The sequence below is a fragment of the Pseudomonas sp. R11-23-07 genome (assembly GCF_003852295.1).
GTDB lineage: Bacteria > Pseudomonadota > Gammaproteobacteria > Pseudomonadales > Pseudomonadaceae > Aquipseudomonas.
On sequence record NZ_CP027761.1, the window covers coordinates 3,884,525 to 3,941,763 of the forward strand.

The 57,239-nt window shown below is 61.8% G+C and carries 53 protein-coding genes and 1 riboswitch (2 of these 54 running past the window's edge); of the genes, 19 read left to right on the forward strand and 34 right to left on the reverse strand.

Features of this window, described 5'->3' with window-relative positions; genetic code table 11:
• The 6 genes from flgJ to C4J84_RS17770 all read right to left on the reverse strand — a co-directional run.
• A protein-coding gene (gene flgJ / locus C4J84_RS17745; RefSeq protein ID WP_124367857.1) for a flagellar assembly peptidoglycan hydrolase FlgJ crosses the window boundary here: on the reverse strand, positions 1-253 show its start. It extends 1,013 nt beyond the left edge of the window; the window shows 253 of its 1,266 coding nt (coding positions 1-253); its start codon is at positions 251-253; its stop codon lies off the left edge, out of view.
• A gap of 4 nt (positions 254-257) precedes the next feature.
• The gene (locus C4J84_RS17750) at positions 258-1,367 is read right to left on the reverse strand and encodes a flagellar basal body P-ring protein FlgI (protein ID WP_372237507.1); all 1,110 of its coding nucleotides are present in this window, start codon (positions 1,365-1,367) and stop codon (positions 258-260) included.
• A gap of 6 nt (positions 1,368-1,373) precedes the next feature.
• Entirely contained in the window at positions 1,374-2,069 is a 696-nt protein-coding gene (gene flgH / locus C4J84_RS17755; protein ID WP_124363795.1) for a flagellar basal body L-ring protein FlgH, read from the reverse strand.
• Positions 2,070-2,121: 52 nt separating this feature from the next.
• Positions 2,122-2,907, reverse strand: coding sequence for a flagellar basal-body rod protein FlgG (gene flgG / locus C4J84_RS17760; RefSeq protein WP_057721328.1), 786 nt, complete (start codon positions 2,905-2,907; stop codon positions 2,122-2,124).
• A 70-nt stretch (positions 2,908-2,977) separates the two neighbouring features.
• A complete protein-coding gene (locus tag C4J84_RS17765; RefSeq protein ID WP_124435833.1) occupies positions 2,978-3,718 on the reverse strand; it encodes a flagellar basal body rod protein FlgF in 741 nt (246 codons plus the stop codon).
• A gap of 328 nt (positions 3,719-4,046) precedes the next feature.
• Entirely contained in the window at positions 4,047-5,609 is a 1,563-nt protein-coding gene (locus tag C4J84_RS17770) for a sigma-54-dependent transcriptional regulator (RefSeq protein ID WP_124363797.1), read from the reverse strand.
• Between the two features lie 258 nt (positions 5,610-5,867).
• On the opposite strand from C4J84_RS17770, the gene phhA reads away from it, so the two are divergent.
• The 3 genes from phhA to C4J84_RS17785 all read left to right on the forward strand — a co-directional run bounded on the left by phhA (position 5,868) and on the right by C4J84_RS17785 (position 8,306).
• Positions 5,868-6,659 (forward strand): phenylalanine 4-monooxygenase, encoded by a 792-nt coding sequence (gene phhA / locus C4J84_RS17775; protein WP_124371427.1) that lies wholly within the window; start codon positions 5,868-5,870, stop codon positions 6,657-6,659.
• A gap of 97 nt (positions 6,660-6,756) precedes the next feature.
• Positions 6,757-7,113: a 4a-hydroxytetrahydrobiopterin dehydratase gene (locus C4J84_RS17780; protein WP_124363799.1), complete on the forward strand. Its 357-nt coding sequence runs from the start codon at positions 6,757-6,759 to the stop codon at positions 7,111-7,113.
• Positions 7,113-8,306, forward strand: a complete 1,194-nt coding sequence (locus C4J84_RS17785) for an amino acid aminotransferase (protein ID WP_124435834.1) — start codon at positions 7,113-7,115, stop codon at positions 8,304-8,306. The genes C4J84_RS17780 and C4J84_RS17785 overlap by 1 nt, the downstream gene beginning before the upstream one ends.
• A gap of 190 nt (positions 8,307-8,496) precedes the next feature.
• On the opposite strand, the gene C4J84_RS17790 is transcribed toward C4J84_RS17785, so the two are convergent.
• On the reverse strand, positions 8,497-9,306 hold the full coding sequence (locus C4J84_RS17790; RefSeq protein ID WP_124371429.1) for a UDP-2,3-diacylglucosamine diphosphatase: 810 nt from the start codon (positions 9,304-9,306) through the stop codon (positions 8,497-8,499).
• Positions 9,307-9,448: 142 nt separating this feature from the next.
• On the opposite strand from C4J84_RS17790, the gene C4J84_RS17795 reads away from it, so the two are divergent.
• Positions 9,449-10,330 (forward strand): DMT family transporter, encoded by an 882-nt coding sequence (locus tag C4J84_RS17795; RefSeq protein WP_124435835.1) that lies wholly within the window; start codon positions 9,449-9,451, stop codon positions 10,328-10,330.
• Between the two features lie 2 nt (positions 10,331-10,332).
• On the opposite strand, the gene C4J84_RS17800 is transcribed toward C4J84_RS17795, so the two are convergent.
• Positions 10,333-10,620 (reverse strand): SelT/SelW/SelH family protein, encoded by a 288-nt coding sequence (locus C4J84_RS17800; RefSeq protein ID WP_124363804.1) that lies wholly within the window; start codon positions 10,618-10,620, stop codon positions 10,333-10,335.
• Positions 10,621-10,703: 83 nt separating this feature from the next.
• On the opposite strand from C4J84_RS17800, the gene C4J84_RS17805 reads away from it, so the two are divergent.
• Positions 10,704-12,893, forward strand: a complete 2,190-nt coding sequence (locus C4J84_RS17805; RefSeq protein WP_124436337.1) for a patatin-like phospholipase family protein — start codon at positions 10,704-10,706, stop codon at positions 12,891-12,893.
• Positions 12,894-13,021: 128 nt separating this feature from the next.
• Here the strand turns inward: C4J84_RS17805 and C4J84_RS17810 are convergent, their stop codons facing one another.
• Positions 13,022-13,456, reverse strand: a complete 435-nt coding sequence (locus tag C4J84_RS17810) for a MarR family transcriptional regulator (RefSeq protein ID WP_065884521.1) — start codon at positions 13,454-13,456, stop codon at positions 13,022-13,024.
• Between the two features lie 121 nt (positions 13,457-13,577).
• Positions 13,578-15,704, reverse strand: a complete 2,127-nt coding sequence (recQ, locus tag C4J84_RS17815; RefSeq protein WP_124371433.1) for a DNA helicase RecQ — start codon at positions 15,702-15,704, stop codon at positions 13,578-13,580.
• Between the two features lie 277 nt (positions 15,705-15,981).
• Between recQ and C4J84_RS17820 the strand changes: the two genes are divergently transcribed.
• From C4J84_RS17820 to C4J84_RS17830, 3 genes are all read left to right on the forward strand, one after another.
• Positions 15,982-16,569: a YecA family protein gene (locus C4J84_RS17820; RefSeq protein ID WP_124363806.1), complete on the forward strand. Its 588-nt coding sequence runs from the start codon at positions 15,982-15,984 to the stop codon at positions 16,567-16,569.
• A gap of 20 nt (positions 16,570-16,589) precedes the next feature.
• The gene (locus C4J84_RS17825) at positions 16,590-16,973 is read left to right on the forward strand and encodes a YbaN family protein (protein ID WP_124363807.1); all 384 of its coding nucleotides are present in this window, start codon (positions 16,590-16,592) and stop codon (positions 16,971-16,973) included.
• A gap of 117 nt (positions 16,974-17,090) precedes the next feature.
• Complete coding sequence (locus C4J84_RS17830) at positions 17,091-20,561, forward strand: hybrid sensor histidine kinase/response regulator (protein WP_124435836.1); 3,471 nt, start codon at positions 17,091-17,093, stop codon at positions 20,559-20,561.
• A 306-nt stretch (positions 20,562-20,867) separates the two neighbouring features.
• Here the strand turns inward: C4J84_RS17830 and rmuC are convergent, their stop codons facing one another.
• Together rmuC and C4J84_RS17840 are read right to left on the reverse strand one after the other, a co-directional pair.
• Positions 20,868-22,232 carry a DNA recombination protein RmuC gene (gene rmuC, locus C4J84_RS17835; protein WP_164485291.1) on the reverse strand — a complete coding sequence of 455 codons (1,365 nt, stop codon included), beginning with the start codon at positions 22,230-22,232 and terminating at the stop codon, positions 20,868-20,870.
• A gap of 175 nt (positions 22,233-22,407) precedes the next feature.
• Positions 22,408-22,731 (reverse strand): sel1 repeat family protein, encoded by a 324-nt coding sequence (locus tag C4J84_RS17840; RefSeq protein WP_124367865.1) that lies wholly within the window; start codon positions 22,729-22,731, stop codon positions 22,408-22,410.
• Positions 22,732-23,577: 846 nt separating this feature from the next.
• On the opposite strand from C4J84_RS17840, the gene C4J84_RS17850 reads away from it, so the two are divergent.
• The 3 genes from C4J84_RS17850 to C4J84_RS17860 all read left to right on the forward strand — a co-directional run bounded on the left by C4J84_RS17850 (position 23,578) and on the right by C4J84_RS17860 (position 25,983).
• Positions 23,578-23,802, forward strand: coding sequence for a hypothetical protein (locus C4J84_RS17850; protein WP_010208698.1), 225 nt, complete (start codon positions 23,578-23,580; stop codon positions 23,800-23,802).
• A gap of 275 nt (positions 23,803-24,077) precedes the next feature.
• A complete protein-coding gene (locus C4J84_RS17855) occupies positions 24,078-24,560 on the forward strand; it encodes a hypothetical protein (protein ID WP_124435837.1) in 483 nt (160 codons plus the stop codon).
• A gap of 145 nt (positions 24,561-24,705) precedes the next feature.
• On the forward strand, positions 24,706-25,983 hold the full coding sequence (locus C4J84_RS17860) for an OmpP1/FadL family transporter (protein WP_124410485.1): 1,278 nt from the start codon (positions 24,706-24,708) through the stop codon (positions 25,981-25,983).
• 65 nt (positions 25,984-26,048) lie between these two features.
• Here C4J84_RS17860 and C4J84_RS17865 read toward each other — a convergent pair whose 3' ends face one another.
• The 13 genes from C4J84_RS17865 to cobO form a co-directional block, all read right to left on the reverse strand.
• Positions 26,049-26,600, reverse strand: coding sequence for a glutathione peroxidase (locus tag C4J84_RS17865; RefSeq protein WP_124430174.1), 552 nt, complete (start codon positions 26,598-26,600; stop codon positions 26,049-26,051).
• 150 nt (positions 26,601-26,750) lie between these two features.
• On the reverse strand, positions 26,751-27,959 hold the full coding sequence (locus tag C4J84_RS17870) for an MFS transporter (RefSeq protein ID WP_124367868.1): 1,209 nt from the start codon (positions 27,957-27,959) through the stop codon (positions 26,751-26,753).
• A gap of 54 nt (positions 27,960-28,013) precedes the next feature.
• The gene (locus tag C4J84_RS17875) at positions 28,014-28,418 is read right to left on the reverse strand and encodes a MarR family winged helix-turn-helix transcriptional regulator (RefSeq protein ID WP_124363814.1); all 405 of its coding nucleotides are present in this window, start codon (positions 28,416-28,418) and stop codon (positions 28,014-28,016) included.
• 42 nt (positions 28,419-28,460) lie between these two features.
• Positions 28,461-29,189 carry an adenosylcobinamide-GDP ribazoletransferase gene (locus C4J84_RS17880; RefSeq protein ID WP_124435838.1) on the reverse strand — a complete coding sequence of 243 codons (729 nt, stop codon included), beginning with the start codon at positions 29,187-29,189 and terminating at the stop codon, positions 28,461-28,463.
• 2 nt (positions 29,190-29,191) lie between these two features.
• Positions 29,192-29,767, reverse strand: coding sequence for an alpha-ribazole phosphatase family protein (cobC, locus tag C4J84_RS17885; protein ID WP_124435839.1), 576 nt, complete (start codon positions 29,765-29,767; stop codon positions 29,192-29,194).
• Complete coding sequence (cobT, locus tag C4J84_RS17890; protein WP_124435840.1) at positions 29,764-30,819, reverse strand: nicotinate-nucleotide--dimethylbenzimidazole phosphoribosyltransferase; 1,056 nt, start codon at positions 30,817-30,819, stop codon at positions 29,764-29,766. Before cobT ends, cobC begins: the two co-directional genes overlap by 4 nt.
• Positions 30,816-31,337, reverse strand: coding sequence for a bifunctional adenosylcobinamide kinase/adenosylcobinamide-phosphate guanylyltransferase (gene cobU, locus C4J84_RS17895; RefSeq protein ID WP_124435841.1), 522 nt, complete (start codon positions 31,335-31,337; stop codon positions 30,816-30,818). Before cobU ends, cobT begins: the two co-directional genes overlap by 4 nt.
• Before the next feature lie 147 nt (positions 31,338-31,484).
• Positions 31,485-32,936 carry a cobyric acid synthase gene (locus C4J84_RS17900; RefSeq protein WP_124435842.1) on the reverse strand — a complete coding sequence of 484 codons (1,452 nt, stop codon included), beginning with the start codon at positions 32,934-32,936 and terminating at the stop codon, positions 31,485-31,487.
• Positions 32,933-33,922, reverse strand: coding sequence for a threonine-phosphate decarboxylase CobD (cobD, locus tag C4J84_RS17905; protein WP_124435843.1), 990 nt, complete (start codon positions 33,920-33,922; stop codon positions 32,933-32,935). The genes C4J84_RS17900 and cobD overlap by 4 nt, the downstream gene beginning before the upstream one ends.
• Entirely contained in the window at positions 33,915-34,823 is a 909-nt protein-coding gene (cbiB, locus tag C4J84_RS17910) for an adenosylcobinamide-phosphate synthase CbiB (RefSeq protein ID WP_124435844.1), read from the reverse strand. Before cbiB ends, cobD begins: the two co-directional genes overlap by 8 nt.
• Positions 34,820-35,470: a 5,6-dimethylbenzimidazole synthase gene (gene bluB / locus C4J84_RS17915; protein WP_124435845.1), complete on the reverse strand. Its 651-nt coding sequence runs from the start codon at positions 35,468-35,470 to the stop codon at positions 34,820-34,822. The genes cbiB and bluB overlap by 4 nt, the downstream gene beginning before the upstream one ends.
• Positions 35,467-36,849: a cobyrinate a,c-diamide synthase gene (locus C4J84_RS17920; RefSeq protein WP_124435846.1), complete on the reverse strand. Its 1,383-nt coding sequence runs from the start codon at positions 36,847-36,849 to the stop codon at positions 35,467-35,469. Before C4J84_RS17920 ends, bluB begins: the two co-directional genes overlap by 4 nt.
• Complete coding sequence (gene cobO / locus C4J84_RS17925) at positions 36,846-37,457, reverse strand: cob(I)yrinic acid a,c-diamide adenosyltransferase (protein WP_124435847.1); 612 nt, start codon at positions 37,455-37,457, stop codon at positions 36,846-36,848. The genes C4J84_RS17920 and cobO overlap by 4 nt, the downstream gene beginning before the upstream one ends.
• A 78-nt stretch (positions 37,458-37,535) precedes the next feature.
• A riboswitch (cobalamin riboswitch) is annotated at positions 37,536-37,794 on the reverse strand.
• Between the two features lie 99 nt (positions 37,795-37,893).
• On the opposite strand from cobO, the gene C4J84_RS17930 reads away from it, so the two are divergent.
• Positions 37,894-39,207: a sorbosone dehydrogenase family protein gene (locus C4J84_RS17930; RefSeq protein WP_124435848.1), complete on the forward strand. Its 1,314-nt coding sequence runs from the start codon at positions 37,894-37,896 to the stop codon at positions 39,205-39,207.
• 134 nt (positions 39,208-39,341) lie between these two features.
• Here the strand turns inward: C4J84_RS17930 and C4J84_RS17935 are convergent, their stop codons facing one another.
• From C4J84_RS17935 to C4J84_RS17955, 5 genes are all read right to left on the reverse strand, one after another.
• Positions 39,342-39,881 carry a C40 family peptidase gene (locus C4J84_RS17935; RefSeq protein ID WP_124363826.1) on the reverse strand — a complete coding sequence of 180 codons (540 nt, stop codon included), beginning with the start codon at positions 39,879-39,881 and terminating at the stop codon, positions 39,342-39,344.
• 144 nt (positions 39,882-40,025) lie between these two features.
• Entirely contained in the window at positions 40,026-40,655 is a 630-nt protein-coding gene (locus C4J84_RS17940; RefSeq protein ID WP_124363827.1) for a C40 family peptidase, read from the reverse strand.
• A gap of 213 nt (positions 40,656-40,868) precedes the next feature.
• Positions 40,869-41,573, reverse strand: coding sequence for a DnaA regulatory inactivator Hda (hda, locus tag C4J84_RS17945; RefSeq protein WP_124363828.1), 705 nt, complete (start codon positions 41,571-41,573; stop codon positions 40,869-40,871).
• A 205-nt stretch (positions 41,574-41,778) separates the two neighbouring features.
• Positions 41,779-42,852: an AI-2E family transporter gene (locus C4J84_RS17950; RefSeq protein WP_124404888.1), complete on the reverse strand. Its 1,074-nt coding sequence runs from the start codon at positions 42,850-42,852 to the stop codon at positions 41,779-41,781.
• Positions 42,853-42,904: 52 nt separating this feature from the next.
• Positions 42,905-43,945 carry a DUF2066 domain-containing protein gene (locus C4J84_RS17955; RefSeq protein ID WP_124435849.1) on the reverse strand — a complete coding sequence of 347 codons (1,041 nt, stop codon included), beginning with the start codon at positions 43,943-43,945 and terminating at the stop codon, positions 42,905-42,907.
• 340 nt (positions 43,946-44,285) lie between these two features.
• Here C4J84_RS17955 and purM point away from each other — a divergent pair, with 340 nt between their 5' ends.
• The 7 genes from purM (at position 44,286) to C4J84_RS17990 (ending at position 52,735) form a co-directional block, all read left to right on the forward strand.
• The gene (purM, locus tag C4J84_RS17960) at positions 44,286-45,344 is read left to right on the forward strand and encodes a phosphoribosylformylglycinamidine cyclo-ligase (protein WP_124363831.1); all 1,059 of its coding nucleotides are present in this window, start codon (positions 44,286-44,288) and stop codon (positions 45,342-45,344) included.
• Entirely contained in the window at positions 45,344-45,994 is a 651-nt protein-coding gene (purN, locus tag C4J84_RS17965; RefSeq protein ID WP_124435850.1) for a phosphoribosylglycinamide formyltransferase, read from the forward strand. Before purM ends, purN begins: the two co-directional genes overlap by 1 nt.
• An 8-nt stretch (positions 45,995-46,002) precedes the next feature.
• Positions 46,003-46,716, forward strand: coding sequence for a DUF3108 domain-containing protein (locus tag C4J84_RS17970; RefSeq protein ID WP_124363833.1), 714 nt, complete (start codon positions 46,003-46,005; stop codon positions 46,714-46,716).
• 358 nt (positions 46,717-47,074) lie between these two features.
• Positions 47,075-47,263 (forward strand): hypothetical protein, encoded by a 189-nt coding sequence (locus C4J84_RS17975; RefSeq protein ID WP_124367883.1) that lies wholly within the window; start codon positions 47,075-47,077, stop codon positions 47,261-47,263.
• A 219-nt stretch (positions 47,264-47,482) separates the two neighbouring features.
• Positions 47,483-49,408 (forward strand): IucA/IucC family siderophore biosynthesis protein, encoded by a 1,926-nt coding sequence (locus tag C4J84_RS17980; protein WP_124435851.1) that lies wholly within the window; start codon positions 47,483-47,485, stop codon positions 49,406-49,408.
• The gene (locus C4J84_RS17985; RefSeq protein ID WP_124435852.1) at positions 49,398-50,624 is read left to right on the forward strand and encodes an MFS transporter; all 1,227 of its coding nucleotides are present in this window, start codon (positions 49,398-49,400) and stop codon (positions 50,622-50,624) included. The genes C4J84_RS17980 and C4J84_RS17985 overlap by 11 nt, the downstream gene beginning before the upstream one ends.
• Positions 50,621-52,735 (forward strand): TonB-dependent receptor, encoded by a 2,115-nt coding sequence (locus C4J84_RS17990; RefSeq protein ID WP_124435853.1) that lies wholly within the window; start codon positions 50,621-50,623, stop codon positions 52,733-52,735. The genes C4J84_RS17985 and C4J84_RS17990 overlap by 4 nt, the downstream gene beginning before the upstream one ends.
• A gap of 66 nt (positions 52,736-52,801) precedes the next feature.
• On the opposite strand, the gene C4J84_RS17995 is transcribed toward C4J84_RS17990, so the two are convergent.
• From C4J84_RS17995 to rlmD, 4 genes are all read right to left on the reverse strand, one after another.
• Positions 52,802-53,347, reverse strand: a complete 546-nt coding sequence (locus C4J84_RS17995; RefSeq protein ID WP_014719402.1) for a DUF2058 domain-containing protein — start codon at positions 53,345-53,347, stop codon at positions 52,802-52,804.
• A gap of 25 nt (positions 53,348-53,372) precedes the next feature.
• Positions 53,373-54,206, reverse strand: a complete 834-nt coding sequence (mazG, locus tag C4J84_RS18000; protein ID WP_124436338.1) for a nucleoside triphosphate pyrophosphohydrolase — start codon at positions 54,204-54,206, stop codon at positions 53,373-53,375.
• Between the two features lie 142 nt (positions 54,207-54,348).
• A complete protein-coding gene (relA, locus tag C4J84_RS18005) occupies positions 54,349-56,592 on the reverse strand; it encodes a GTP diphosphokinase (protein ID WP_124363838.1) in 2,244 nt (747 codons plus the stop codon).
• Between the two features lie 119 nt (positions 56,593-56,711).
• Positions 56,712-57,239, reverse strand: partial view of a 23S rRNA (uracil(1939)-C(5))-methyltransferase RlmD gene (gene rlmD, locus C4J84_RS18010; protein WP_124435854.1) — the 3' portion only. Its footprint extends 825 nt past the window's final position; only the last 528 of its 1,353 coding nucleotides appear in the window; its start codon lies off the right edge, out of view; it ends in the stop codon at positions 56,712-56,714.

Consider the following 57,239-nt stretch of genomic DNA (forward strand, 5'->3'; position numbering starts at 1 on the left):
CGTACATTTCCTGGTACTGCTTGGCCGCCGGGGTGTTCATCGGGTTGTCCTTGCCCAGGGCCTCGGTGGCCGAGCGCATGGACTTGAGCATCTCGCTCAAGAACAACGACTCGAACTCCTGCGCGACTTTGCGCATGTTGCCTTCGCTGTTCTTGTCGGCGCCGACCTTGAGCTGGTTAAGCCGATTCAGGTCGGAGTAAGACCCCGAGTCCGCCGTGCTGCTGATCCCGCTCTTGCGCATATCCATGACCATGGCCTCAGATCACGATCAGGTCGGCTTGCAAAGCGCCGGCCTGTTTCAGGGCTTCGAGGATCGCCATCAAGTCGCCAGGGGCCGCGCCCACTTGGTTCACCGCGCGGACGATCTCGTCCAGGGTGGTACCGGGGCCGAACTTGAACATCGGCTTGGCTTCCTGCTGGGCATTGACCCGCGAACGCGGGACTACCGCCGTCTGGCCGTTGGACAGCGGCCCCGGCTGGCTGACAATCGGGTCTTCGGTAATGGTCACCGTCAGGCTGCCGTGGGTCACCGCCGCCGGCGAGACCTTGACGTTCTGGCCGATCACGATGGTGCCGGTGCGCGAGTTGATGATGACTTTGGCCACTGCCTGGCCGGGGTCGACCTCCAGGTTTTCCAGGATCGACAGGTAGTCCACGCGCTGGCTGGGGTCCAAGGGCGCGGTCACACGCACCGAACCGCCATCGATGGCCTGGGCGACGCCTGGGCCGAGCATGTCGTTGATCTTGTCGACCACGCGCTTGGCGGTGGTGAAGTCGGACCGGTTGAGGTTCAGGGTCAGGCTGTTGCCCTGGTTGAAACCACTCGGCACGGTGCGTTCAACCGTAGCGCCACCGGGAATGCGCCCGGCCGACGGTACGTTGACGGTGATCTTCGAACCGTCGCGGCCCTCGGCGTCGAACCCGCCCACCACCAGGTTGCCCTGGGCGATGGCGTAGACGTTGCCGTCGATACCTTTGAGCGGCGTCATCAGCAACGTACCGCCACGCAGGCTCTTGGAGTTACCCATGGACGACACGGTGATATCCACCACCTGCCCCGGCTTGGCGAACGCCGGCAAATCGGCACTGATCGACACCGCCGCGACGTTCTTCAGCTGCACGTTGCCCGAGCCTGGCGGTACCTTGATGCCGAACTGCGACAGCATGTTGTTGAAGGTTTGCAGGGTGAACGGGGTCTGGGTGGTCTGGTCACCCGTGCCATTGAGCCCCACCACCAGGCCATAACCGATCAACTGGTTACTGCGCACGCCGGAAATGCTGGCGATGTCTTTCAGGCGTTCAGCCTGGGCGACAGCGCTCAGGCACAGCAACACGACCGCCGCCATCAACTGCTTGAAGTTCAAAATGGCCACCTAGAAAGGGAACAGCGGGCTAAGGAAGAAACGGTCGAACCAGCCCGGCTGGCTTGCATCAGCAAACGAACCTGTACCCGAGTAGGTAATCCGTGCATCGGCAATCCGCGTCGACGGCACGGTGTTGTCGGTGGAAATATCATCGGCACGCACCATGCCGGCAATGCGCACCAACTCGTCGCCGGTATTGAGGGTCATCCACTTTTCACCGCGTACGGCGATGATGCCGTTGGGCAACACGTCGGCCACGGTCACGGTGATCGAGCCGGTCAGGCTGTTGCCCTGCCCCGCCGCGCTCTTGCCGTTGGTGGCGCGGTCGCCGCTGTAGCCGGCACTGAGGCTCAGGTCACCGTCACCCAACGGGTTATTGGTGGTCAGGCCGCCGCCGAACAGCGACGTCAGGCCGATACCGGTCTTGCTGGTCTTGCCGATCTGCGAGTTGGCGTTCTTGCTCGCCTGGGTCTTCTCGTTCAGGGTGATGGTGATGATGTCACCGACCCGGAACGCCTTGCGGTCGCTGTACAGGTTCTGCTCGAACCCGGCCTGATAGATCGAGCCATTGTTGGCTGCCGCCGGCAATGGCGTGCGCGGCAACACCGGCGCGTAGTACGGGTCATTGGGTTTCGGCGACGGGGCGACACAGCCCGCAAGCACGGCGATCCCACTCAATGCCAGAACAGAAACAATGCGATTCATGACCCTAACCTCACGGTGTTGCAGGCGCTTTCAAGGGCGCCCCATAGACTGATTACAGATTCTGCGTTACGAACGAAAGCATCTGGTCGGCGGTGGAAATCACCTTGGAGTTCATCTCGTAGGCGCGCTGGGTGGTGATCATGTTGACCATCTCCTCAACCGTGCTGACGTTGGAGGTTTCCAGGGTGCTTTGCAGCGTGGTGCCGAAACCGTTCAGACCAGGGGTGCCGATTTGCGGCGCGCCGCTGGAAGCGGTTTCCAGGAACAGGTTGTTGCCCATGGCCTGCAGGCCGGCCGGGTTGATGAAGTCGGCGGTTTGCAGGTTGCCGATCACTTGCGACGCAGGGTTGCCGGCCACGGTGATGGACACGGTGCCGTCGTTGCCGACGGTGAAGGTCTTGGCGTCTGCCGGCACCACCACGGCTGGCTCCAGGGCAAAACCATTGGCGGTCACGATCTGGCCGTTGGAGTCCAGGTGGAAGGTACCGTCACGGGTGTAGGACGTAGTGCCATCCGGTTGCAGGATCTGGAAGAAGCCACGGCCGTTGATCGCCATGTCCAGCGGCTGGCCGGTCTGTTGCAGGTTACCGGCGCTGAAGTTTTTCTGGGTGCCGACGATCTGCACACCGGTACCCAGTTGCAGGCCCGACGGCAGTTCGCTGTCCTGGGTCGACTGGGCGCCTGGCTGGCGCTTGATCTGATAGAGCAAGTCTTGGAATTCGGCGCGATCACGTTTGAAACCCGTGGTCGACACGTTCGCCAGGTTGTTGGAAATGGTGGTCAGGTTAGTGTCCTGGGCGGACAGGCCTGTCTTGGCAACCCATAGAGCCGGAAGCATGCTGTTCTCCTTCGTGCGCCTGTTTGTTGGCGCCGTGCTGCGCTGTTTATTTAAAAGCCAGGTAAGGCTGTTAGCTCATCTGCAAGACGCGGGTCATGGCCTGGTCATCTTCTTTGGCGGTGTTCATCATCTTGATGTGCAGCTCGAACTGCTTGGAAAGTGCCAGTACCGCGGTCATTTCCTCAACCGCATTGACGTTGCTCGCCTGCAGGAAGCCCGAGGTCAGCTTGACGTTCGCATCGGCCTGGGCCGGCTTGCCATCCTTGGTGTGGATGGTGCCATCCAAGCCTTTGTTCATGTTCTTGAGGTCGGGCTGGACCAGCTTGATCCGGTCCACTTCGGCCATCACCCGCGGGCCTTCGCCCATGGCGCGGATGCTGATGGTGCCGTCGGCGCCCACTTCGATTTTCTGCTGGGGCGGCACGGCAATCGGGCCGCCGTTGCCCATGATCGGCATACCGTTGCCGGCCCGCAGCACACCGAGCGCATCCACGTTCATGCTGGCGCTGCGCACGTAGGCTTCGCTGCCATCCGGGGTTTGCACGGCCATCCAGCCGTCGCCGCTGACGGCCACGTCCAGGTCACGTCCGGTTTCGATCATCGCCCCGGGAGTGAAGTCGGTGGCCGGCCGTTCGGTCAGGGCGAAAGCCCGCGCCGGAAAGCTGTCACCGAACACCGGCATCGACCGCGCCTGCTCCAGGTCGCGCTGGAAACCGTTGGTGGAAATGTTCGCCAGATTGTTGGCATGGGCCTTCTGCGCCAGAGCATTCTGGCTGGCGCCGGTCATTGCCACGTAAAGGTACTTGTCCACGCTCTATCCTCTTTCTGACGGACGCTTGCCGTCCACCGCTGTACTGATGAGGCTTAAGCAATTTGCGAACCAACTTTTCAAAAGTGGCTAAAGCGCAGGCGGGACGGGGGTTTGCGGGTATGCGGCAAGATTTAGAGCGTGGATGAGAGTCGAAAAAACGGCGGACTACTGCCGCTCACGGCAAGCCTCGGCCTTGTAGACGACACAAATCCAATGTGGGAGGGGGCTTGCTCCCGATGGCGGTGGGTCAGTTCATCATTCTGTGGCTGACACACCGCTATCGGGAGCAAGCCCCCTCCCACAGTTTTGGACCAATTTGTGCCAGTTGTTATTTGCCAGCTTTGAGGATTTCGTAGTCACGCAGTTTGTTGGCGATAGTGGTGTGGGATACGTCCAGGCGCTTGCCCAGCTGCCGGCTGCTGGGATGCTCGGCATACAGCGCTTCGAGCACGGCCTTTTCAAACCGCCCGACGATGGCGTCCAACCCGCCTTCCAGCGAGAAATCACCAAGCGGCTGGCGCACGCCGTAATCCGGCAAGCGAATATGCTCAAGCTTGACCGTCCCGCCCTCGCACAGCGAAACCGCCTGGAACAGCACGTTTTCCAACTGCCGCACATTGCCCGGCCAGTGATAGTGGCTGAGTTTGTCCATCGCGGCAGGCGCCAATTTGGGCAGTGGGCAACCGATCTGCCGACTGGCTTGATCGAGGAAGTGCTCGACCAATGGCCCGAGGCCGTCCAGGCATTCGCGCAAGGGCGGGATATGCAGCGACAGTACGTTCAAGCGGTGATACAGGTCCTGGCGAAATTCGCCACGGGCGCATAGTTCGGACAAGTCGACCTGAGTCGCGCAGATCACCCGCACGTCGAGGTACACCTCTTCATCGCTGCCGACGCGACGAAAGCACCCGTCCTGCAGAAAGCGCAGCAGTTTTACCTGCAGGCGTGCACTCATTTCCCCCACTCCATCGAGAAACAACGTACCGCCCGCGGTCAGTTCCAGCAGCCCGAGCTTGCCTTCGGCCCGTGCGCCTTCGAACGCGCCGGGGCCGTAGCCAAACAGCTCGGTCTCGGCCATCGACTCAGGCAAGCCCGCACAGTTAAGCGCCATCAATGGCGACTGGCCGCGCGGGCTGGCGAGGTGACAGGCACGGGCCAGCAGCTCCTTGCCGGTTCCGGTTTCGCCTTCTATTAATAGAGGTGCATCCAGCGGCGCCATGCGCCGGGCTTCGCGCACCACGGCGGCCATCACCTTGGAACTCTGGAAGATGCTGTCGAAGCCGCGCAGTTCCTGCTTGCGCACATTGTAGATACGCTCGCCCACCCGGTCGGCGCGGTGCAGGGTCAACACCGCGCCGGCCATGGCTTCGCTGTCATCGTGTTCGGAGGATTGCAGCGGCGCGATATCGGCCAGGAACACATCGCCCTTGACCTTGACCCGCAGCCCGTTGATCCGCGACTTGCTGGCGCGCACCAGCTCCGGCAAATCGAAGTCTTCGGCGTAGCGCGACAGGGGAATGCCCGGCACTTCGTCCACCCGCACGCCGAGCAACTGCGCCGCCGCACGGTTGGCCGCAACGATGGAGCCGCCCATGTCGATGGACAGCACCGGAAACTCCAGGGCGCCCAGCAGCGCATTGAGTTCCATGTGCCGACGCTCGCTGGGCATCAGCCCTACCCTTTTCACGCCGAATACCCCGGCGATCGCCTCAAACTGCGGGCGCAGCGCCTGGAACTGCATGTTCACCAGGTTTGGGCAGAACAGGTAGATGGCATTGCCATGCTCGCCGCCGACCTCGCCCTTGGCGACGTTCACGCCGTACTCCACCAACAAGTTGAGGATGTCCCGCAGGATGCCGATGCGGTTCTGGCAATGCACTTTGATACGCATGAAAAGGCCCGAAAAGTGGGTAGGCGCCGCGTCTTTTTTGCCGCTGGGCGCAGATAGTCGTCAAGATTATGTGACAGCTCGGGCGCTTTTCCCAGCCCAAGACAACGACGAGCGCCGCATCCGTAACGAATAGTTTACAAAATTCGGTAATTTTTCCTACTCAAGGGCCTTTGAAGCCGCTGAAAACCTGCGCTGTGCGGGTTATCAATAGACACACAGCAGGACATAACAAGAACGAATGCCTAGCAGGAGAGCCGTATGAAGCAGACGCACTACGTGGCCCGCGAGCCCGATGCGCAAGGTTTTATCCACTACCCGCCGGAAGAACACGCGGTGTGGAACACCCTGATCACACGCCAGTTGAAAGTGATCGAGGGCCGTGCCTGCCAGGAATACCTGGACGGCATCGACAAGCTTGGCCTGCCCCTGGATCGCATCCCACAGTTGGGCGAGATCAACAAAGTGCTGGCCGACACCACCGGCTGGCAAGTCGCCCGCGTGCCGGCGCTGATCCCCTTCCAGACCTTCTTCGAATTGCTCGCCAGCAAGCAGTTTCCGGTAGCGACCTTCATTCGTACCCGTGAGGAACTGGACTACCTGCAAGAGCCGGATATTTTCCACGAGATCTTTGGTCACTGCCCGCTGCTGACCAACCCCTGGTTCGCCGAATTCACCCACACCTACGGCAAGCTCGGCCTGGCGGCCACCAAGGAGCAACGGGTGTACCTGGCGCGCCTGTATTGGATGACCATCGAATTTGGCCTGGTGGATACCCCCGAAGGCCGGCGCATCTACGGTGGCGGTATTCTGTCATCACCCAAGGAAAGCGTGTATTGCCTGTCGGACGAGCCTGAACACCAGGCCTTCGACCCGCTGGAGGCGATGCGCACGCCGTATCGCATCGACATCCTGCAGCCGCTGTACTTCGTGCTGCCCGAGCTCAAGCGCCTGTTCGACGTGGCGCAGGAAGACATCATGGGCATGGTCGAGCGCGGTATGCAGTTGGGCCTGCATGCCCCCAAATTTCCGCCAAAGCCCAAAGCTGCGTAAACCTTACATTTTGACGCCAGGTGAGTCTGTTCCCTGGCCTCGCGTTGCTTTAGGGTGACGCCACTGACCTTCAATCATTCGAATTCAGGACACCTTCATGACCACCTTGAACCAAGCCCATTGCGAAGCCTGCCGCGCCGACGCCCCACAAGTCAGCGATGAAGAACTGCCGGTACTGATCAAACAGATCCCGGACTGGAACATCGAAGTGCGCGACGGCGTGATGCAATTGGAAAAGGTTTTCCTGTTCAAGAACTTTAAGTTCGCCCTGGCCTTCACCAATGCCGTGGGTGAAATCTCCGAAGCCGAAGGCCATCACCCTGGCCTGCTCACCGAATGGGGCAAAGTCACCGTGACCTGGTGGAGCCACTCCATCAAGGGCCTTCACCGCAACGACTTCATCATGGCCGCGCGCACCGATGAAGTGGCCAACAGCGCCGAGGGCCGCAAGTAATGCATTTCGACGCGATTGGCCGCGTGCCGGGCGACCCGATCCTCGGGCTGATGGACCTGTATGCCCAGGATGCCAACCCGAACAAATTCGACCTCGGCGTGGGCGTCTATAAGGATGACCAGGGCCTGACGCCGATTCCGCACTCGGTAAAACTCGCCGAGCAACGCCTAGTCGATAGGCAAACCACCAAGACCTACATCGGCGGTCACGGCGATGCAGCGTTCGGCGCACTGATCAGCCAACTGGTGCTTGGCGCCGATTCGGCGCTGCTGCGTGAACAGCGTGCCGGCGCCACCCAGACGCCAGGCGGCACCGGGGCCCTGCGCCTGAGCGCCGACTTTATCGCCCACAACCTGCCCGGCCGTGGCGTGTGGCTGAGCGACCCGACCTGGCCGATCCATGAAACCATTTTCGCCAAAGCCGGGCTGAAGGTCAGTCACTACCCTTACGTGGGCAGCGACAACCGCCTGGATGTGGCGGCGATGCTTGCCACCCTGTCCAGCGTGCCCGAGGGCGACGTGGTCTTGCTGCACGCCTGCTGCCATAACCCGACCGGCTTCGACCTGTCCCAGGATGACTGGCGCCAGGTGCTGCAGATTGTGCGCGAACGCCAATTGCTGCCGCTGATCGATTTTGCCTACCAAGGCTTTGGCGACGGCCTGGAGCAGGACGCCTGGGCGGTGCGCTTGTTCGCCGCCGAACTGCCGGAAGTGTTGATCACCAGTTCGTGCTCGAAGAACTTTGGCTTGTACCGCGACCGCGTTGGCGCCTTGATCGTGTGTGCGGCCGATGCGCAAAAGCTTACGGATGTGCGCAGTCAACTGGCCAATATCGCGCGTAATCTGTGGTCGACACCGCCGGACCATGGTGCCGCGGTGGTCGCGACCATCCTCGGCGATGCCGAGCTGAAACAGCAGTGGAGCGACGAAGTCGAGGCCATGCGTTCGCGCATCGCGCAGTTGCGCGCCGGGCTGGTGGACGCGCTGGCGCCCCACGGCTTGGCCGAGCGGTATGCGCATATCGGGACGCAGCGTGGGATGTTTTCCTATACTGGGTTGAGTGCCGAACAGGTCCAGCAACTGCGTGAAAAGCACAGTGTATATATGGTCAGTACGGGACGGGCCAACGTGGCGGGGGTGGATGCCACGCGCTTGACGCTGCTGGCCCAGGCCATCGCCGACGTCTCCAACTGAATAGGAGGGGTTAAGGCTTTTTGTAGGAGCGAGCTTGCTCGCGAAAAATGTCAACGATAACGCGTGCTTCCTGAATGAACGCGGTGCCTGTGAGTTTTTCGCGAGCAAGCTCGCTCCTACAGAGGGCGGTGTACGCTTGACTGAATGGCATTAGGGCTTGCCCCCTCCCACATTTGGATTGAGTTGACCTCTAGCCTGCAACCATTTCGGCTTTGAGCAGCGCCTCTTTGGCCTGCGCATCCGCCAGCCGATACAACTCGATATGCCCATCCCAGTGCTCAATCAACGCCGTGCACGACTCCACCCAATCGCCGCAATTGAGGTAATCCACCTCCCCCACCTTGCGGATTTCGGCATGGTGAATATGCCCGCACACCACCCCGTGCAGCTCACGCTTGGTCACTTCGTGGGCGATGGCCTCTTCAAAATCGCTGATAAAACTCACGGCGGTTTTCACCTTGTGTTTCAGGTAAGCCGACAGCGACCAATACCCGTAGCCATAGCGCGCTCGCCAGTGATTGAGCCAGCGGTTCAGGGTAAGGGTAAATTCGTAGGCCGAGTCACCCAGGAAGGCGAGCCAGCGGTGATAACGGGTGATCACATCGAACTGATCGCCATGAATCACCAGCAGATGACGACCGTCCGCCGTGACATGCACCGCCTCGTCCACCAGTTGGATATTGCCTAGGATCAGCTTGGAATAGCGCCTTAGAAACTCGTCATGGTTGCCGGTGACGTAGACCACCTCGGTGCCGCGCTTGGCCATGGTCAGCAGGCGGCGGATGACGTTGGTGTGGGCTTGTGGCCAATACATGCCGCCGCGCATTTTCCAGCCATCGATAATGTCGCCGACCAGATACACCTTGTCGGCGTGGTAGCCCTTGAGAAAGTGCGACAAGTGCTCGGCCTGGCAATCCCGGGTGCCCAGATGCACGTCGGAAATCCACAGGGTACGCACCCGTTGCTTGCGGCTGGGCTTGGCGAATTCGGCACGGGTCATGGGTGTCCCTCGACGCTGTTTTCGCGAGCTTGCGCCCTGGCAGTGAATAGCCCATGACAGCTGTGCTTCAGTCTGATGACAGCGCATTCGCCACCAGGCGTTGTAGACTGCGCCCCTGTTACCCCTTGGTCCAAGGATCGCAATGACTCCCCGCTCAGCCCTCGGCGCCCTGCATATCGGCGCATTGATGTTTGGCCTCACCGGTGTCTTCGGCAAGCTGGCGGCCGCCTCACCGTCCATCATCGTATTCGGGCGGGCCGCATTTGCGGTGATTGCCCTGGCGGTCTTCGCGCGCTTTGCCAGCAATGCGCCCTGGAAAAACCTGCAGATGCGCGACTGGCGCCGCCTGCTGGTCAGCGGCGTGCTGCTTGCCGCGCACTGGGTGACATTCTTCATAGCGGTCAAGGTCGCCGGGGTGGCGGTGGCAACGTTGGGGTTTGCCGCCTTCCCGGCCTTCACGGTGATCCTTGAAGGGCTGATCTTCCGCGAGCGGATTCGCGCCAATGAAATGGTGCTGGTAGCGCTGGTCAGCATCGGCCTGGTTCTGGTGACCCCGGACTTCAACCTGGCCAGCGACGCCACGGGCGGCTTGCTCTGGGGCATCGCATCGGGGCTGCTGTTCGCCTTGTTGTCATTGAACAACCGCGCCAGCTCCGGACGCATTCCGGCGGTACAGGCCGCGTTGTGCCAGAACGTGGTGGTCGCAGTCTGCCTGCTGCCCGTGGCGGCACCGGGGCTTGCGCATGTGCGTGCGCTGGACTGGCTGTGGATCGGCCTGCTCGGCGTGCTCTGTACCGGCCTGGCCCATAGTCTGTTCGTCGCCAGCCTCGCGGTGATCAAGGCGCGCACCGCGTCGGTGGTGTTTGCCATGGAACCGGTCTACGGCATCACGGTGGCCTGGCTGTTGTTCGCCGAGACGCCCACCTTGCGCATGCTGCTGGGCGGCGCGCTGATCATCGTCGCCATCGTGCTTTCCGGCCTGATGGGCAGCGCCAGCCAGGCCAAGCCGCCGGCTGCGGCCTGACGTCACGGCGTACGGTCGTTATGCCCCAGGTCGCGCTGCGGGTCGATCTGATCGCGCACGCGCTGCTTGAGCACCTTGGCCTCCGGGAAGCCTCCATCGGCCTTGCGCTCCCAGATCTGTACGTTGTCGCACGTGATGCGAAACGCGCCGCCGGTTGAGGGCGCCAGGGACACCTTGGCTAAATCCTCGGCAAACGTACTCAACAATTCCTGGGCCAGCCAGGCGGCACGCAACAGCCACTGACACTGGGTGCAGTAGGTGATGACGATCTCGGGTTTGCTTGCGGACATAACGTGAAAGGCTCCTGCGTGACGGCGTCAGTGGATCGCATGGCTATAATACCGGCCTTTATCGCCCAGCCTCGAGATTCATGATGCGCCGCCTGTTGTCCTGCCTGTTCCTGTGCCTGTTCCCCCTTCTTGCCGATGCCGTTGAAAGCCCACGCCCGAAAATCGGCCTGGTGCTGTCGGGCGGCGCTGCGCGTGGCCTGGCCCATATTGGTGTGCTCAAGGCCTTGGAAGAGCAGGGCATCCAGGTCGACGCAATTGCAGGCACCAGCATGGGCGCAGTGATTGGCGGGCTGTACGCCTCGGGTTACAAGATCGACGAGCTGGAAAAGCTCGCCCTGAATATCGACTGGCAACAGGCGCTGTCCGATGCACCGCCCCGGGAAGACGTGCCGTTCAGGCGCAAGCAGGATGACCGCGATTTCCTGGTCAAACAGAAACTCAGCTTTCGCGACGACGGCAGCCTCGGCCTGCCGCTGGGCGTGATCCAGGGCCAGAATCTGGCATTGCTGCTGGAAAGCATGTTCGCCCACAGCAGCAACACGCGTAACTTCGACAAGCTGCCGATTCCGTTCCGGGCCGTAGCCACCGACATCACCACCGGCGAAAAAGTAGTGTTCAGCAAGGGCCACCTGCCCCAGGTAATACGCGCGAGCATGTCAATCCCCGCCGTGTTCGCTCCGGTAGAGCTGGAAGGGCGCCTGCTGGTGGACGGCGGCATGACCGACAACATTCCCTTGGACGTGGCGCGGGAAATGGGCGTGGACATCGCCATCGTGGTGGACATCGGCACACCGCTACGCTCACGCAAGCAATTGGCGACCGTGGTCGATGTGCTCAATCAGTCCATCACCTTGATGACCCGGCGCAATTCCGAGGAACAACTCAAGGCCTTGCACCCCAGGGACGTGTTGATCCAACCGTCCCTGGCAGCCTACGGCGTGACGGATTTCGGCCGCGCCAAGGACATGATCGATGCTGGCTACCGCGCCACGCGGGCCCTCGACCTGCGCCTGGCGCACCTGCGGCCCGCCGAACCGGTAGACCCCCAACTGACCGCCGCGCGCACGCCCGGCGAACGCACCCCGATCATTACCGCGATCAAGGTGGAAAACGACTCCAAAGTCAGCGACGACGTGATCCGCTATTACATCCGCCAGGAGCTGGGCGAACCGCTCAACCTCGGCCGCCTGCAATCGGACATGGGCACGCTGTACGGCCTCGACTACTTCGAACAGGTGCAATACCGCGTGGTGAAAAAAGCCAAGGACAACACCCTGGTCATCAGCGCACGCGGCAAGCGCAGCGGCACCGACTACCTGCGCCTGGGTTTGAACCTGTCGGATGACATGCGCGGCGACAGCGCCTTCAACCTTGGCGCCAGCTACCGGATGAACGGTATCAACCGCCTCGGCGCCGAATGGCTGACGCGGGTGCAAATCGGTGATCGCCAGGAGCTGTACAGCGAGTTCTACCAACCGATGGACACGGGCTCGCGCTACTTCGTCGCGCCCTACATCCGTGCCCAGGCGCAGAATGTCGAGCTGATCATGGACAACGACCCCATCTCGGAATATCGGCTGGAGCGCTACGGTTTCGGCTTGAACGTCGGGCGGCAGATCGGCAACAGCGGCGAGATTCGCTTTGGCGTGGGCGAAGCCTGGGGCAAGGCGGACGTGCGTATCGGCGACCGCGACCTGCCGAGCGTGAGTTTCAGTGAGGGCTTCTATGAGCTGAAATACTCGTTCGACTCTTTCGATAACGTGTACTTCCCGCACACCGGCGAAGACATCGCCCTGGCTTACCGTGAGTTCGAGCCGGGGCTGGGTTCCGACCAGCGCTACCGCCAATGGGAGTTCAAGCTGGACAAAGCCATGAGTCACGGCCCCGACACGCTGATCCTGGGCGGACGCTACGGACGCACCCTGGATAAATCCGACGTGGTGGTCTCCAGCTTCCTGCTGGGTGGCGCACGGCAATTGTCAGGCTTTCGCGAGGACGCGATCTCGGGCCAGAACGTCAGCCTGATGCGCGCGGTGTACTACCGCCGGCTGACACCGCGCTCGTACCTGCCGCTGGATTTCCCGTTGTACCTGGGAGCCTCGGTGGAACGGGGTCGGGCGTGGAACAACGACAACCAGTTCGACAGCGGGTATATCAACGCGGCGAGTGTTTTCCTCGGCTTTGATACACCGCTGGGGCCGTTGAATTTCAGCTATGGATTCAATGATGACAATCAGAAAGCGGTGTATCTGAACCTGGGCCAGACTTTCTGACACAACACAGAGTAAATGTGGGAGGGGGCTTGCTCCCGATGGCGGTGTGTCAGGCGCCGACATGGCACTGATACACCGCCATCGGGGGCAAGCCCCCTCCCACACTTTGATCGTCGTTGTGTCAGGAATCAGGACTTTTCCAGATTCGCCAGGATGTGCCCGTGCACGCGCATGCATACGCGCAAATCCTCTTCGTCCACCCCAACAAACAGCTCATGGCGCAACGCCGTGGCAATGGTCTCGATCTGGTCGATGAGGGGCCGAGCGGTATCACACAACAGGATACGTTTGGCGCGACGGTCTTCCACTACTGCCTGGCGTTGAACCAGGCCTTGGCCTTCCAGGCTGTCGAGCAGACGCGCCAGGGTCGGTCCTTCTACCCCGACACTTTGTGCCAGTTCACGCTGAGTCGGTGCTTCGGTAAAACGGGCCAGGTGCAGCAGCACCAGCCATCGCGCCTGGGACAAGCCCAGCCCCGCGAGACGGCGGTCCAGCTCGGCGCGCCAACCTCGGGACATTTGCGCCAACTGCATGCCAAATCGGTGTTGATCGGTTAACGGCATAAAAAACTCATGTTTTAGACTGAAAACAAAGTGTGGCTAATTATTAGTCAGCTAAGCATGAGCCATGCCAGTAGGCAAGGCCCCGTATGTACTGATTCGTTACATTGTCGTAATTGGCACACTAAATTTCGAATTCAGACTGCAAAGCGGCGCGTACGCAGTACAAAACGCCCTCGGGAACACGCCCGGTAAACAGCGGCGCGATTTCCGCGACAGGTGGCAATTCGCCTTCCCCGTCGAGAAATGCATCCTGGATTTCACCGAGCAAATCTTCAGGCAAATCAAGGGCCTGCTCCAACGACAATTGCTGCTTGCCGATGGCTTCGGCCAGCAACGTGTACACGTTCTTTTCCGAGCATTGCAGCTGGCCGGCGATCTGGATCGGGGTCATGCCGGCGCGAGCCAGGCTGATCAGTTCGTGGCGAATATCGGCGATTTCCTTCGGTGCTTCGGCCTGGCCGCCGAGTACTTCGAGGAACGCCTGGCCATAACGCTCCAGCTTGCGCGCGCCCACACCGCTGACCCTGGCCATCTCGGCCATGGTGGTGGGCTGCTCGCGAAGCATCTCCAGCAATGTGGAGTCGGGGAAGATGACGTACGGCGGCACGCTGTGTTCCTGCGCCAGTTTGCGCCGCAGGGTACGCAAGGCTTCCCACTGTTCGCGCTCTTCGCCACGCACCAGCTGGCTGGCCTGGCTGGTGCTGCTCTTGGCGGTGGTCTGCGGCTTGAGGTCGCGGCGCAGCTCCAGGCTGACTTCGCCCTTGAGCAAAGGCCGGCAACTGTCGTTCAGGCGCAGGCCACCGTAGCCTTCGATATCGATGTCGACCAGCCCGCGCGCGACCATCTGGCGGAACAGCGAGCGCCATTCGCCTTCGGCGCGGGCCTTGCCGACGCCGTAGACCGAGAGTTTCTCGTGGCCAAAGCTGCGGATTTTTTCGTTGTCCTTGCCCAGCAACACATCCACCAGATGGCCCACGCCATAGCGCTGGCCGGTGCGGTAGATCGTCGACAATGCCTGGCGCGCCGGCTCGGTGGCGTCCCAGGTCTGCACGCCGTCGATGCAGTTGTCGCAGTGGCCGCACGGTTGCGGCATGTCTTCGTCGAAATACGCCAGCAGCGTCTGGCGGCGGCAGCGGGTCTCTTCGCACAGCGAGAGCATGGCGTCGAGTTTGTGCTGCTCCAGGCGCTTGTGGCGCTCATCGCCTTCGGAGTTCTGCAGCATCTGCTTGAGCATCACCACATCTTGCAGGCCGTAGACCATCCAGGCATCCGCCGGCAGGCCGTCACGGCCGGCGCGGCCGGTTTCCTGGTAGTAGGCCTCGAGGGACTTGGGCAGGTCCATGTGCGCCACGAAACGCACGTTGGACTTGTCGATCCCCATGCCGAAGGCGATGGTCGCCACCATGATCAGGCCTTCCTCGTTGAGAAAGCGCTTCTGGTGTGCCGAGCGCGTTTCATTGGGCAGGCCGGCGTGATAAGGCAGCGCCGGGTAGCCTTGTTCACAGAGGAACGCGGCGACTTCATCGACCTTCTTGCGTGACAGGCAATAGACGATACCCGCATCGCTGCGCCGTTCCGAGAGGAAGGCCAGCAGCTGCTTGCGCGGCTGCTCCTTGGGCACGATGCGGTAGAAAATATTCGGCCGGTCGAAGCTCGACAGGAAGCGCTCGGCGTTCTGCAAATGCAGGCGCTCGACGATCTCTTCGCGGGTACGCTTGTCGGCGGTGGCGGTCAGGGCGATACGCGGCACATCAGGAAACAGCTCCGCCAGTTGGCCCAGCTGCAGGTACTCGCGGCGGAAATCGTGGCCCCACTGCGACACGCAGTGAGCTTCGTCGATGGCGAACAGGGCAATTTCCAGGCTCTGCAGAAACGCCAGCATGCGCGGCTGCACCAGCCGCTCCGGTGCCAGGTAGAGCATCTTCACTTCGCCGCGCTTGATTCGCGCCGCCAGGTCGCGCTGCTGCTCGGCACTCAGGGTGGAGTTCAAGGCAGCGGCGGCGACGCCGAGTTCTTCCAGGGTGGCGACCTGATCGTCCATCAATGCGATCAGCGGCGACACCACCACGGCCAGGCCATTGCGCAACAGCGCCGGCACCTGGAAGCACAACGACTTGCCGCCACCGGTCGGCATCAGGACCAGGGCATCGCCGCCATTGGCCACGCGCTCAATGATCGCACCCTGGCGGCCACGAAAACTGTCGTAGCCGAAGATGTCCTTGAGGACGCGTTGAGCCTGCTCGAGCATGTAAAACTCCAAAATGGTGCGCAAATCCCTCTGTACAGGCTGGCCGAAAAAACCCGCTTTCATGGAAAATAATCCGTAAGCGAAGTTTTCCCGGAGTGCTGCGTGGCCTGCAGGGGCATCACAAAACGCGGCAGTATACCCGAGCGTTCACCGGCAAAGGGCGCGACTGACGAATAGACCGCCTCTGTCTAAAACCGCGCAAAAATGCCGTGCGGCTGGCCTGGGCGCTCAAGAAAGCCTAGAATTCAGCATCGTTTATTCCCAAGGTAGCCCTTCAATGTCCTTCGCTGAGCAACTAACCCGCCTGCAAGCCTTCCTCGACGCCGATGAGCTGCATGACGAGGCGCTGGACTACGTGGCCGCCCACGGCTACCTGACCGCCCTGTCGATCTGCTCTGAAGACGTGCCCGAGCGTGAATGGATCGACGCGCTGTTCGCCGAAGAACCTCACTACGCCGACGACGCCCAGCGCGAAGAAATCGAAGCCACTCTGCTGGCCCTCAAGGCCCACATCGGTCGCCAACTGGCCTCCGATGAGGAATTCGAGCTGCCTTGCGAGCTGGACCTGGGTGAAGACCCGGACGACTCCGACCTGCGTGGCTGGTGCATCGGTTTCATGGAAGGCGTATTCCTGCGCGAAGCCGCCTGGTTCGAAACCGCCGAGGAAGAAGTCAGCGAAATGCTGCTGCCGATCATGGTCGGTTCGGGCCTGTTCGACGACCAGCCGGAGTTTTCCGATATCGCCGCCGACGCCAACCTGATGGACGATATGATCGTGCAGATCCCCGAAGCCCTCACCGCGCTGTACCTGCTGTGCAATGCGCCTGACGAAAAACCGGCGATCCTCAAGCCACGTCACCACTGAGTCGCTCGCCCGTGGACCCCATGGGCAAGCGTTCGCCGCTCCTGCGTTACGCGCTGCTGGCCATCGGCTGGCTGAGCGTAGCGCTTGGGGTGATCGGCATTTTCCTGCCGGTATTGCCGACTACACCCTTTCTCCTGCTGGCTGCCGCCTGCTTCGCTCGAAGCTCCCCGCGTTTCTACCACTGGCTGGTGGACCACCCGCGCCTGGGCCCCTGGATTCGTGACTACCTCGACGGTAACGGCATCCCGCTCAAGGGCAAGGTCTACGCCATCGGCTTGATGTGGCTGAGCATCGCCATTTCCTGCTACCTGGTGCCGTTGCCGTGGGCACGGGGCTTCATGCTGACCAGCGCGGTGCTGGTGACGATTTACATCCTGCGCCAGAAAACCCTGCCCCCTCGCTGAACACGCCTGTGACATTCGCCCTCACACGACCTTGGTCGACACTGACTAACCCCAGGCATCATGCGAGACTGTCCAACCGGGCCCGGAATGCCCGGTGTTCTTATGCTCGGAGTTACCATGACGCTGTCCAGCGGGCTGATCGCCGCCGTTGCCCTGGCCTATATGGCCATCATGTTTGCCATCGCCTTTTACGGTGACCGCCGCCATGCGCCGCTGCCGCCGCGTGTGCGTGCGTGGGTCTATAGCCTGTCGCTCGCCGTGTATTGCACCAGCTGGACCTTCTTCGGCGCCGTAGGCCAGGCTGCCGAACAGCTTTGGGCGTTCTTGCCTATCTACCTGGGACCGGTGCTGTTGCTGGTGCTGGCGCCGTGGGTGCTGCAGAAGATGATTCTGATCAGCAAGCAGGAAAACATCACCTCCATCGCCGACTTTATCGCCGCGCGCTACGGCAAATCCCAATCCCTGGCGGTCGTGGTCGCGTTGATCTGCCTGGTCGGGGTACTGCCCTATATCGCCCTGCAGCTCAAGGGCATCGTGCTCGGCGTGAACCTGTTGATCGGCTCCGGGCCCGACACCACGGGCACCCGGGCCCAGGACACCGCGCTGATCGTGTCGCTGGTGCTGGCGCTGTTCACCATCGTGTTTGGTACGCGCAACCTCGACGCCACCGAACACCATCGGGGCATGGTGCTGGCGATTGCCTTTGAATCCTTGGTCAAGCTGTTCGCGTTTCTGGCGGTCGGTGCGTTTGTGACCTACGGGCTGTACGACGGTTTCGGCGATCTGTTCAGCCAGGCGATGCTTGCACCGCGCCTGGAGGAATACTGGAAAGAGACCATCAATTGGCCGTCGATGGTGGTGCAGACCGGCGTCGCGATGATGGCGATCATCTGCCTGCCCCGGCAATTTCATGTGACGGTGGTGGAGAATATCGACCCGCAGGACTTGCGCCTGGCCAAATGGGTGTTCCCGGCGTATTTGATCCTTGCCGCGTTGTTCGTGGTGCCCATCGCCCTGGGCGGCAAGATGCTGTTGCCCGGTTCGGTGCTGCCGGACTCCTACGTGATCAGCCTGCCGATGGCCGAAGCCCACCCGGCCCTCGCGGTACTCGCGTTCATCGGCGGCGCCTCGGCGGCCACCGGCATGGTGATCGTGGCCAGCATCGCCTTGTCGACCATGGTCTCCAACGACATGCTGCTGCCCTGGCTGTTGCGCCGCTCCAGCGCCGAACGGCCCTTTGAAGTGTTCCGCCATTGGATGCTGTCGGTGCGCCGGGTCAGCATCGTGATCATCCTGTTACTGGCCTATGTGAGCTACCGGCTGCTGGGCTCCACCGCAAGCCTGGCGACCATCGGCCAGATCGCCTTTGCCGCCGTGACCCAATTGGCACCGGCGATGCTCGGCGCGCTCTACTGGAAGCAGGCCAACCGGCGCGGGGTTTTTGCGGGCCTGGCGGCGGGGACCTTCCTGTGGTTCTACACCCTGGTCCTACCGGTTACCGCGAAAAGCCTGGGCTGGTCGCTGAGCCTTTTCCCCGGCCTGACCTGGATGCACTCGCACCCGTTCGGGTTTTCCGTGACCTCACTGACCTTGGGCACCGTGTTTTCGTTGGCGGGTAATTTCACGCTGTTCGTGTGGGTGTCGATGCTGTCGCGTACGCGAGTGTCCGAGCATTGGCAGGCCGGCCGCTTTATCGGCCAGGAAACCAGCCAGCGCACCAGCACCCGTTCCATGTTGTCGGTACAGATCAGCGACCTGCTCAGCTTGTCCGCACGCTTTGTCGGCGAAGAACGGGCGCAGCAGAGCTTTATCCGTTTCGCCTATCGCCAGGGCAAAGGCTTCAACCCCAACCAGAATGCCGACAACGACTGGATCGCCCACACCGAGCGTTTGCTGGCGGGCGTGCTCGGTGCGTCCTCGACGCGAGCAGTGGTGAAAGCGGCGATTGAAGGACGGGAAATGCAGTTGGAGGACGTAGTACGCATCGCCGACGAGGCGTCCGAGGTACTGCAGTTCAACCGTGCCTTGCTGCAAGGCGCGATCGAGAACATCACCCAGGGCATCAGCGTGGTTGACCAGTCGCTCAAGCTGGTGGCCTGGAACCGACGCTACCTGGAGCTGTTCAACTACCCCGACGGCTTGATCAGTGTCGGCCGGCCAATTGCCGACATTATTCGCTACAACGCCGAGCGCGGCCTGTGCGGCCCCGGTGAAGCCCAAGTGCATGTGGCGCGACGCCTGCACTGGATGCGCCAGGGCCGTGCGCATACCTCCGAGCGCTTGTTCCCCAACGGGCGCGTGATCGAGCTGATCGGCAATCCGATGCCCGGTGGCGGTTTCGTCATGAGTTTCACCGACATCACCGCGTTCCGCGAAGCCGCACAAGCGCTGACCGAGGCCAATGAAGGCCTGGAACAACGGGTGACCGAGCGCACCCATGAACTGTCGCAACTCAATGTCGCGCTGACCGAGGCCAAGGGTGTGGCCGAATCCGCCAGCCAGTCGAAGACCCGTTTTCTGGCGGCCGTCAGCCATGACTTGATGCAGCCGCTGAACGCCGCGCGCCTGTTCTCCGCCGCCCTCTCCCACCAGCACGAAGGCCTCTCGAGCGAGGCCCGGCAACTGGTGCAGCACCTGGACAGTTCACTGCGCTCGGCCGAGGATCTGATCAGCGACCTGCTGGATATCTCGCGCTTGGAAAACGGCAAGATCAATCCCCAACGCCAGCCGTTTGTCCTCAACGAGCTGTTCGACACCCTGGGCGCCGAATTCAAGGCACTCGCCCATGAACAGGGTTTGCGCTTTCGTTTGCGCGGCAGTCGCCTGCGGGTGGACAGCGACATCAAATTGTTACGACGGATCCTGCAGAATTTCCTGACCAACGCCTTCCGCTATGCCGATGGCCCGGTGCTGCTGGGCGTGCGTCGCCGCCAGGGCCAATTGTGCCTGGAAGTCTGGGACCGTGGCCCTGGCATCCCGCCGGATAAACAGAAAGTGATTTTCGAAGAGTTCAAGCGCCTCGACAGCCACCAGACCCGCGCCGAAAAGGGCCTGGGCCTGGGCCTGGCGATCGCCGACGGTTTGTGCCGCGTGCTGGGCCACCGCCTGAGCGTACGTTCATGGCCGGGCAAGGGCAGCGTGTTCAGCGTGCGTGTGCCGCTGGCCCGCAGCCAGGTCAGCCCGCAGCCGAAGGCCACCGTAGAAAACGGCGTGCCCTTGAGCGGCGCACGGGTGCTGTGTGTGGACAACGAGGAAAGTATCTTGATCGGCATGCGCAGCCTGCTGACGCGCTGGGGCTGTGAAGTCTGGACCGCCACCGGCCAGGCCCAATGCGCGGCCCTGTTGGCCGAAGGCATGCGCCCGCAACTGGCGCTGGTGGATTATCACCTGGACCACGGCGAAACCGGCACCGAACTGATGAGTTGGCTGCGGGCGCAATTGGCCGAGCCGATTCCCGGCGTGGTGATCAGTGCAGACGGGCGCCCGGAAATGGTGGCGCAGGTGCATGGAGCGGGGCTGGATTACCTGGCCAAGCCGGTGAAGCCGGCGGCCTTGCGGGCGCTGTTAAGCAGACACCTGCCTCTGTAGGCGGGATGTACTCGGTAAAAAAATGTGGGAGGGGGCTTGCCCTAATGCCAGTCAGTTAAGGCTTTTTGTAGGAGCGAGGCGGGCGGCTAGCCCTTGCTCGCGAAAAACTCACAGGCACCGCGTTCATTCAGAAAGCACGCGTTATCGTTGACGTTTTTCGCGAGCAAGCTCGCTCCTACAGACGGCGGTGTACGCTTAACTGACTGGCATTAGGGCAAGCCTCCGATGGCGGTGTATCAGCAGTGGATTTGTTGACTGACCCACTGCAATCGGGGGCAAGCCCCCTCCCACATTTTGGCCTGTGTTTTATTCAGGGGAATGCGCCACGCCATCCGAATCGGTCATCGCGCGTTCGAGCAAATCCGCCGGCAGGCTTTTGCTGGCACGCGCGCCCAGCAGGCGCAGTTGCTCGGTGCGGCTGACCAGATTCCCGCGTCCATCGGTCAGCTTGTTACGCGCTGCGCTGTAAGCCTTGTCCAACTGCTGCAAACGGTTACCCACTTCGTCCAGATCCTGGATAAACAGCACGAACTTGTCGTACAGCCAACCGGCGCGCTCGGCGATTTCCCGGGCGTTCTGGCTCTGGCGCTCCTGCTTCCACAGGCTGTCGATCACCCGCAGGGTGGCGAGCAAGGTGGTGGGGCTGACAATCACGATATGACGGTCGAAGGCTTCCTGGAACAGGTTCGGCTCGGCTTGCAGCGCTGCGGAAAACGCTGCCTCAATCGGCACGAACAGCAGCACGAAATCCAGGCTATGCAAACCTTCCAGGCGCTTGTAATCCTTGCCGGCCAAGCCTTTGACGTGATTGCGCAAGGACAGCACATGCTGCTTCAACGCCGCCTGGCCAATCACTTCGTCATCCGCCGCAACGTACTGCTGATAGGCGGTCAGGCTGACCTTGGAGTCCACCACCACCTGCTTGTCGCCCGGCAACATGATCAGCACGTCGGGCTGGAAGCGTTCGCCATCCGGGCCTTTGAGACTGACCTGGGTCTGGTATTCGCGGCCTTTCTCCAGGCCCGCATGCTCCAGCACCCGCTCCAGGATCAGCTCGCCCCAGTTACCCTGGGTTTTCTGGCCTTTGAGGGCGCGGGTCAGGTTGGTGGCTTCGTCCGACAGGCGCAGGTTCAATTGCTGCAGGCGTTCAAGCTCTTTGGCCAGGGAAAAGCGTTCGCGAGCTTCGTTCTGGTAGCTTTCTTCAACGCGCTTCTCGAAGGATTGGATGCGTTCCTTGAGCGGGTCCAGCAATTGCCCCAGGCGCTCCTGGCTGGTTTCGGCAAAGCGTTGCTCACGCTCGTCGAAAATCTTCCCGGCCAGTTCGGCGAACTGCGCGCGCAGCTCGTCCCGTGAACCCTGCAGGTCGGCGAGGCGTTGTTGATGGCTGTCCTGCTGTTCACGCAGCTCAGCGCGCAAGGCGGCGGCCAAGGCGTCAAGCCGGCGCAGCTCGGTTTCCTTGGCGCTGCGGTCCAGGTTCCAGGCGTGGGCGGCGTCGCGGGCGTTATCGCGGTCGATCTGCAACAGCTCGACTTCGCGGCGCACCGCAGCCAGGTCGGCCTGCTTGGCGGCATTGGCGTGGCTCAGATCGCTGATTTCGTCGCGGCTGGCGTCCAGTTGGGCGGCAAGCCCTTCCTGGGCCAATTGCGCGGTCGCCAGGCGCTCCTCCAGCAATTCCCAGCCGGTGGTGCGCGCGGTCAGCCTTCGTTGAATCTGCCAGCACAACGCCAATAACGGCAGCGCGGCGCCAGCAAGCCCGAGGGCGACACTGGTCCAGTCGAAAACCATAGCCATTTCTGCCATCACCAAAAAAGAGCAAGGTTAACCAAGCAATGCCCGGGAGGACAGCTCAGTCTTCGACCTGGCCCAGTTCGCGCTGAGCGCGACGGTCGCCGGCGCGGGCCGCCGAACGCAACAGATCCTGGCCGATGCGCCGGTCGCGGGCATTTTCGCATTCACGGCACATCAATTGGCCCAGGCGGCTCTGCGCGGCCACCACGCCTTCGCGGGCAGGCTGCTTGAGCAGGCGGCCAGCCAGGTGCTTGACGTTGGTACTCTGCCCCAGGCGCGGGCTGTCGAGGAGCCACAAGGCGACTTTCAAAGAGAAACGCTTGGGCGCGGTAACAGTCTGGGGAGTGTCGGTAACAGAAGGTGATACTGAGCGAAACTTCATAAAGCACTGTGGGACAGAACGGAAGGCGCGCCACTCTACTCTTTTTTTCGTACAGGTAAAGCTGAAAAAACCCGGCACGCCCGTTCTAGAGCAAGCGCTTGGGACAATCCACAGAAGCTGTGGATAACTCAGTGGACAACCCGCCTTTAACTCGCGCAAAGGCCCATGGAATGGGGGCCGCAGTCAAACTGACGATTTTTTCACCAATAAAAAAAAGCCAGATTTTTCATTGACTTAAATTTTGATTGCAGGCAAATGGGCAGGCTTCAGGACAGTTACCAGCGAAGTTACCGGCGCTGCGACTAATGTGCACAAGTACCCAGCCAACGGTTATATCCCCGGCGTTTTTTGATCCGACACGCTCAGGAAATGTTACTGCCAGGAAACTGGAGGGTGGACGGCTGATGGTTTTTTTGCCAAGCCACTTCCTTTCCTTGTTTCGATCCGTTACTATCCGCAGCGTTAGTACCAAGCTGAAAGTCAATTCTGGTCGACATATCCCTAGAACTTCATGGGATCGACCACCTCGATGGTTTCCAGGTATCACTTGCGACGACACTGCCTTTGAACAAGCAAAGGGTGCCGCGAAGTCTGCATACTCTGACCGAACCAACCTGCAAATTGATCAGGATCTTCACCCTGGGCCCAGAACCTTTGCCCCTGTTGTGTTGCCTGCCCTCCTAAGTACCTACCTGCCAGCCTAAGCGCGCCTAATCCAATAGCGCTTCAAACTGGCTGCTTTGTTCCAGACTAGGTTCTTTCGCTTGATCAATGGTGATCAGCGTTTCTGGAACGTTTTAACGTTGCACGGTTCTTATCCGTGTCATTTGTAGGAACACCAATAATATGAACGCTCAAATCCACACTCAGGATGCCATCCGCACCCTCACCAACGCTTTTGCCCCAATGAACTGCCTGATCATGGCCGCTCGCAAAGGCTGCTTCAGCTTCACCCTGGTCAATGAACACGGCATCGCACGTCACAGCGAACGCCTGTACCCCGATCAATACTCCAGCGCAGAACCGCTGCAGGCCGTGATCGAGCGTACCCGTCAGGCACTGATTGCCTGATCGACCCGAGTCGCTGAAACACAAAAACCCTGTCTGAAAAACAGGGTTTTTTATTGCCTGGAATTTGCTTGCGGAATTTTTACTAAGCACGAATAGATATAAACGTTATAACCGGATAAAGAAGATGTTTTAAAAACAGTCCTTTACAGGATGAATATGACACTACACTTCAACTCAAGCGGCATGATCCGCTTGCGACGGGCCTGAGATCCGATCCACCGCTGCCAAGCCCTCCTTCTCAGGCTCGTCATTCATTCCCACGGACTGAGGTTTGTATGGGTATTGCCGCCAGCGAATTGTGTCGTTATGTGATCAGGCCGACCTTGCTGTACCTCGGCCGCCATAACCCGACCGCCGAAGCCCTGCTGCTGGGCATTGCGGCCAGCCAGTCGGAACTGGGCTCGGCCTTGCGTGATCGACGCGGCTATGGCCTCTACAGCATCACCGAACCACGTCATCGCGCCCTCTGGGATACCTACCTGGCACTCGACCCTGAACGTGCGAGCCTGGTGCGCGGGTTGGCCAGCCAACATGCATTCCTCAGTGCGCCCCAGTTGGAACTGACGGTGAACCTGCGTTACGCCACGGCTATCGCCTGGTTGCTGGTGGAACAACACCGTCCTGCCCTGCCTGCGCCCGGCGATGTATTGGCGATGGCACGTATCTGGAAAGAAATATTTCACCCTCAAGGCCGCCTGCGAGATTTCTCCCAGGCCTGGCAAAGCTGTGTCAGCCCAATGAAACAGGTGGCCTGTTGACCGGGCAAATTGCAAGATTCGCCAAAAAACCGGAAATCTGGTCGGATTGTCCTACAAAACCGCTCTATCTCCTGCATTACAGCCTATAGCGCGATGTTAAATTTATTGATACTTTCCGCAGCGGTGATCACACGGAGTTCTAATAATGAAAAAAGTAATGCTCAAGACCACACTTAGCCTCGCCGTTGCCATGGCCTCCTCCCAACTGTTCGCCAGCGGCTTCGCCCTGAACGAACAGAGCGTCAGCGGAATGGGTACTGGCTTCGCAGGTCGCTCTTCTTCTGCCGATGACGCAAGCACTGTCTACGGTAACCCTGCCGGTATGGCTCGCCTGAACGGCCAGCAAATCACCGGCGGTGTCGCAGCCATTGATGCCTCTACCGATCTCAGCGACACAAGCGGTCGCTCTCGCGGCAGCAACAAAGGCGACATGGTGCCGTTCACCGCCGTACCTTTTGGGTTCTACACCAATAAGCTCAACGACCAGTGGGCCGTCGGTTTCGGCGTGTATGCACCGTTCGGCCTGATAACCGACTATGAAAGCGGCTTCCAGGGCCGTGGCTTTGGCAGCAAGAGCGAAGTGAAAGTCATCACCTTGCAACCAACGGTCAGCTACGCCTTCAACGATCGCGTTTCCGTCGGCTTCGGCCCGACCATCAACCGTATTGGCGGCACCCTGGAATCGGACATCACGCTGAACCCTGCCGCGCCGGACACCAATATCAAGATCAAGGGTGACGACACCGCGCTGGGTTTCAACGTTGGCGTGCTGGTACAAGCCACCGATACCACCCGCGTCGGCCTGACCTATCACTCCAAGGTCAGCTACAAGCTGGAGGGCCACACCGAAGTCACCGCGCCGACCGCGACCTCTCCGTTCCTGCGCAGCAACCGCTACGACGCTTCGCTGAAGATCGATACGCCTGAGTCCTACGACCTGTCGGTGACCCAGGATCTGACCGACGCATGGAAACTCTATGCCGGTGCAACCTGGACCCGTTGGAGCCGCCTGAAAGACATCACCGTCAAGAACGACGGCGTCACCGGCGCAACCGGTGGTGGGCTGGCCCCAGCGTTGGTAAGCACCATCAAGGAAGACCAGAACTGGCACGACACCTGGGCTTACGCCTTGGGTACTTCGTACCAGCTGACCAAGCAAGTGGTGCTGCGTACCGGCCTGACGTTCGACCAGTCGCCGACCAACAACACTGATCGCTCGCCGCGCATTCCTACCGGCGACCGCACCATCTTCAGTCTGGGCCTGGGCTACGAGGTCATGCCGAACATGACCATCGACGTAGCCTACTCCTACCTGAAGGAAGAGGACGTCAAGGTTGCACGCTCCAACCAATTGGCCAGCTACAACGCCAAGTATGAAAACAGTGCCAACGGTTTCGGCCTGGGCATGACCTACCGCTTCTGATTCGTTGCGGTATAAAAAAGCCCCGCTCTCCTGCACAGGAGGCGGGGCTTTTCAATGGGCGACGATCAGGGTTTGGACGCCAGCGCCTCTTCTACCGCCTTGATCAACTCCGGACTGTCGGGCTTGGTCAGGCTGGAAAAATTGGCGATGACTTTGCCCTGGCGATCCACCACGTACTTGTAGAAATTCCACTTGGGCGGCGTGTCGGTCTGTTGCGCCAGCACCTTGAACAAATTGACCGCGTCCGGCCCCTTGACCTTCTGCGGCTCGGTCATGGTGAAGGTCACGCCGTAGTTCACATAGCAGACCTTGGCGGTTTCTTCGCCAGTCTTGGCTTCCTGCTTGAAGTCGTCGGACGGCACGCCAATCACTTCCAGGCCCTGGCCCTTATAGCGCTGGTACAACGCTTCGAGGCCTTTGAATTGCGGGGCGAAGCCGCAGAAGCTCGCCGTGTTGACGATGACCAGGGGCTTGCCCGCGAAACGCTCGCACAGGTCAATGGATTCCTTGGCCCGCAGCTTGGGCAATTGGCCCTCCAGCAACGGCGGGCAACTGGCGGCCAGGGCCACGCTGCCAGCAGCCATCAGGACGGGTACAGCGAGCCAGCGCATCAACATGTGAAAAGTCCTCGCATGGGTTCAGACATAGAACTTAACAGATCGCCATGCCCAACTGCATTAACGCCAGGCCCCCGTGCTGCCAGCCCCACCAGGCCAACAGCAACAACACCAGCCCTGTCACCAGGGCCGTGCACCGCAGTGCTGCACTCATGCCGCCTCCATTTGCGCCTGCACGCGCGCCACTGGCCGTTCACGCACCGGCCAGTTCAGGGCCGCCGCGAGCAGGCTGAGCAGAATCGCCACCTGCCAGATCAAATCGTAGTTACCGGTTCGATCATAGACCACGCCGCCCAACCAGCCACCGAGGAACGAACCGAGTTGATGGAACAGGAACACGATCCCACCCAACATCGAGAGGTTGCGTACACCGAACAAGGTCGCAACAGTGCCGTTGGTCAGCGGCACGGTAGACAGCCACAGGAAGCCCATCGCCATGCCGAACAGGTAAGCCGTGACTTCGGTGACCGGCGCCCACAGGAACAACACGATCACCACCGCACGCAACAGGTACAAACCGGTGAGCAAACGCGGCTTGGACATGCGCCCACCCAGCCAGCCGGCCGTGTAGGTGCCGAATACGTTGAACAGGCCGATCAACGCCAGCACCGTGGTGCCAGCCGTAGCCGGCAGATGCTGGTCCACCAGATACGCCGGTAGATGCACGCCGATAAATACCACCTGGAAACCGCAGACGAAAAAGCCGAAGGACAGCAGCCAGAACCCGGAATGGGAGCACGCCTCCTTCAACGCTTCGCGCAGGGTTTGCTGACCGACCGTGGTCGGCAGTGGCCGGTCCTTGAGCATGGCCACCAGCGGCAGGATCAGCGCGACCATCAAGCCCAACGCCAACAGCGCCGCAGACCAGCCCAGCCACCCGATCAAGCCGAGGGTGCCCGGCACCATGGCGAACTGGCCAAAGGAGCCTGCGGCGCTGGCGATGCCCATGGCCATGCTGCGCTTTTCCGCTGGTACGGCGCGGCCGACCACACCGAGGATCACTGAAAACGACGTGCCGGACAGGCCAATGCCGATCAGCAACCCTGCGCTCAGGGACAACGACCACGCCGAGTCCGACATGCCCATCAACACCAGGCCCACGGCGTACAACACGCCACCGACGAACACCGCCTTGGTCGCACCGAAACGGTCAGCCAGGGCCCCGGTGAAGGGCTGCGCCAGGCCCCAGATCAGGTTCTGCAAGGCAATGGCAAAGGCGAACGTCTCGCGCCCCCAGCCAAATTCGCTGCTCATCGGTGCCAGGAACAGGCCAAAGCCGTGCCGCACGCCTAACGACAACGCCAGGATCAGCGCACTCCCCACAAGAACCCAGCCACTGGTGCGCCACATTGAGGTCATTTCTTATTCTCCGCTCGCGGGTATATACCCGCTTATAGTCGAACAAACCGCCGTTCAGGCGAGTTCATCCAACAAGGCCAACAACGTTTCGCGCTTTTCGGCGCCCAGTTGATCGATCAATTTCTGTTGCGCCGCTTCCCATGCCGGCAAGGCCGCAGCCAACCGCTGCTGCCCGGCCTCGGTCAACTGCACCAGGCGGTTGCGCAGGTCATCGCCTTCGACCAACCGGACCAGGCCGTCACCTTCCAGTACGCGCAGATTGCGCCCCAAGGTGCTGCGGTCCAGGCCCATGGCTTCCGCCAAACTGGAAATGCTCGGCTGATCGAGACGTTGCAGGTTGCTCAGCAAGGAATACTGGGCAACGTTGATCCCGAAGCCGTCGAGGGCGCCGTCGTAATACCGGCTGACGCCACGGGCGGCGCGTCGCAGGTTGGTGCACAAACATTGGGAAGCAAGCATAGAGCGTGTATATACCCGGAGTTAAGCAAATGCAAGGAAGTGTTACAGCGCCAGCCCGATCAGCACGGCCGCTTCGAGCAGTTCCAGCAGGGCGCCGGCGGTATCGCCGGTGGTGCCACCGAGGCGCTTGACCATCAAATGGCGCAAGCCGATAAAACAGCCCGCCGCGAGCAGTACCGCTATCCCACCGCTGAAACCACCGATCAGGATGCAGGCCAGTCCACTGAGGATCAGCACCTGCTGGCCGACAATCCTCGGTAAATGATCCGACAACGCCTGGCCCAATCCCCCCGCGCGCACATAGCGCGTGGTGAGAAACAGCGCCAGCATCGAAGCCCGGCCGATCAACGGCGCGAGAATCAGCGCGGCGCCGTTATGCTGCTCGATCAAGGCCACCAGCGCGGTGAATTTGAGCAGCAACACCAGGCCCAGGGTGACCACGGCAATCGGCCCGCTGCGCGGGTCCTTCATGATGCTGAGGGTGCGTTCGCGGTCGCCGAAGCCGCCAAGCCAGGCGTCAGCACTGTCCGCCAGGCCGTCCAGGTGCAGGCCGCCGCTGAGCAGCACCCAGGCGGTCAATAGCAGCGCGGCGTGCAGCAACAGTGGCGCGCCCATCAACAGGCTGTTCAGGCCCCATAGCAGCAGGCCAAACAGCAAACCCACCACCGGGTAAAACAGCAACGAACGCCCCAGTTCCTGGGGTTGCGGCATGCCTGGCAGACGTATTGGCAGACTGCTCAGGAACTGCAGGGCGATCCAGAATGGCAGCATGTTCAGGCCCCTTCCCTCAACGTGCCATCGGTCGCCACCTGCAGGCTGAACAGCCCACCGTGGCCGACTTCGACATTCAGCAAGTGCTCACGCGGCAGGCCGCGCGCGCGCGCCAGTAACAGGCGCATGACGCCGCCGTGGCTGATCAACAGCACGCGTTCACCGGCATAGGCCTGCTGTAGACGTAAGACGGCGCCCAGCACCCGTTCGGAAAACGCCTCCACCGGCTCGCCTTCTGGCGGCGTAAAGCGGTAGGGATCCGCCCAGAACAAGCCCAAACCCTCGGCGTCGGTTTCCATCAATGCTGCCGCGCTCTGCCCTTCCCAGGCGCCGAAGTGCAGCTCTTGCAGGTCTTTTTCCAGGCTGACGGGAAGGTTGAGACGTTCGCCCAATTCCTCAGCAAAGCGCGCACAGCGTTGCAACGGCGAACTGATCAGCCGGTCCCACGGCCCCTGCCCCAGCACGGCGGCGCGCATCTGCTCCCAGCCCCTGGCCGTCAAGGCATCATCCAGGCTGCCGCGCAGGCCGCCGCCCAGCTCGGTTTCACCGTGGCGCAGCAGGTCCAGGTGCAAGGTCATGCAGGGCGATCCGCCACGGCGGCTTCGGCGAACGTCGCCATCTGGCCGTGCAACGCACAGGCTAGGCGCAGCAGCGGCACCGCCAGCGCCGCACCGCTGCCTTCGCCCAGGCGCAGGCCCAGGTCCAGCAGCGGCTGTGCGTCGAGACTGTGCAGCACGTGACGATGGCCCGGTTCGGCGCCACGATGGCCGAACACCAGCCAGTCGCGGCAGGCCGGATTCAAGCGCGTGGCCACCAGCGCGGCGACGCTGCAGATAAACCCGTCCACCAGCACCACGATGCCTGCCTGGGCGCAGGACAGGTAGGCACCGACCAGCGCGGCAATTTCAAAGCCCCCCAGGTTGAACAGCGTCTGCAACGCGTCGCCACGCTGGGCCGCGTGCAAGCTCAGCGCGCGCTCGATGACTGCCACCTTGTGGCTGACGCCTTGGGCATTCAGCCCCGTGCCCGGACCGGTCAGGTCACTCACCGGGCAATCGAGCAGCGCACACGCCAACGCGCTGGCGGCGGTGGTGTTGCCAATGCCCATTTCACCGCCGATAAACAGCTCTGCGCCGTGCTCCAAAGCGCGGCGTGCGCTGTCTCGGCCGGCCTGCAAGGCCTGGCGCCCCTGCACCTGGGTCATCGCCGGGCCGTGGACAAAGTTGGCCGTGCCCGCGCCGATATTCAGGTGGCGCACGCCGGGTAGATCCAGGGAGGGCGTGACCGTGCCGAGGTCGACCACTTCCAACTGCGCATCCAGCTGGCGAGCCAATACGCTGATGGCCGCGCCACCGCTGACAAAATTGTGCAGCATCTGCCCGGTCACAGCCTGGGGAAACGCCGACACGCCCTCGGCAACCACGCCATGGTCGCCGGCAAAAATCGCGATCCACAGCTGCTCCACCGACGGTTTGACCCGGCCCTGCAACCCGGCCAACTGCACCGCCAGCGCTTCCAGCTGGCCGAGCGAACCGGCGGGCTTGGTCAACTGCTGCTGACGCGCCAACGCCTGTGCTTGCGCAGCGGCGTCGATGGCCTTGCAGGGGTTGAGCCACCAGAAATCCGTCATAACGCAGTACCTTTCAAAGTCAGGGGCAGGCCGGCAACCGTCAGCACTACGCGCTGACATCGCTCGGCCAAGGCTTGATGCAGCCAACCGGCTTCATCCACATAACGGCGAGTCAATTCACCCAGCGGCACGACACCCAGTCCGGTCTCGTTGCTGACAAAAATGATCTGCCCCGGCAGTGCAGCCAGGGTATCGAGCAACTGGTCGCGCTCCGAAGCAAGGCGCTCAGGGTCTTCCAACATCAGCAGATTGGTCAGCCACAGGGTCAGGCAGTCCACCAGCAGGCAACGCTCGGCAGCGGCGTTGTCGCGCAACACCCGCGCCAGCTCGATGGGCTCTTCGATCAGGCCCCAATGGTCGGGGCGACGCGCACGGTGCAGGGCAACGCGCTGGTTCATCTCACCGTCCAGCGGCTGGCTGGTGGCGATATACATCACCGGTAAACCGCTGGCGCCGGCGAGTGTTTCAGCGAGACGGCTTTTGCCCGAACGGGCGCCGCCGAGAATCAATTGATGCATGAGCCACTACCTTTTCCAGTCAGCCGAAAGGCCGTCCATTGTGGGAGGGGGCTTGCTCCCGATAAGGGCGCTTCAGACGCGGATGCATCTACTGATACACCGTAATCGGGAGCAAGCCCCCTCCCACATTGGCCCTGTGTCATGCCGTCAGATTCCGCACAATCGACGCAACAATTCAGCGTCCAGATGGTTTTCCACCAAATCCGCCAAGCGCTCGATATCCCGCTCACGCAGGGCGTGATAGTCGACTGCCTGCACGTCCTGCAACCCCGCCCAGCGCAGCAGTGCGCTGCACGCCGCCGGTGTCTCGAACAGGCCGTGCAGATAAGTGCCGAGGATCTGCCCGTCGGCACTCTGCGCGCCATCACTGCGCCCGTCGTTGAGCCGCACGGCGGCATTCTCCAGCGCCGGGCCGGACGTCACCCCCGCATGAATCTCATACCCGCTGACCTCGGCATCTTCCAATAACAACCGCCCGCGCACATTGCGCAATTGCTTCTCCTGCTCGAGCGTCGTGCTGAACGCCAGCAGCCCCAGGCCAACGCTGGAGCCGACGGGCCCTTCCAGGCCGAGCGGGTCATGCACCTGCTCGCCGAGCATCTGCAGGCCACCACAAATCCCCAGCACCTTGCCGCCATAGCGCAAATGCCGCGCCACGGCGGTATCCCAGCCATGGGCACGCAAGTACGCCAAATCACTGCGCACACTTTTCGACCCCGGCAGGATGATCAGGTCGGCAGCCGGGATCGGCTGACCCGGCCCGACGAATTGCAGGTTCACCTGGGGATGCAGGCGCAGCGGATCGAAATCCGTGTGGTTGCTGATGCGCGGCAGCACGGGCACCACCACGTTGAGCACCTGGGCGGCCTTGTCGGGCTGGCGCTGGTCGATGCCATCTTCGGCCTCGAGGTGCAGGTCCATCACGTAGGGCAACACGCCCACCACCGGCTTACCGGTACGCGCCTCCAACCAATCCAGCCCCGGTTGCAGCAGCGCGATATCTCCGCGAAACCGGTTGATGATAAAACCCCGGACCCGCGCCTGTTCGCTGGGGGACAACAATTCCAGCGTGCCGACCAGATGGGCGAACACCCCACCGCGATTGATATCGGCGATCAACAGCACCGGGCAATCCACGGCTTCGGCGAAGCCCATATTGGCGATGTCATTGGCGCGCAGGTTGATCTCGGCCGGCGAGCCCGCGCCTTCGACCATCACCACCGGATAGGCCTGGCTCAACCGTGTGTGAGAGGCCAGCACCGCCTGCATCGCGACGGCTTTGTAGTCGTGGTAGGCAACCGCGTTCATGCTGGTCACGGCGCGGCCATGGATAATCACTTGGGAACCGGTGTCGCTGTTGGGCTTGAGCAGCACCGGGTTCATGTCGGTGTGGGGCGCCAGGTTGGCGGCCTGCGCCTGGACCGCCTGGGCGCGGCCGATCTCGCCGCCTTCAGCAGTCACCGCACTGTTGAGCGCCATGTTCTGTGGCTTGAACGGCGCCACTGCAACCCCCTGGCGCACCAGCCAGCGACACAGTGCGGTCACCAGCGTGCTTTTGCCGGCGTCGGAGGTGGTGCCCTGCACCATCAGCGTAGTCATGTCGCTTCCTTGTAGGCTGCCAGTGCCGTCTCGAGACGCTGCCAATCGGCCTCGGTGTCGGGCAGGCCGAAACGCACGCTGCTGTCGTGAACGAACAGGCGCAGCAGAATGCCGCGCTGGGCCATGAATTCGTGCAAGCGTTCGGCGTGCGGGGTGATCAACCACTGGAACAAGGCGCAGCCACCCTGGGGTTGAAAACCCTGGCGCTCAAGCAGGTCGGACAGGCGCTGGCCGGCCTCGATGCAACGCGTGCGCTGGCGAGCGTGCCCGGCGCTGTCGCGCAGGCATACCTGGCCGAGTACCCGTGTCGGCCCGCTGACCGCCCAGGGCCCGACCTGTTCGGCGAGCAATTTGAGCAACCGGCGCTCGGCCAGCACAAAGCCCAGGCGCACGCCGGCCAGGCCGAAGAACTTGCCGAATGAGCGCAGCACGATCAAGCCGACCTGTTGGGTGTGGCTGGCCAGGCTCAAGTGCGGCGTCACGTCCATGAAGGCTTCGTCCACCACCAGCCAGCCGCCGCGCTGGGCCAACCGCGTATGCCAGTCGAGCAGGCGCTCCGGGGCCAGGCTCAAGCCGGTGGGGTTATTCGGGTTGACTACCACCAGCACGTCGAGGCCATCGAGAAAGAAGTCGACTTCCTGCTCTTGCACTTCACGCACCACATAACCGGCACGACGCCAGGCTTCGGCGTGTTCGGCGTAGCACGGCGACAGTACGCCGACCTTGCCGGAACGGCGCAGGCGCGGCAGCAATTGGATCGCGGCCTGGGAGCCCGGCACCGGCAGCACGTGAGCCGCGCCATAGTAGTCGCTGGCGGCTTTTTCCAAGCCGTCATCGGCTTCCGGTAGCCGTGCCCAGGCGCGCAAGGGAATCTCGGGAATCGGCCATGGCCAGGGCGCCAGGCCACTGGACAAATCGAGCCAATCCGCCTCCGCGATCCCGTATTCAATTGCCGCCTTACGCAGCCGACCACCGTGTTCAAGCATAAAATTGCGCCCCCGCGCACAGGACCAGCAGCCACAACCATACGCCGCGCTGCACCAGTTGCCAGCCTCGGTCGATGGCGTCAGCGTCGGCCGGCGGGCCTTCGCCCAATGGCGGGCGCTGGTGCACCTCGCCGTGATAAATCGCCGCGCCACCCAGTTCGACGCCCAGCGCACCGGCGCCAGCGGCCATCACCGGACCGGCGTTGGGGCTGTCCCAGGTCGGCCCCTGGGTGCGCCAGCATTTGAGCGCCAGGCGAGTCTTGCCCAGCAACGCGTAGGTCAAGGCCACCAGGCGTGCAGGAATATAGTTGAGCCCATCGTCGATCTTCGCCGCCGCCCAGCCAAAGCGTTCGAAGCGTTCGTTGCGATAGCCCCACATGGCGTCGAGGGTATTGCTCAGGCGATAGAGCACCACGCCCGGCACGCCGGCGACTACGAACCAGAACAGCGCGGCGAACACGGCGTCGCTGCCGTTTTCCAGCACCGACTCGGTGGCCGCGCGAGCGACTTCGGTGCGATCCAACTCGCTGGTCTGGCGGCTGACCAGATAACTCACACGTTGGCGCGCTGCTTCCAGGTCATCACTGCGCAGGGCCTGGGCGACCGGAATCACGTGCTCCCCCAGGCTGCGCATGCCCAGGGCGCAGTACAACGCCAGGATTTCCAGCACCCAACCGATGTACGGCGCCCAGGACAATGCGGTGGCCAGCAGGGTCAGCGGCACCACCACGATAAACCACGCGGTCACCCCATGGCTGCGCCAGCCACGACCGCCTGAATTGAAACGCTGTTCGATGCGCCCGGCAAAATTGCCGAACGCCACCAGCGGATGCCAGCGCCTGGGCTCACCCAGCAGCGCATCCAGCGCCACTGCGGCCGCACACAGCAAGGCCACACTCATTGACTCACTCCCCACAGGTTTTCGTACAGCATGTCACCCAATGGCCGCGGCTCGGCCCAGCCTTCAAGCTGCAACATCGGTGCCGGATAAAACTCGGCAACCGGCCCCAGGCACAGCACCGCCAGGGGTTTTGCGCCCGCCGGCAAACCCAGCAGGTCAGCCAGGGCCTGGGGTTCGAACAGCGACACCCAGCCCATGCCCAACCCCTCGACGCGGGCCGCCAGCCACAGGTTCTGGATCGCGCAGGACAACGACGCCAGGTCCATTTCCGGCAAGGTGCGACGACCGAAGATGTGCCGCTCGCGATCGTCCATCAGCGCTGCCACCAGCACTTCGGCGCAGTCGTGAATGCCTTCGACCTTGAGCTTCATGAAGTCATCGGAGCGCTCGTCCAGGGCCTCGGCGGTGCGCAGGCGCTCTTCTTCGACCAGTTGCTGAATGCGGCCTCTTAATTGACGGTCGCTGATACGGATAAAGCGCCACGGTTGCATCAGGCCGACGCTGGGTGCCTGGTGCGCAGCCTGGAGCAGGCGCTGCAATAACTCAGGCGCGACGCTGCCACCGCTGAAGTGGCGCATGTCGCGGCGTTCGGCGATGGCGCGGTAGACGGCTTGGCGGTCGGCCTCGGGGAAGGCGTTGTAGGTCATGGCGTCATCGGGGGCAAGCCCCCTCCCACCTTTGAAATGCATTCCCCTGTGGGAGGGGGCTTGCCCCCGATAGCGGTGTCAGGGCCTGGCACAAAAAGTGCGGCCACCGCCTCCGGGCTCGACGGAAAGTAAAAGTGCACGTAGGACGCGGTCATCCGCCCCTGCCGATACACCGCCTCAGCCCCGCGCCCGCCATTGGGGCTCAGGCCACGGGCGATCGGCTCGCATGCGGTGCTGGTCAGGGAATGGTGATAGGTGTGCCCGCGCAACGTGCCTTCGGGCAGTTCGACGCTTTGCAGCGCCAGGGCCGCCAATTTCTTTTGCATCACTGCGTCGCCTTGCAACAGGCCGAGCAGTTCGGCGCGGTTGCCGTCGACGTCGGTGAGCGAGTCCAGTAGGTACAGCATGCCGCCGCATTCGGCGAGCAAGGGCTTGCCGGCTGCATGATGAGCGCGGATGGCGGCGAGCATCGGTGTGTTTTGCGACAGGGCCCGGTGATGCAGCTCCGGGTAACCGCCGGGTAGATAGAGGCTGTCGGCTTCAGGCAATGCGCCGTCATGGATCGGTGAAAAGAAACGCAACTCGGCGCCCATCGCGCGCAACAAGTCGAGGCTGGCACCGTAGGTAAACGCGAAGGCTTCGTCACGGGCCACCGCAATGCGTACCCCGGCGAGCAACGGCTCGGCGGTGATCACCTGCGGCGCGGCGAACGTCACCGGTGGCGGCACGGCGACTTCGCAACTGCTGCCCAACGCCTGGGCGGCGGCGTCGAGGCGCAGGTCGAGGTCATTGAGTTCGCTGGCTTGCACCAGGCCCAGGTGACGGCTGGGCAATTCGATACCGGTTTCACGCGACAGCGCGCCGTACCAGCGCAACCCTTCGGTGAGGCTGCCTTCCAGCAACTGCGCATGGCGCAGCGTGCCGACGCGGTTGGCGAGCACGCCGGCGAATGGCAGGTCCGGCTGGTAGCGCGCCAGGCCCAACGCGAGGGCACCAAAGGTCTGCGCCATGGCCGTGCCGTCGATCACTGCCAGCACCGGCACGCCGAAATGCCGCGCCAGGTCGGCGCTGGACGGGGTGCCGTCGAACAGGCCCATCACGCCTTCGATCAGGATCAGGTCGGCCTCCCCGGCCGCTTCCCACAACAAACGACGACTTTCCTGCTCACCCACCATCCACATATCCAATTGATACACCGGCGCGCCGCTTGCGCGCTCGTGAATCATCGGGTCAAGGAAGTCCGGCCCGCATTTGAATACGCGTACCTTGCGCCCCAGGTTGCGGTGCAAACGCGCCAACGCGGCGGTGACGGTGGTTTTGCCCTGGCCGGACGCCGGTGCGGCGATCAAGACGGCCGGGCAATGACGGGGCTGATTCAAAGTTCGACGCCTTTCTGTGCCTTGATACCGGCCTGGAACGCGTGCTTGAGCATGCCCATTTCGGTGACGGTATCGCCCATTTCGATCAGCTCAGGCTTGGCGCCACGGCCGGTGACCACCACGTGCTGCATCGGCGGGCGCGCCTGCAGGTCGCTGAGCACCTGGTCGAGGTCAAGGTAGCCGTGCTTGAGGGCGATGTTCAGTTCGTCGAGCACGACCAGGCCGATGGAAGGGTCATTGAGCATCGCCCGGGACACCGCCCAGGCCGCTTCGGCGGCGGCGATATCGCACTGGCGATCCTGGGTTTCCCAGGTGAAGCCTTCGCCCATTACGTGAAAGCGTACTTGCTCGGGGAAGCGGCGGAAAAACAACTCTTCGCCGGTACTGTTGCGCCCCTTGATGAACTGCACCACACCGCACTGCATGCCATGCCCCATGGCGCGGGCCAACATGCCGAAGGCCGAGCTGCTTTTGCCCTTGCCGTTGCCGGTCAGCACCAGCAGCAAACCGCATTCATTGGGCGAGTTGGCGATGCGTTCATCGATCACGGCTTTTTTGCGCAGCATGCGCGCCAGGTGGCGTTCGTCGCGGTCGGGGGTATCGGTCATGGCAGCTCTCCGTTGGGGCTGGACAAAAACGGCGGGCAGGAAAAAAGAACAACAGACAGCCAAGCATCGCCCACCGTGATGCTGTTGGATGTTTCAGGCCGGTCTCCGGGCTCATGAGTGGCGCCCTGCCTTTTGTAAAAGACAGGACATGCCAACGGCGCGCCTTCCCATATCGCCTGCGATACAGTGGCCAACAGCGCCGTCTTGACTCATTTACCGTTGCGGGGGCAGCGCCGGAATTGCGGCGGCACTGTGTACAAGTGCGCTCACTCACCGGCTTCCCTGTTTCACTCTGTCGACGCATACGCCACAGAGCACCTGGAACAAGCCGCGAAGGTTAGTGGGTTGGGGGTGGAGCGTCAATTAAAGCTGGCCCTGTACTTGAACCATCAAGGTGATGTGCTTCTCTACCCTTACAGGTATTCAGGAGAACACCATGCACAAAACCAGACTCGCCCTACTGATCATGCTCGCCGGCACCCTCGCCGCCTGCGGAGAAAGCTCTACCCTGCAGGTAGCCGATGGCACCGGGCCCTCGCCCAGGTTGCCGGAACCGAACAAGACGCTGATCCCCACCGTGAACATTGCGCCGGCCGTGGGTTGGCCCGACGGCGCCAAGCCGACGGCCGCTGCCGGCACCCAGGTGGCGGCATTCGCCGAGGGCCTGGAGCATCCGCGCTGGCTCTATGTGCTGCCCAACGGCGACATCCTGGTGGCCGAGACCAATGCACCGCCCAAGCCCGATGACGCCAAAGGCGTGCGCGGCTGGGTCATGGAGAAAGTTATGGGCCGTGCGGGAGCGGGTGTGCCGAGCCCGAACCGCATCACCCTGCTGCGCGACGCCGATCACGACGGCGTCGCCGAAACACGCACGGTGTTCCTGGAAAACCTCAACTCGCCCTTCGGCATGGCCCTGGTCGGCAACGACCTGTATGTGGCGGACTCGGATAAGTTGCTGCGTTTCCCCTATCAGCCTGGGGAGACCGCGATCAAGGCGGCCGGCACCAAGGTCGTCGATTTGCCGGGTGGCAGCCTCAACCATCACTGGACCAAAAACGTGATCGCCAGCCAGGATGGCAGCAAGCTGTATGTCAGCGTCGGCTCCAACAGCAACGTCGGCGAGAATGGCCTGGAAGCCGAAGAAGGCCGGGCGGCGATCTGGGAAGTGGACCGCGCCACGGGCCAGCATCGTATTTTCGCCTCCGGCCTGCGCAACCCCAACGGCATGGCGTGGGAGCCCCAGAGCGGCAAATTGTGGACGGCGGTGAACGAGCGCGATGAAATCGGCAGCGACCTGGTGCCGGACTACATCACCTCGGTCAAGGATGGCGCGTTCTATGGCTGGCCGTTCAGCTATTACGGGCAACATGTGGATGCGCGCGTCACCCCGCAGAACCCGCAACTGGTTGCCAAGGCCATTGCGCCGGACTATGCGGTCGGCCCGCATACCGCGTCGCTGGGGCTGACATTCGCCCAGGGCAACACACTCCCGGCGCAGTTCAGCAACGGTGCGTTCATCGGCCAGCATGGTTCGTGGAACCGCAAGCCGCACAGTGGCTATAAGGTGATCTTCGTGCCGTTCGAGGGCGGGCAGCCGAAAGGCAAGCCGGTGGATGTGCTGACCGGGTTCCTCGATAAAGATGAGAACGCCATGGGCCGGCCGGTGGGCGTGGTGATCGATCAGCAAGGGGATTTGCTGGTGGCCGATGATGTGGGGAATAAGGTGTGGCGGGTGTCGGCGGTCAAGTAGACCCTCTCAAGCACACCACAAAACAATGTGGGAGGGGGCTTGCTCCCGATAGCAGTGTGTCAGCCACTGGAGATAGTGACTGATACTCCGCTATCGGGAGCAAGCCCCCTCCCACATTTGGTTCGGTGTTTGATTCAGGGATTACGCGCCAAGTTTGCCGGCAACACGCGCTTGGCACTCAGGTAAGCATTCTGCCAATACGCCTTCGACAACGTATCCAGCTTCACCGTACCGCCAGTCTGCGGAGCGTGCACAAAACGGCCCTCACCCACGTAGATGCCGGCGTGGCTCACCCGCGAACCACCACCGGTGGCGAAGAACAGCAGGTCACCGGTTTGCAGGTTCTGCTCGCTGACGTCCTGGGCACGCATCACGATCAACTCGCGGGTAGTGCGCGGCAAGGTGATACCGGCCGCATCGCGGTAGACAAAGCCGATCAGGCCGCTGCAATCAAAGCCCGAGTCCGGCGTGTTGCCACCCCAGCGATACGGCGTGCCCACCAGGCCCAGCGCACGGAAGAGCACGTCTTCGGCGGCAGGGGAGAAATTCTGGGTGGAATAGTTGAACACCGGCTTAGGCTTGACGGCTACAGGAGCAGGCGGCGGTGGACGGCTTGCGCAGGCACTGAGGAGTGCGGCGCAAACGAGAAGAAAGAGGCGGGCCGAGGTCGACATGGGCAGAACAATCCTGGTCTGGATGCGGCTTTTGCTGCCGAACGCTGAAAACCAGAACGCGCAAGCAAAGCTCGCGCGAACGGATTACAACAATGTCCAGGGATTCTAGCGCTTACGCGTCAAACTTCAAGTATCACTTTAACTTTACTTACTGGCGGTAACCGTAGACGGGGCCATGGCGAGTGCACGCTTGGCTTCGATGAAGGTTTTGCTCCAGTAGCTGTCACCCAGGTTATCGACCCGCACCCCACCGCTACGACGGCTGCTGGAGTGGATAAACTGGTTATCGCCCAGGTAGATACCGGCGTGGCTGACACGACCGCGACCGGCAGTACTAAAGAAAAGCAGATCACCGGGCTTGAGGTTGTTGCGTGCGACCAACGGTGCTTTCACGTTGATCATTTCGCGGGTGGAGCGCGGCAGATTCATGCCGGCTTCTTCACGAAACAGGTAACCGATAAAACCGCTGCAATCGAAACCGGCTTCAGAGGTGCCGCCAAAACGGTAGCGGGTACCGATCAAGGACATGCCGCGTTCGAGAATGCTGTCGGCCAGAACGGGAAGCTGGTAAGGCTTGCTGCCGGAGAAGTCGGCCAGCTCTTTTTCAGTTGCCAGCTCTTCTTCATAAACAGAAGCAGACTGTGCAGCAACGAATTTAGCCTGATTTTGAACCTGTGGTTTTGGCTGTTCTGCCACCTGCTGAGGGTGGGAAGCGCAACCAAACAACAGGGTAACGAGTGCGAGAGGCACGAGGGGTGCGAAGCGATTTAGCATGGGCACGACCGTGGCTGATGTGTAAAGAAGCCGAGACTATGCCTTCTATCACATCGATTTGCAAATTCAATCGAACTCTTTGTGACTTCCTGTTTGGACCACGCCATCTAAGCCGTTAATCCCACATACAGGCCCTGTGCGTGGCCAAACCGGCCAAAACGCAGGTTTTCTGGCGCCTGGAATTTGCCGAAAGCCTGGAAACACAAGGCTTGGCTACCAGCCTAGGGTTTCCTTGAGGAAGGGAATGGTGAGCTTGCGCTGGGCCTGCAACGAGGCCTGATCGAGCTGTTCGAGCAACTCGAACAACGCGCTCATGCTGCGCGTGCCACGGGTGAGGATGAAGTGCCCGACCTCGTCGGTCAGGTGCAGCCCGCGCCGCGAGGCGCGCAGTTGCAGGGCACGGAGTTTGTCTTCGTCGGACAAGGGGCGCATCTGGAAGATCAACGCCAGCGTCAGCCGCGACTTGAGGTCGGCCAGCTTCACCGGCAGTTCACGCGGCGACGTGGACGCGGCGATCAACAGGCGGCGGCCACTGTCGCGCAGGCGGTTGAACAGATGAAACAGCGCCTCTTCCCAGTCCGCCTTGCCGGCAATGGCCTGCAAATCGTCCAGACATACCAATTCGTATTGTTCGAGGTTGTCGAAGATCCCCACACCGTGGTCCATCAGCTCAGCCAACGGCAGGTAAACCGCCGGCTCGCCCATCTGCTCGAAACGCAGGCACGCGGCCTGCAGCAAGTGGGTACGCCCGACGCCATGCTTGCCCCACAGATAGATCAGGCTTTCAGTCCACCCGGCGTCGGCTTCGCAGAGGCGCTCGACATAGCCGAGTGCAGCGGCATTGGCGCCTGGGTAGTAGTTGATAAAGGTAGCGTCGTCACGCAGACGCACACCTAGGGGCAGCTGAATCGGTTTCATGCTGACTGAACGGCTCCCATCGAACCGTGAGTGGCCTCTGTGTAAAGTTTGCAAAGTTTATACGCGTGGCGCCGGGCGCACAATGCAGCAGACCACAAGCAAAATCAAAGGTTTGCGTTAACCTGTTGGTTTTGCGCGAATTGTTTGACGCACCCGCCACATTAAACAACAAACCCGGCCATGAGCCGGGTTCGTGATAGCGCGATTACAGATCGGGATCTTCAACGCCCGTGTACACATCCGAATCCTTGTACATATCGTGAACATGCCGCACCAGCACCATGATCACCGCCGCCACCGGCAGCGCCAGCAGGATGCCGGTAAAGCCGAACAGCTCACCGCCCGCCAGGATCGCAAAGATCACCGCCACGGGATGCAGGCCGATACGGTCCCCCACCAGCAGCGGCGTCAATACCATGCCTTCCAGCGCCTGGCCGACCATGAACACCGCGACGATGCCCAGCATCGGGTACAGGTCGCCGCCAAACTGGAACAGCCCCGCCACCAGCGCCGCGCCGATGCCGATCACGAAGCCCATGTAGGGCACGATTGCGGCCAGCCCGGCGATCAGGCCGATCAACAGGCCCAGCTCAAGGCCGATCGCCATCAAGCCGGCGGCGTAGATGATGCCCAGCGCCAGCATCACCAGCAGTTGCCCGCGCACGAACGCGCCCAACACTTCATGACACTCGCCCGCCAGGGACACGATGCGCTCCTCGCGGTCACGCGGCAGCAGGCTGCGGATCTTGGCCATCATGATGTCCCAGTCCCGCAGCAGGTAGAACGCCACCACCGGGATCAGCACCAGGTTGGTCAGCCAGCCGATCAGCGCAAGGCTGGAAGCGGTGGCCTGGCTGAGCACCATACTGACGATATCGGTGGTCTTGTCCATGTGTTCACTGATCGCGGCCTTGACCTTGTCGAACTTCCAGAACCCGTCCGACAGCCCAAGCTTGGCCTGGGCCCATGGCATCGCCGTGTGCTGCAACCAGTCGAGCATCTGCGGCGCCAGTTCGTAAAGTCGATACAGCTGCTTGGCCAGCATCGGCACCAGCACCAGCACCAGAACGGTGATGATCAGGGTAAACAAGGCAAACACCGCGATCACACCCCAGGTTCGCGACAGGCCGGCCTTCTCCAGGCGATCCACCACCGGATCGAACAGATAGGCGAGCAGCAACGCCACCAGAAATGGCGTCAGGATCGAATGCAGCAAGAACACAAAAACGCACAGCAGGACAATCCCGCCAAGCCACACCCAACGACGCGTATCCGCCATGAACCACTTCCTCTGTCATTTGCTTCCCGCTTCTATATAGAAGCAAGGCTACTTACCAACGAAAACGTAACTGCGCCTGGGGCTCAGACGCCGCAGCCGGTTGTGCGCCCTCGGCCGGCGGTTGCGGGGCGGGGGTTTCACCCGCCGGCACTTCCTGCAACTTGGCCAGGCTCAACTGGGTGCGCAACTGATCGGCGCTGCCATTGACGCGATACACAATACGAGTGCCATCCACCCGCTGCGGCTGGCCACCAAAGGGCTCGAGCAAACGACCCAGGACGGCGTAGCGCTCCAGGTTCATGCCCTGCACCTCCAGCAACTGTTCGGCGCTGACCCCCGGCTTGACCGCAAAACGCGGCGCGAGCTTCTGGCTGACCGCAAGCAACACGGCGTCGGCGACCGCGCCAGTGTCAGCGCCCTGGACGCTGCCCTGCTCGGTCTTGTCGCCCAGCCACAGGCGCCATTTGGCCTGCCACTGGTTGCCTTCCTGGCGCGCATGCACCGCCAATAACGCATCGGCGCCATAGCGCTCGGAGGCGGCGCGCAGCGGCGTGGCGTCGGCACTTTCCAGGTTCGGCGCGGTGGCGACGACTTGTTCGTCCAGGTCACCCAGCGGCAGGCGCAACGGCAAGCCTCGGTGCTGGGCCGCCCGGCGCAGCGCTTGAGCCACCGCCTGGCCGTCGCCGACCAGGCTGCTGCCTTCGGTAGAGTCGTTCAGCCACCAGCCGAGGATCGAGGGTCGATTGCTGCCCCAGATCGCCAAGCCGGCGTCACGCAGGGCGCGATCGGTGCTGACCGGGTCGAAATCCACCTGCAGGCTTTCCGGCGGGCCGGCGTCGTAGCCGTATTGGCTGATGATTTGTTGCGGATCTTTGCGGACCGCCGCCAGGCCCGGGCCCTCGGCGGCCTTGGCATCGCCGGTCAGGCGGATGACCAGGGTCTGCACGGCGCGCTGGGTGGCCTGGTCGCGCTCCTGGGGCGACTGGCTGCTGACCGGTTCGAGGACTTGATAGAGGCCATTGAGGGTTTCGGCATGACTCGCCAGGCTGACCAACGACAAACAGCCTACAAAAAAGAATTTACACAGACGCATGGAAGATTCCCGAACGACAAATTTAGCGGCTGGAACAGACCGCGTGATCTCGGTTTGGCAAGGCTGTGACACAGCGACCGGTAAAACATTCACGGGTCTCGGTTAGTTTTCATACTGTCATAACGATAGCGGATTCAAGGCTATACCTTAATACGGTGCATTACCGGGCCGATTCGGTTTTTTTTAGACTCATATGCCCTGCCCGTCGGCCCGAGGATGGCCGCTGCCCCTCAAGCCTGATAAAATCGCGCGCCTTCGCAGACCGTCAACGGCTGGGCCTTCGCCAAAAGTGCCTGCCCGCTCGGTCGTTACCCAGAAATCCCCCCTAAAGGCCTGGATCATGAGCAAGCAACCCTCCCTGAGCTACAAGGACGCCGGTGTAGACATCGACGCCGGTGAAGCATTGGTCGAACGCATCAAGAGCGTCGCCAAGCGCACTGCGCGCCCCGAAGTCATGGGTGGCCTGGGCGGTTTTGGCGCCCTCTGCGAAATCCCGGCCGGCTACAAGCAGCCTGTACTGGTTTCCGGCACCGACGGCGTGGGCACCAAGCTGCGCCTGGCGCTGAACCTGAACAAGCACGACAGCATCGGCATCGACCTGGTTGCCATGTGCGTCAACGACCTGGTGGTGTGCGGCGCCGAGCCGTTGTTCTTCCTCGACTACTACGCCACCGGCAAACTCAATGTCGAGACCGCGACCCAAGTGGTCACCGGCATCGGCGCCGGCTGCGAACTGTCGGGTTGCTCCCTGGTCGGCGGCGAAACCGCTGAAATGCCAGGCATGTACGAAGGCGAAGACTACGACCTGGCCGGTTTCTGCGTCGGCGTGGTGGAAAAATCCGAAATCATCGACGGCTCCAAAGTCGCTGCCGGCGACGCCTTGCTCGCCTTGCCATCGTCCGGCCCGCACTCCAACGGCTACTCGCTGATCCGCAAGATCATCGAAGTGTCCGGCGCCGATATCGAGAACATCCAGCTCGACGGCAAGCCACTGACCGACCTGCTGATGGCTCCGACGCGCATCTACGTCAAGCCGCTGCTCAAGCTGATCAAGGACACCGGCGCCGTCAAGGCCATGGCCCACATCACCGGCGGCGGCCTGCTGGACAACATCCCGCGCGTGCTGCCAAAAGGCGCCCAGGCGATTGTCGACGTGGCCAGCTGGCAGCGTCCTGCGGTCTTCGACTGGCTGCAAGAGAAAGGCAACGTCAACGAAACCGAAATGCACCGCGTGCTGAACTGCGGCGTGGGCATGGTCATCTGCGTGGCGCAGGAGCACGTTGAAACCGCGTTGAATGTACTGCGTGAAGCCGGCGAGCAGCCTTGGGTCATCGGCCAGATCGCCAGCGCTGCCGAAGGCGCAGCCCAGGTTGAACTGAAGAACCTTAAGGCGCATTGATGCCTGTCACCTGTGATGTCGTGGTGCTGCTTTCCGGCACCGGCAGTAATTTGCAGGCCCTGATCGACAGCATGCGCACCGGCGACAGCCCGGTGCGCATCGCTGCGGTGATTTCCAACCGCAGCGATGCCTACGGCCTGCAACGCGCCAGGGACGCGGGTATCGAGACCCGCTCGCTGGACCACAAGGCGTTCGACGGTCGCGAGGCCTTCGACCGCGCCTTGATCGAACTGATCGACGCCTTCAACCCCAAGCTCGTCATACTTGCCGGCTTCATGCGCATCCTCAGCGCTGATTTCGTGCGGCATTACGAAGGGCGCCTGCTCAATATCCACCCTTCCCTGCTGCCCAAGTACAAAGGCCTGCACACCCATCAACGCGCCCTCGATGCCGGCGACCGCGAGCATGGCTGCAGCGTGCACTTTGTCACCGAGGAACTCGATGGCGGGCCTCTGGTCGTACAGGCAGTGGTTCCGGTAGAGTCGGATGACTCGGCGCAGACGCTTGCGCAACGGGTTCATACCCAGGAACACAGGATTTACCCGTTGGCTGTTCGCTGGTTTGCCGAGGGTCGGTTGATTCTTGGTGAACAGGGTGCATTATTGGATGGTCAGTTACTCGCGGCCAGCGGCCACTTGATTCGAACCTAGGAGATTTTATGCGTCGCGCCCTGCTCTTCGCCTTTGCGCTGTTCGCTCTGCCTGCCGTGCAAGCGGCGGACCTTCACCCCTTCTCCGTCAGCTACACCGCCGACTGGAAACAACTGCCAATGAGTGGTTCGGCTGAACGCAGCCTGACCAAGAACGGCGACGGCACCTGGACCTTGAACTTCAAGGCCTCGATGATGATTGCCAGCCTGACCGAAACCAGCGTGATCCTGTTCGACAAGGACACCCTGCAACCCAAGAGCTACAGCTTCGAGCGCGGCGGTTTGGGCAAGGCGAAGAAGATCAACCTGGATTTCGACCAGGCGACCAAGAAGATCACCGGCTTTGAAAACAAGGACCCGGTTAACGTCACCCTCGAAAGCGGCATGCTCGACAAGTCCACCTATCAACTCGCCCTTCAGCGCGATGTGGCTGCCGGCAAGAAAAGCATGAGCTACCGAGTGGCCGAAGGTACGGATGTGGATACCTATGACTTCCGCGTTATGGGCCCGGAAAAAGTCCAGACCAAGGTAGGCTCCATCGACGCGATCAAGGTTGAACGCGTGCGTGATCCATCCCAGAGCAAGCGCATCACGCAGATGTGGTTTGCCAAGGACCAGGGTGGCATTCTGGTTGCCTTGCGCCAGGTTGAAACGGATGGCAAGGAATACAACATCATGCTGCAGGATGGCACCGTTGACGGCAAGGCTGTCAAAGGGAGCTGATTGCCCTGATGAGTTAAAAAGAGCCTCGCTGAATGCGGGGCTTTTTTTTGCCCGGATTTTTTGCGTTGAAAGCTCTACCGCTATCGGGAGCAAGCCCCCTCCCACACTTGGAATGCATTCCAAATGTGGGAGGGGGCTTGCTCCCGATAGCGTCAGTAGGTTGCCCCGAACATGAAACTTTTGTCACTTAAGTCATGCCACCAGCACCAAACGCCACGGTTTACGCGGCCTGCGGGAATGTTGCGTTTCCCGCAATAAATTGTTGCGCGCAAAACCAGTTTACTTAGCAAGCTAACAAACCATATAACAAAGGCCTGCGACGACTTGCCGCAGATCAACCAGAGATTGGAGCAAGCAGATGACTGTAAAAGTAACTGAACGCGACGATGAACATATGTCCCATGAAGCGATAGGCCACGGGATTCACATCTGGGACGTACATCAACAAGATTTGCTGGTCGGCATGTTCCACAACGAGAGCGATGCCCACAATTATAAAAACGAACTTGAATCGCTTGAAATGAGACGCCAGGCAGAAGGCTCCTGAAACCCTGACATCGCGTAGACGCCCCGGCCCACGCAGCCAGGTCGCCTACACACAGAAACCCCGCCTTTTTGAGCGGGGTTTTTCGTTTTATAAAGTGCCCGTTTTCCTCTGCATCCTTACGACGGTATAAAAACGTAACAACAAATAGACAATTGGTAATGATTCTCGATAGTATCGCTCCGCTTTTCACTCGGCCCCACGAAAACGGAGTTTGACCTCATGCATGGACACCTCACCACACCGGAACAATCGCTGCTTGGCCGTTGGGGTGAAGCGCTGGCCACGCGTCAATTCCAGGCCAGGCACATCACCCTTCAGACACTGGTCGCCACCTTGGCGCCCGCCTGCGAACGAAGTTTTCAACGCCTGATCCAGGCCCTATTTCGTGAAGGCCTGCTCGATCCCAACACCCTCAGTTATGACGAACACGACCACTGCTGGCTGGTGCTGCCCGACCAGAGCCGCCTGCGCTTTGAGCACCTGCGCCCCGGCCGCATGGCCAGCTGGGATTTGCGAGGCAAGGTCAGCGTCCTGCGGGTTGGGCAGCCTGAACAGACCATCCAGTTCCCGTCGCAGTTGCTGACCTTACTGAATACCCGCCTCGAATCGCCTGCCGCCCCAGAGGTCCTGGACCGCCTCAACACAGAGATCAACGACAGCTTCATCAACGATACCCTGTGCCTGGCCTTCCACGAGCAATGGACGCTCGAGCTGCACGCCTCGATGGACCCCGTGCATCAGCACAACCTGCTCAGCTATCTCAAGCACGCCCCAGAGGTTGGCAACCCGACGTCAGTGCTTGAGCAATGGGGCACGCTCGGCCATCCCTGGCACCCCAACTACAAGACCAAGCTGGGTTTGGCGACAGACCAGGTGATCGAATTCTCGCCTGAGTTCGAAGCGCGTTTCCCGGTATTGCTGTGTGCGCTGCACCGCCAGTACGCCCATGTCGAAAGCCTGGCCGGCACGGCGGATTACTGGCAGTGGTGGCAAGGGCACTTCCCCCAAGCTGCCCGCCAATTGACGGCGCACCTGACCGCACAGGGCCTTGAGGCCCGCGATTATCTGCCGCTGCCTGCCCACCCTTGGCAAGCTCGCCAGGAGCTACCGCAGCTGTTCGCCAATGAAATCGGCGACCAACTGTTGGTGCTCACCGATATCGTTGCATTCACGGCCCACCCGACCATGTCGTTCCGCACCGTTTTGCCTGAGGGCCGCAGCGATGCGCCCATGGTCAAGCTTCCGGTTTCGCTGCGCCTGACCAGCGTGCAGCGCACGGTGTCGCCACGCTCGGCGCGCATGGGGCCGCGGATCAGCCATCTGCTGCAGACCATCCTGGCGCGTGAGCCCGGGCTGCAGAACATCCTAAGCATCGTCCCCGAGCGCCTGGGCATGCATTTCAAGCCACAGCCGGTGAATGACGAGCACTCCCGCCACCTGGCGGTGCTTTATCGAGATAACCCGCAGAGCCTGCTCCAAACCGGGGAAATGGCCGTCCCGGTGGGCAGCCTGTTTGCCACCGACCAGCATGGGCAACCCTTGCTGAGGCAGTGGGTCCGCCTGAGCAAAGGCGCCGACGATGCACAGGCCCTCTGTGCGTTTTTCACGGACTACGCATCCATTGCCGTGCCGGCCCTGCTGGGTATGTACCTGCGTTATGGCGTGGCTTTCGAGGCCCATCAGCAGAATTCCTTTATGGTCATGGGCGCGGACGGGCAAGTCAGCCGCCTGTTGTTGCGCGATTTCGGCGATATCCGGATCGACCGCAAAACCTTGCACGCCCAGGGTCTGGATATCGAACTGCACGATCCGAAAATGACCTTGTACGACGATGCAGGTTTCGTGCGCGACAAGTTGCTGCACACGGTGTTCATGTGCCACTTGGGCGAGCTGGTATTGCTCGGCGCGCGCCACTTCGAGGTTCCCCAGGCGCTGTTGTGGGATGAACTGTCAGCGCAGGTCAGCCAGTGCTTCGATGATGTGCGCAGCGAGGTCGACCCTCAGCGCTGGCTGATCGAACGTGCCGCGCTGCTGGAACAGGACTGGCCGGCCAAGTCGTTCATGCGCATGCGACTGATGGAAAGCCATGCCGATATCGTCGGGCGCCTGCCCAACCCGCTGAGTAGCGCCGCCAATGTCGGCTAACAGCACGGCGCTGCGCTTGCTGGTGGTGATACAGCTGGTGTCGATGGGCGCCATGGAAATGAGCGGCCCTTTCTGGCCATTGCAAATCCAGAAATTGCTTGGCGCCGCCAACGCCCAGTACACCGGCCTGCTGTCTGCGCTGGTGTATGCCGGGCCGATGATGGCGGCGATGGTGCTCACGCCCATGTGGGGGCGCCTGGGTGATCGTACCGGGCACAAGCCGATGATCATCCGCGCGCTGCTGGCGCTGGCGGTGTGCCAGGCGCTGGCCGCCATCACCTACGATCCCTGGCTGCTGGTGGCGATCCGGGTAGCGCAGGGTGCGCTGGCCGGCTTTATTGCGGCCGCGCAGGCCTATGCGCTGGCCTACTGCGGCGATGGCGGTCGCGGGCATATCCTGGCGCGGCTGCAATCCGCCACCGCCGTGGGCTCCCTGGCCGGGCCGGTGTTGGGCGGCTGGCTGATGGACATATCCGGTTTCGCATTGCTGTGCTACAGCGCCACCGCAGTCTGCCTGTTGTGCGCAATAATCAGCGCCTTCTTACCCAACGACTCACCACGATCGAGACCCGCGCGCACATCTAAGCCCGCCGCACTCCCCAAAGGCTGGCTCGGCGCGATGCTGGGGATCATCGTCTTGATCCAAGCAGCCAAGATGATGCCGCAACCGTTCTACGCCTTATACGTTGCCGATGTTTTGCACGCGCCCGCGTGGCTGATCGGCGCCAGCTATGCCGCCAGCGCATTGACCCTGGCGCTGTCCGCGCCGTTGTGGGGCCGCCTGTTTGACCGACATCAACCTGCACACACGCTGCGCATCATTGAGTGGGTCACCTGGGCCTGCGCCTTCACACTGGCCTTCACGGCATTGGCGAATGAATGGTTTGGCTTCCTCGCCAGCCGGCTGCTGTGGGGCGTGTGGCAAGGCGCGCTGTTGCCCGTGGCCTACACGCTGATCGCCAACACCGTTGCACCCAGCCAGCAGGGGTTCGCCCTGGGCCTGGGCAACAGCGCCGCCAAGGCCGGCGCGTTGTGCGGCGCGCTGCTGGGTGGCATCGGCATGGCCATGGTGGGCCTGGCGCACAGCTTCTGGCTGGTCGCGCTGACGTATGCCCTGGCTGCGCTGGGCATCCGCGCCATTCGTTCGCTCACCCGAACACCTGAGACGTCCGTTTTTTCTGTCACTACTTCTAATAACTCAAAGGCAAGGTCATGAACACATCACAATGGGCCGTTCTGCTGCCCCTGCTCGGGTCGATCAGTGCGCCCGTCTGGGCCGATCAAACTGAAGAAACGCCGGCGACCAGCCTGCAACTACAGCCGACGGTGGTCTCGGCCACGCGCAGTGAAACCAGCATTGCGGCGATCCCGGGCTCGGTGCAGGTCATCAATGAAGAACAGATCCGCCAGCAGACCTCGGCAGGACGCCGGGTTGCCGATATTCTCGGGCAACTGGTCCCCGGCATCGCGCCCTCCAGCGGCGGCATGAGCAACTTCGGCCAGACGCTTCGCGGGCGCAATACGCTGATCCTGATCGACGGGGTGTCCCAGAATGCCACGCGTGACAACTTCCGCCAGCTCAACAGCGTGGCACCGGAAAGCATCGAGCGCATCGAGGTGATTTCCGGCGCCAGCAGCGTCTACGGCGCCGGCGCATCGGGCGGCATCATCAACATCATCACCAAGCGCAACAAAGGTGAAGACCTGGCCTTCAGCAGCAAGATCGGCATGACCGCCGGTGACAACCTCAGCCACAAAGGCTTTTCCTACCAGGCATTCCAGAGCGCAACAGGCCGCCAGGGCCCGCTGGACTGGTATGTGTCGGGCAACGCCGTGCAACGCAACGACCAGTTCGACGGTAACGGCAAGCGCATTCCCCAGGACACGTCCCAGGGCAGCAACATGGACACCGACACCTATGACCTGCAGGGTCGCTTCGGCTACGAGCTGGATGACGACAAAAAGCTCAGCCTGTCGCTGCAAGACTACAAAGACGAACAAGACACCCGCTACACCAAGAACCCACGCATCACCAGCGAGGCCGTCGCGGTGAAAGGCCTGGACCTGGACGACCAGCCGTCCACCCACAACCAGGCGGTCAACCTCAATTACGCCGACAAGGACTTCTACGGCCAGGGCTTGCAGGTCGAAAGTTACTGGCGCCGCGCCGATGCGCTGTTCTTCCCGGACTTGTCCCGGGGCCGAGCCGGGGTGTCGGACAACAACAGCGTGCAAGATGTGTACGGCCTGCGCGCCGCCATCGACACGCAAATGCCGGACATCGGCCCGGCGACCGGCAACCTGGTCTGGGGGGCCGACTATGATCATGAAACCTCGCGCCAACGCGGCGACCAGTACCGCGTCAACGGCCTGACCTACACCAAGACCGGTACCACCTTCGAGCTGGGCCCGGACATCCAGACCACCACCAAGGCGATCTTCGGCCAGCTGTCCTATGACATCGGTGACTGGACGTTGCGCGGTGGCGTGCGCCGTGAATGGATCGAGAGCAAGGTCGACGACAGCATCGCCTATGGCGAAATCGTTCAGACCGGCAACCGCGCGACGCTGCCGGGCGGCACCCTCAAGTATGACGACACCCTCTACAACCTCGGCGCGGTGTACCACCTGAGTGAAAACCAGGATGTGTTCGCCAATTTCAGCCAGGGCTTTTCCCTGCCGGATATCCAGCGCTTCCTGCGTGACGTCAACAGCACGTACAACATTCAAGACCTCAATGCCCAGGCGTTGAAGGTCAACAGCTATGAACTGGGCTGGCGTGGCAACTGGGACAAGTGGCTGGCCAATGTCACGGCGTATGAAAACACCTCGGATGTGACGCAGTTCTATGATGCCAATGACCGTGTGCTACGCCTGATCAACCAGAAAGAACGCGTGCGCGGTATCGAAACCAGCCTGACGTATAACGTCACCGACCAGTGGTCGGTCGGCGGCACGTACGCCTATTCCAAAGGCGAGACCCAGCAGAACGGCAAGTGGATCGACCTGCCTGCCACCCGTATCTCCCCGGCCAAGACCACCGCGTTTGTCGGCTATGACCGTGGCGACTACAGCCTGCGCCTGCAGGGCATGCGCCTGGCCAACTATGACGCCGCGTTCAAGGACAACAACGGGCGTGATATCCAGGGCTACACGCTGGTAGACCTGCTGGGCTCGGTAAGGCTGCCGGTGGGTCGCCTCGAAGGTGCGGTGTACAACCTCACCAACCGCAACTACCAGAACATGTTCGCCCAGGCCAACGCCCGCGCGCCGTACCCGAATGCCGAAGGTCGTACCTTCAGCTTGAGCTACGCAGTGGATTGGTAACAGGCTGGCGCTGCACGCTATAAACACAAACCCCGCCTTTTGGCGGGGTTTGTTGTTTTCAGCGGTTTACCACATCAGGTCATCCGGGATCTGGTAGGCGGCGTACGGATCATCCTCATCCGGCACCTGGCTTTCGGTCAGGATATTGAGCTGCACGATACGCTCCGGCGCGCGCTCCTGGATCTTCAGCGCGGCTTCGCGCGGGATCACCTCGTAGCCGCCGCCGTGATGCACGATGGCCAGGGAGCCGTTGCTCAGCTTGTTACGCATCAGCGTGTTGACCGACAGGCGCTTGACCTTCTTGTCATCCACGAAGTTGTAGTAGTCCTCGGTGGTCAACTTGGGCAGGCGCGAGGTTTCGATCAATTGCTTGACCTGGGCCGTGCGGGCCTTGGCCTCGGCTTTTTCCTGCTGCTGACGGTTCAGCTCCTGGTCGCGCTTGACCTTCTCGGCGTGCGCCTCGGCCGCCAGGCGCGCCTGGGTGTCATCGACCTCGGCCTGCCCCTTGTGGACCAGCCGCTGCTGTTTCTGCTTCTCTTTGCCGACCTGTTTGGCCTGCTTTTGGTTGACCAGACCTGCTTTGAGCAACTGGTCGCGAAGGGAAAGGCTCATGGTGCGTACTCACTTAGGCAACTGCTCAACCGCAGCTGGAAACATTCTTTTCCTGGCGTTTGGCTTCGCCCCACAGGGCGTCCAACGTTTCGAGGGTGCAATCTTCTATGGGTTGATGCGTCTCGCGCAATGCCTGTTCGATAAATCGGAAACGCCGCTCGAACTTGGCATTGGCGCCACGCAACGCGGTTTCCGGGTCGACCTTGAGGTGACGGGCCAGGTTGACCGCGGCAAACAGCAGGTCACCGACTTCATCGGCGATGGCTGCCGCGTCGTTATCGGCCATGGCTTCGAGCACTTCATCCAGCTCTTCGCGCACGTTATCCACCACCGGCAACGCCGACGGCCAGTCGAAACCCACCTGGCTGGCGCGCTTCTGCAGCTTGGCGGCACGGGACAGGGATGGCAAGGCTGTGGGCACGTCATCGAGCAGGGACAATTGCTCGGGTGCGTCGGATTTTTCCGCGCGCTCCTCGGCCTTGATCTGCTCCCAGCGCTGCTTGACCTGCTCTTCGCTCAGTTGAGGAATATCCAGCGGTGCATACAGGTCGCCGGTCGGGAACACATGGGGATGACGGCGGATCAGCTTGCGGGTGATGCTGTCGATCACCCCGGCAAATTCGAATCGCCCTTCTTCCCGCGCCAGCTGGCTGTAATAAACAACCTGGAACAACAGGTCGCCCAACTCGCCTTGCAGATGATCGAAGTCGCCACGCTCGATGGCGTCGGCCACTTCATAGGCCTCTTCCAGGGTATGCGGCACAATGGTGGCGTAGGTTTGCTTGATGTCCCATGGGCAGCCGTATTGCGGGTCGCGCAGGCGGCTCATGAGGTGCAGCAGATCTTCAAGTGAGTACATCATCGTATTTCCAATCAGGTATGAACACCGCCGATCCAATGTGGGAGGGGGCTTGCCCCCGATTGCAATGGGTCAGTCAATAAAGGTGCCAGCTGACCCTCCCTCATCGGGGGCAAGCCCCCTCCCACATTTTAAACCGCGTTCATGGGGTGCGATTACGCCGCGTCTCGATGATGTTCGGCAACTGCGATATCCGCCCCAGCAACCGCCCCAGCGCGTCCAGCCCCGGAATCTCGATGGTCAGGGACATCAACGCGGTGTTGTCCTCTTTATTCGAGCGGGTGTTGACCGCCAGCACGTTGATCCGCTCATTGAGCAGCACCTGCGAGACGTCGCGCAGCAACCCGGAGCGGTCGTAGGCACGGATGATGATGTCCACCGGGTACGTGAGCACCGGCACCGGGCCCCAGCTGACCTGGATGATCCGCTCCGGCTCGCGCCCGCCCAGCTGCAGCACCGAGGCGCAGTCCTGGCGGTGAATGCTCACCCCGCGTCCCTGGGTGATGTAGCCGACGATGGCATCGCCCGGCAACGGCTGGCAGCAGCCGGCCATTTGCGTCATCAGGTTGCCCACGCCCTGGATCTGAATATCGCCACGTTTGCCGGGCTTGTAGCCGGTGGCCTTGCGGGGGATCAGTTCCAGCTGTTCGTTGCCGCGCTCCGGCTCCACCAGTTGCTGGGCCAGGTTGACCAGCTGGGCCAGGCGCAAATCGCCCGCACCGAGGGCGGCGAACATGTCTTCGGCGATCTTCATGTTGGCCTTTTCGGCCAGCTTGTCGAAGTCCACCTGGGGCAGGCCCAGGCGCGCCAGTTCGCGTTCGAGCAAGGTCTTGCCGGCGGCGACGTTCTGATCGCGGGCCTGCAGTTTGAACCAGTGCACGATCTTCGCCCGCGCCCGCGAGGTGGTGATGTAACCCAGGTTCGGGTTCAGCCAGTCGCGGCTTGGCGTGCCGTGCTTGCTGGTGATGATCTCGACCTGCTCACCGGTTTGCAGGCTGTAGTTGAGCGGCACGATGCGCCCGTTGATCTTGGCGCCCCGGCAGTTGTGGCCGATTTCGGTGTGCACGCGGTAAGCGAAGTCCAGTGGCGTGGCGCCCTTGGGCAAATCGATGGCGTGGCCGTCGGGGGTGAAGATGTAGACCCGGTCCGGTTCGATATCCACGCGCAACTGTTCGGCCAGGCCGCCGATGTCGCCGAGTTCTTCGTGCCATTCCAGCACCTGGCGCAACCAGGAGATTTTCTCTTCGTACTGGTTGGAACCGGCCTTGACGTCGGTGCCCTTGTAACGCCAGTGCGCGCAAACGCCCAACTCGGCCTCTTCGTGCATGGCGTGGGTGCGGATCTGCACTTCCAACACCTTGCCTTCAGGGCCGATCACCGCCGTGTGCAGCGAGCGGTAGCCGTTTTCCTTGGGGTTGGCGATGTAGTCGTCGAACTCTTTGGGAATATGCCGCCACAGGGTATGCACGATACCCAGCGCGGTGTAGCAATCGCGCATTTCCGGCACCAGCACACGCACGGCGCGTACGTCGTAGATCTGGCTGAACGCCAGGCCCTTGCGCTGCATTTTGCGCCAGATCGAATAGATGTGCTTGGCGCGGCCGCTGATGTCGGCATCGACGCCGGTGGCCTGCAACTCGGCGCGCAACTGGCCCATCACGTCGCTGATAAAGCGCTCGCGGTCGAGCCGCCGCTCGTGCAGCAGCGTGGCGATCTGTTTGTATTGATCGGGTTCGAGGTAGCGGAAGGACAGGTCCTCCAGCTCCCATTTGATATGACCGATACCCAGGCGGTGCGCCAGCGGCGCGTAGATGTCGAAGACCTCGCGGGCGACGCGGTTGCGCTTCTCGTCATCGGCGGTTTTCACCGCACGGATAGCGCAGGTACGTTCGGCCAGCTTGATCAGCGCGACGCGCACGTCGTCGACCATCGCTACCAGCATCTTGCGCAGGTTTTCCACCTGGCCCTGGGTACCCAGCACCATCGATTGGCGCGGGCTGAGGCTGGCACTGATGGCCGCCATGCGCAGCACGCCGTCGATCAGCTTGGCCACCACGGCGCCGAAACGCTGGCCGACGGTCGGCAACGGGATATGCCCTTCACGCACACCGCGATAGAGCACGGCGGCGATCAGCGAATCCTGGTCCAGCTTGAGATCGGCAAGGATCTCGGCGATTTCCAACCCGGTACGAAAGCTCGACGTGCCTTCCGCCCACAGGTTCTTGGCCGCATTGTCCTGTTGTTCAGACTCACGAGCGAACTCGCAGGCTGCTTTCAAGGCTTCACGGTCCAGTGCCGGGTCGACACTGACGGCATGATCCAGCCATGCCTCGAGATTGATACTGCCGTCGGTGTTGATCGGCTGGTGTGCTCTCACCTGTACCATCTTGCTTACCTTCCCTACGACGCACCTTGGATGCGCCAAAAATCATCGCCGACCTTGCTGCAGGCTCCCTGGCATTCACGGCCCTGGAGACTGCAGGCCAGTCGGATTAAACGGGCATCCTAGCCCGCTTCAAATAACGCCATGGCCTCGACATGCGCTGTCTGCGGAAACATGTCGAGGATCCCGGCACGCTTTAGCCGGTAACCTTGCTTGACCAACTCAACCGTGTCCCGCGCCAGAGTGGCGGGGTTGCAGGACACATACACCAGGCGCCTGGCTCCCAGGGCGGCCAGTTTGCGCACAACCTCCTGGGCACCATCGCGGGGTGGGTCCAAGAGTACCGCAGAAAAGCCTTGTTTGGCCCATTCCGCGTCAGTCAGGGGCTGGGACAAATCGGCCTGAAAAAACTGCGCATTATGCAAATTATTGCTGACGGCATTCTCTGCAGCGCGCTCCACCATAGCCTGAACGCCCTCCACCGCAACCACTTCGCGGACCTGCCTGGCCAGTGGCAGGGCAAAATTGCCCAGCCCGCAAAACAGGTCCAGCACCCGCTCATCGGGTTGCGGCGCCAGCCATTGCAGGGCCTGGGCGACCATCGCCTCGTTGACCCCGGCGTTGACCTGCACAAAATCTCCCGGCCGGTA

Coding starts and splice junctions, on each gene's coding strand:
- flgH (WP_124363795.1), bottom strand. CDS start 2,069: ATGAATCGCATTGTTTCTGTTCTGGCATTGAGTGGGATCGCCGTGCTT.
- flgG (WP_057721328.1), bottom strand. CDS start 2,907: ATGCTTCCGGCTCTATGGGTTGCCAAGACAGGCCTGTCCGCCCAGGAC.
- C4J84_RS17770 (WP_124363797.1), bottom strand. CDS start 5,609: ATGCGTATCAAAGTGCATTGCCAGAACCGCATCGGCATCCTGCGGGAC.
- phhA (WP_124371427.1), top strand. CDS start 5,868: ATGAAGCAGACGCACTACGTGGCCCGCGAGCCCGATGCGCAAGGTTTT.
- C4J84_RS17780 (WP_124363799.1), top strand. CDS start 6,757: ATGACCACCTTGAACCAAGCCCATTGCGAAGCCTGCCGCGCCGACGCC.
- C4J84_RS17785 (WP_124435834.1), top strand. CDS start 7,113: ATGCATTTCGACGCGATTGGCCGCGTGCCGGGCGACCCGATCCTCGGG.
- C4J84_RS17790 (WP_124371429.1), bottom strand. CDS start 9,306: ATGACCCGTGCCGAATTCGCCAAGCCCAGCCGCAAGCAACGGGTGCGT.
- C4J84_RS17795 (WP_124435835.1), top strand. CDS start 9,449: ATGACTCCCCGCTCAGCCCTCGGCGCCCTGCATATCGGCGCATTGATG.
- C4J84_RS17800 (WP_124363804.1), bottom strand. CDS start 10,620: ATGTCCGCAAGCAAACCCGAGATCGTCATCACCTACTGCACCCAGTGT.
- C4J84_RS17805 (WP_124436337.1), top strand. CDS start 10,704: ATGCGCCGCCTGTTGTCCTGCCTGTTCCTGTGCCTGTTCCCCCTTCTT.
- C4J84_RS17810 (WP_065884521.1), bottom strand. CDS start 13,456: ATGCCGTTAACCGATCAACACCGATTTGGCATGCAGTTGGCGCAAATG.
- recQ (WP_124371433.1), bottom strand. CDS start 15,704: ATGCTCGAGCAGGCTCAACGCGTCCTCAAGGACATCTTCGGCTACGAC.
- C4J84_RS17820 (WP_124363806.1), top strand. CDS start 15,982: ATGTCCTTCGCTGAGCAACTAACCCGCCTGCAAGCCTTCCTCGACGCC.
- C4J84_RS17825 (WP_124363807.1), top strand. CDS start 16,590: ATGGGCAAGCGTTCGCCGCTCCTGCGTTACGCGCTGCTGGCCATCGGC.
- C4J84_RS17830 (WP_124435836.1), top strand. CDS start 17,091: ATGACGCTGTCCAGCGGGCTGATCGCCGCCGTTGCCCTGGCCTATATG.
- C4J84_RS17840 (WP_124367865.1), bottom strand. CDS start 22,731: ATGAAGTTTCGCTCAGTATCACCTTCTGTTACCGACACTCCCCAGACT.
- C4J84_RS17850 (WP_010208698.1), top strand. CDS start 23,578: ATGAACGCTCAAATCCACACTCAGGATGCCATCCGCACCCTCACCAAC.
- C4J84_RS17855 (WP_124435837.1), top strand. CDS start 24,078: ATGGGTATTGCCGCCAGCGAATTGTGTCGTTATGTGATCAGGCCGACC.
- C4J84_RS17860 (WP_124410485.1), top strand. CDS start 24,706: ATGAAAAAAGTAATGCTCAAGACCACACTTAGCCTCGCCGTTGCCATG.
- C4J84_RS17865 (WP_124430174.1), bottom strand. CDS start 26,600: ATGTTGATGCGCTGGCTCGCTGTACCCGTCCTGATGGCTGCTGGCAGC.
- C4J84_RS17870 (WP_124367868.1), bottom strand. CDS start 27,959: ATGACCTCAATGTGGCGCACCAGTGGCTGGGTTCTTGTGGGGAGTGCG.
- C4J84_RS17875 (WP_124363814.1), bottom strand. CDS start 28,418: ATGCTTGCTTCCCAATGTTTGTGCACCAACCTGCGACGCGCCGCCCGT.
- C4J84_RS17880 (WP_124435838.1), bottom strand. CDS start 29,189: ATGCTGCCATTCTGGATCGCCCTGCAGTTCCTGAGCAGTCTGCCAATA.
- cobC (WP_124435839.1), bottom strand. CDS start 29,767: ATGACCTTGCACCTGGACCTGCTGCGCCACGGTGAAACCGAGCTGGGC.
- cobT (WP_124435840.1), bottom strand. CDS start 30,819: ATGACGGATTTCTGGTGGCTCAACCCCTGCAAGGCCATCGACGCCGCT.
- cobU (WP_124435841.1), bottom strand. CDS start 31,337: ATGCATCAATTGATTCTCGGCGGCGCCCGTTCGGGCAAAAGCCGTCTC.
- C4J84_RS17900 (WP_124435842.1), bottom strand. CDS start 32,936: ATGACTACGCTGATGGTGCAGGGCACCACCTCCGACGCCGGCAAAAGC.
- cobD (WP_124435843.1), bottom strand. CDS start 33,922: ATGCTTGAACACGGTGGTCGGCTGCGTAAGGCGGCAATTGAATACGGG.
- cbiB (WP_124435844.1), bottom strand. CDS start 34,823: ATGAGTGTGGCCTTGCTGTGTGCGGCCGCAGTGGCGCTGGATGCGCTG.
- bluB (WP_124435845.1), bottom strand. CDS start 35,470: ATGACCTACAACGCCTTCCCCGAGGCCGACCGCCAAGCCGTCTACCGC.
- cobO (WP_124435847.1), bottom strand. CDS start 37,457: ATGACCGATACCCCCGACCGCGACGAACGCCACCTGGCGCGCATGCTG.
- C4J84_RS17930 (WP_124435848.1), top strand. CDS start 37,894: ATGCACAAAACCAGACTCGCCCTACTGATCATGCTCGCCGGCACCCTC.
- C4J84_RS17935 (WP_124363826.1), bottom strand. CDS start 39,881: ATGTCGACCTCGGCCCGCCTCTTTCTTCTCGTTTGCGCCGCACTCCTC.
- C4J84_RS17940 (WP_124363827.1), bottom strand. CDS start 40,655: ATGCTAAATCGCTTCGCACCCCTCGTGCCTCTCGCACTCGTTACCCTG.
- hda (WP_124363828.1), bottom strand. CDS start 41,573: ATGAAACCGATTCAGCTGCCCCTAGGTGTGCGTCTGCGTGACGACGCT.
- C4J84_RS17950 (WP_124404888.1), bottom strand. CDS start 42,852: ATGGCGGATACGCGTCGTTGGGTGTGGCTTGGCGGGATTGTCCTGCTG.
- C4J84_RS17955 (WP_124435849.1), bottom strand. CDS start 43,945: ATGCGTCTGTGTAAATTCTTTTTTGTAGGCTGTTTGTCGTTGGTCAGC.
- purM (WP_124363831.1), top strand. CDS start 44,286: ATGAGCAAGCAACCCTCCCTGAGCTACAAGGACGCCGGTGTAGACATC.
- purN (WP_124435850.1), top strand. CDS start 45,344: ATGCCTGTCACCTGTGATGTCGTGGTGCTGCTTTCCGGCACCGGCAGT.
- C4J84_RS17970 (WP_124363833.1), top strand. CDS start 46,003: ATGCGTCGCGCCCTGCTCTTCGCCTTTGCGCTGTTCGCTCTGCCTGCC.
- C4J84_RS17975 (WP_124367883.1), top strand. CDS start 47,075: ATGACTGTAAAAGTAACTGAACGCGACGATGAACATATGTCCCATGAA.
- C4J84_RS17980 (WP_124435851.1), top strand. CDS start 47,483: ATGCATGGACACCTCACCACACCGGAACAATCGCTGCTTGGCCGTTGG.
- C4J84_RS17985 (WP_124435852.1), top strand. CDS start 49,398: ATGTCGGCTAACAGCACGGCGCTGCGCTTGCTGGTGGTGATACAGCTG.
- C4J84_RS17990 (WP_124435853.1), top strand. CDS start 50,621: ATGAACACATCACAATGGGCCGTTCTGCTGCCCCTGCTCGGGTCGATC.
- C4J84_RS17995 (WP_014719402.1), bottom strand. CDS start 53,347: ATGAGCCTTTCCCTTCGCGACCAGTTGCTCAAAGCAGGTCTGGTCAAC.
- mazG (WP_124436338.1), bottom strand. CDS start 54,206: ATGTACTCACTTGAAGATCTGCTGCACCTCATGAGCCGCCTGCGCGAC.
- relA (WP_124363838.1), bottom strand. CDS start 56,592: ATGGTACAGGTGAGAGCACACCAGCCGATCAACACCGACGGCAGTATC.